38 protein-coding genes are annotated in these 43,818 nt (G+C 63.9%); 8 read left to right on the top strand and 30 right to left on the bottom strand.

The features are described 5' to 3' along the window. Both HFRIS_RS21195 and HFRIS_RS21190 read right to left on the bottom strand, forming a co-directional pair. Positions 1-391: phospholipase D-like domain-containing protein (locus HFRIS_RS21195; RefSeq protein ID WP_006465055.1), on the bottom strand; the 391-nt coding region annotated here is incomplete at its 3' end. A gap of 45 nt (positions 392-436) precedes the next feature. Continuing rightward, positions 437-3,145, bottom strand: coding sequence for a type VI secretion system Vgr family protein (locus HFRIS_RS21190; protein WP_152486733.1), 2,709 nt, complete (start codon positions 3,143-3,145; stop codon positions 437-439). Between the two features lie 395 nt (positions 3,146-3,540). On the opposite strand from HFRIS_RS21190, the gene HFRIS_RS21185 reads away from it, so the two are divergent. Next, positions 3,541-4,632, top strand: a complete 1,092-nt coding sequence (locus tag HFRIS_RS21185) for a porin (protein WP_006465053.1) — start codon at positions 3,541-3,543, stop codon at positions 4,630-4,632. A gap of 10 nt (positions 4,633-4,642) precedes the next feature. On the opposite strand, the gene HFRIS_RS21180 is transcribed toward HFRIS_RS21185, so the two are convergent. From HFRIS_RS21180 to HFRIS_RS21155, 6 genes are all read right to left on the bottom strand, one after another. Continuing rightward, on the bottom strand, positions 4,643-7,909 hold the full coding sequence (locus tag HFRIS_RS21180; protein WP_006465052.1) for a hybrid sensor histidine kinase/response regulator: 3,267 nt from the start codon (positions 7,907-7,909) through the stop codon (positions 4,643-4,645). Between the two features lie 21 nt (positions 7,910-7,930). After that, on the bottom strand, positions 7,931-8,590 hold the full coding sequence (locus HFRIS_RS21175; protein WP_051110952.1) for a response regulator: 660 nt from the start codon (positions 8,588-8,590) through the stop codon (positions 7,931-7,933). After that, entirely contained in the window at positions 8,580-9,461 is an 882-nt protein-coding gene (locus HFRIS_RS21170) for an EAL domain-containing protein (RefSeq protein ID WP_051110951.1), read from the bottom strand. Before HFRIS_RS21170 ends, HFRIS_RS21175 begins: the two co-directional genes overlap by 11 nt. An 11-nt stretch (positions 9,462-9,472) precedes the next feature. Next, positions 9,473-10,186: a fimbrial biogenesis chaperone gene (locus HFRIS_RS21165; RefSeq protein ID WP_244436327.1), complete on the bottom strand. Its 714-nt coding sequence runs from the start codon at positions 10,184-10,186 to the stop codon at positions 9,473-9,475. Positions 10,187-10,260: 74 nt separating this feature from the next. Next, positions 10,261-12,876, bottom strand: coding sequence for a fimbria/pilus outer membrane usher protein (locus HFRIS_RS21160; protein ID WP_039876790.1), 2,616 nt, complete (start codon positions 12,874-12,876; stop codon positions 10,261-10,263). Between the two features lie 11 nt (positions 12,877-12,887). Continuing rightward, complete coding sequence (locus HFRIS_RS21155; RefSeq protein ID WP_006465042.1) at positions 12,888-13,586, bottom strand: fimbrial biogenesis chaperone; 699 nt, start codon at positions 13,584-13,586, stop codon at positions 12,888-12,890. Here HFRIS_RS21155 and HFRIS_RS25490 point away from each other — a divergent pair. Further along, entirely contained in the window at positions 13,570-13,722 is a 153-nt protein-coding gene (locus tag HFRIS_RS25490) for a hypothetical protein (RefSeq protein WP_161625987.1), read from the top strand. The two genes, HFRIS_RS21155 and HFRIS_RS25490, sit on opposite strands and share 17 nt — an antisense overlap. Positions 13,723-13,813: 91 nt before the next feature. On the opposite strand, the gene HFRIS_RS21150 is transcribed toward HFRIS_RS25490, so the two are convergent. After that, a complete protein-coding gene (locus HFRIS_RS21150; protein ID WP_039876786.1) occupies positions 13,814-14,341 on the bottom strand; it encodes a fimbrial protein in 528 nt (175 codons plus the stop codon). 36 nt (positions 14,342-14,377) lie between these two features. On the opposite strand from HFRIS_RS21150, the gene HFRIS_RS21145 reads away from it, so the two are divergent. Beyond that, the gene (locus HFRIS_RS21145; RefSeq protein ID WP_244436326.1) at positions 14,378-16,036 is read left to right on the top strand and encodes a fimbrial protein; all 1,659 of its coding nucleotides are present in this window, start codon (positions 14,378-14,380) and stop codon (positions 16,034-16,036) included. A gap of 11 nt (positions 16,037-16,047) precedes the next feature. Here the strand turns inward: HFRIS_RS21145 and HFRIS_RS21140 are convergent, their stop codons facing one another. Continuing rightward, positions 16,048-17,259 (bottom strand): MFS transporter, encoded by a 1,212-nt coding sequence (locus HFRIS_RS21140; protein WP_006465039.1) that lies wholly within the window; start codon positions 17,257-17,259, stop codon positions 16,048-16,050. 183 nt (positions 17,260-17,442) lie between these two features. Here HFRIS_RS21140 and HFRIS_RS21135 point away from each other — a divergent pair, with 183 nt between their 5' ends. Continuing rightward, complete coding sequence (locus HFRIS_RS21135) at positions 17,443-18,336, top strand: LysR substrate-binding domain-containing protein (RefSeq protein WP_006465038.1); 894 nt, start codon at positions 17,443-17,445, stop codon at positions 18,334-18,336. Here the strand turns inward: HFRIS_RS21135 and HFRIS_RS21130 are convergent. Next, complete coding sequence (locus HFRIS_RS21130; RefSeq protein WP_006465037.1) at positions 18,326-18,946, bottom strand: 2-hydroxychromene-2-carboxylate isomerase; 621 nt, start codon at positions 18,944-18,946, stop codon at positions 18,326-18,328. The genes HFRIS_RS21135 and HFRIS_RS21130 overlap by 11 nt on opposite strands. After that, positions 18,943-19,818, bottom strand: a complete 876-nt coding sequence (locus HFRIS_RS21125; protein WP_051110950.1) for a CmcJ/NvfI family oxidoreductase — start codon at positions 19,816-19,818, stop codon at positions 18,943-18,945. The genes HFRIS_RS21130 and HFRIS_RS21125 overlap by 4 nt, the downstream gene beginning before the upstream one ends. 268 nt (positions 19,819-20,086) lie before the next feature. Between HFRIS_RS21125 and HFRIS_RS21120 the strand changes: the two genes are divergently transcribed. After that, entirely contained in the window at positions 20,087-21,376 is a 1,290-nt protein-coding gene (locus tag HFRIS_RS21120; protein ID WP_006465035.1) for an O-acetylhomoserine aminocarboxypropyltransferase/cysteine synthase family protein, read from the top strand. A 70-nt stretch (positions 21,377-21,446) separates the two neighbouring features. On the opposite strand, the gene HFRIS_RS21115 is transcribed toward HFRIS_RS21120, so the two are convergent. The 5 genes from HFRIS_RS21115 to HFRIS_RS21095 form a co-directional block, all read right to left on the bottom strand. Next, complete coding sequence (locus HFRIS_RS21115; protein ID WP_006465034.1) at positions 21,447-22,577, bottom strand: LLM class flavin-dependent oxidoreductase; 1,131 nt, start codon at positions 22,575-22,577, stop codon at positions 21,447-21,449. A 20-nt stretch (positions 22,578-22,597) separates the two neighbouring features. Next, positions 22,598-23,614, bottom strand: a complete 1,017-nt coding sequence (locus HFRIS_RS21110) for an NrtA/SsuA/CpmA family ABC transporter substrate-binding protein (RefSeq protein WP_006465033.1) — start codon at positions 23,612-23,614, stop codon at positions 22,598-22,600. 48 nt (positions 23,615-23,662) lie between these two features. Next, on the bottom strand, positions 23,663-24,412 hold the full coding sequence (locus tag HFRIS_RS21105; RefSeq protein WP_006465032.1) for an ABC transporter ATP-binding protein: 750 nt from the start codon (positions 24,410-24,412) through the stop codon (positions 23,663-23,665). Beyond that, positions 24,412-25,275: an ABC transporter permease subunit gene (locus tag HFRIS_RS21100; protein WP_006465031.1), complete on the bottom strand. Its 864-nt coding sequence runs from the start codon at positions 25,273-25,275 to the stop codon at positions 24,412-24,414. The genes HFRIS_RS21105 and HFRIS_RS21100 overlap by 1 nt, the downstream gene beginning before the upstream one ends. A 141-nt stretch (positions 25,276-25,416) precedes the next feature. Further along, positions 25,417-26,445 (bottom strand): Lnb N-terminal periplasmic domain-containing protein, encoded by a 1,029-nt coding sequence (locus HFRIS_RS21095; RefSeq protein ID WP_039876779.1) that lies wholly within the window; start codon positions 26,443-26,445, stop codon positions 25,417-25,419. Between the two features lie 248 nt (positions 26,446-26,693). Between HFRIS_RS21095 and HFRIS_RS21090 the strand changes: the two genes are divergently transcribed. After that, the gene (locus HFRIS_RS21090) at positions 26,694-28,034 is read left to right on the top strand and encodes an LLM class flavin-dependent oxidoreductase (protein WP_006465029.1); all 1,341 of its coding nucleotides are present in this window, start codon (positions 26,694-26,696) and stop codon (positions 28,032-28,034) included. Positions 28,035-28,139: 105 nt separating this feature from the next. Here HFRIS_RS21090 and HFRIS_RS21085 read toward each other — a convergent pair whose 3' ends face one another. After that, entirely contained in the window at positions 28,140-28,994 is an 855-nt protein-coding gene (locus HFRIS_RS21085) for a MetQ/NlpA family ABC transporter substrate-binding protein (RefSeq protein ID WP_006465028.1), read from the bottom strand. A gap of 207 nt (positions 28,995-29,201) precedes the next feature. Next, positions 29,202-30,113 (bottom strand): LysR substrate-binding domain-containing protein, encoded by a 912-nt coding sequence (locus HFRIS_RS21080; RefSeq protein ID WP_006465027.1) that lies wholly within the window; start codon positions 30,111-30,113, stop codon positions 29,202-29,204. A gap of 142 nt (positions 30,114-30,255) precedes the next feature. On the opposite strand from HFRIS_RS21080, the gene HFRIS_RS21075 reads away from it, so the two are divergent. Further along, the gene (locus HFRIS_RS21075) at positions 30,256-30,735 is read left to right on the top strand and encodes a GlcG/HbpS family heme-binding protein (RefSeq protein ID WP_006465026.1); all 480 of its coding nucleotides are present in this window, start codon (positions 30,256-30,258) and stop codon (positions 30,733-30,735) included. A 29-nt stretch (positions 30,736-30,764) separates the two neighbouring features. After that, the gene (locus HFRIS_RS21070; RefSeq protein WP_006465025.1) at positions 30,765-32,330 is read left to right on the top strand and encodes an MFS transporter; all 1,566 of its coding nucleotides are present in this window, start codon (positions 30,765-30,767) and stop codon (positions 32,328-32,330) included. On the opposite strand, the gene HFRIS_RS21065 is transcribed toward HFRIS_RS21070, so the two are convergent. From HFRIS_RS21065 to HFRIS_RS21015, 11 genes are all read right to left on the bottom strand, one after another. Next, the gene (locus tag HFRIS_RS21065; RefSeq protein WP_081626895.1) at positions 32,257-33,207 is read right to left on the bottom strand and encodes an NAD-dependent protein deacetylase; all 951 of its coding nucleotides are present in this window, start codon (positions 33,205-33,207) and stop codon (positions 32,257-32,259) included. The genes HFRIS_RS21070 and HFRIS_RS21065 overlap by 74 nt on opposite strands. 84 nt (positions 33,208-33,291) lie before the next feature. Then, positions 33,292-35,004, bottom strand: a complete 1,713-nt coding sequence (locus HFRIS_RS21060) for a putative bifunctional diguanylate cyclase/phosphodiesterase (RefSeq protein ID WP_006465023.1) — start codon at positions 35,002-35,004, stop codon at positions 33,292-33,294. A 123-nt stretch (positions 35,005-35,127) separates the two neighbouring features. Beyond that, positions 35,128-36,690: a methyl-accepting chemotaxis protein gene (locus HFRIS_RS21055; RefSeq protein WP_039876772.1), complete on the bottom strand. Its 1,563-nt coding sequence runs from the start codon at positions 36,688-36,690 to the stop codon at positions 35,128-35,130. Positions 36,691-36,956: 266 nt separating this feature from the next. Then, the gene (locus HFRIS_RS21050; protein ID WP_006465021.1) at positions 36,957-37,808 is read right to left on the bottom strand and encodes an ABC transporter permease; all 852 of its coding nucleotides are present in this window, start codon (positions 37,806-37,808) and stop codon (positions 36,957-36,959) included. A 37-nt stretch (positions 37,809-37,845) separates the two neighbouring features. Next, positions 37,846-38,655: an ABC transporter ATP-binding protein gene (locus HFRIS_RS21045; RefSeq protein ID WP_006465020.1), complete on the bottom strand. Its 810-nt coding sequence runs from the start codon at positions 38,653-38,655 to the stop codon at positions 37,846-37,848. Positions 38,656-38,820: 165 nt separating this feature from the next. Next, entirely contained in the window at positions 38,821-39,858 is a 1,038-nt protein-coding gene (locus tag HFRIS_RS21040) for an ABC transporter substrate-binding protein (protein ID WP_006465019.1), read from the bottom strand. Between the two features lie 113 nt (positions 39,859-39,971). Continuing rightward, positions 39,972-41,219 carry a CaiB/BaiF CoA transferase family protein gene (locus HFRIS_RS21035; protein ID WP_006465017.1) on the bottom strand — a complete coding sequence of 416 codons (1,248 nt, stop codon included), beginning with the start codon at positions 41,217-41,219 and terminating at the stop codon, positions 39,972-39,974. 290 nt (positions 41,220-41,509) lie between these two features. Beyond that, positions 41,510-42,106 carry a recombination mediator RecR gene (gene recR / locus HFRIS_RS21030; protein WP_006465016.1) on the bottom strand — a complete coding sequence of 199 codons (597 nt, stop codon included), beginning with the start codon at positions 42,104-42,106 and terminating at the stop codon, positions 41,510-41,512. Further along, the gene (locus HFRIS_RS21025; RefSeq protein WP_006465015.1) at positions 42,103-42,405 is read right to left on the bottom strand and encodes a YciI family protein; all 303 of its coding nucleotides are present in this window, start codon (positions 42,403-42,405) and stop codon (positions 42,103-42,105) included. Before HFRIS_RS21025 ends, recR begins: the two co-directional genes overlap by 4 nt. A 103-nt stretch (positions 42,406-42,508) precedes the next feature. After that, complete coding sequence (locus HFRIS_RS21020; RefSeq protein WP_006465014.1) at positions 42,509-42,835, bottom strand: YbaB/EbfC family nucleoid-associated protein; 327 nt, start codon at positions 42,833-42,835, stop codon at positions 42,509-42,511. Between the two features lie 85 nt (positions 42,836-42,920). Next, positions 42,921-43,688, bottom strand: coding sequence for a DNA polymerase III subunit gamma/tau C-terminal domain-containing protein (locus HFRIS_RS21015; protein WP_244436325.1), 768 nt, complete (start codon positions 43,686-43,688; stop codon positions 42,921-42,923). Between the last annotated feature and the right edge of the window lie 130 nt (positions 43,689-43,818).

The following is a 43,818-nucleotide window of genomic DNA, read 5'->3' as shown; positions in this document are numbered from 1 at the left end:
CCATATTATTGGCCAGCGAACTGCCGATGAAGCCGTACCACGACAACAGCCGCACCTGCACCGGCTTGCCGCCGTTGTAGCGGCCTGCGGCAACATTGCGCAGCAGAGTGCCCCAGCTCTCGCCACGTGGCCATTGACCTCCTTCACGCTCCAGCTCCATGGCCGGGTCGAAGCCCCAGCAGATGATCTCCACACTGGCGCGGGCTTGCTTGATGTCGTTGTGAATGCTGCGAAAGCCTTCCTCGCCGCAGTAGAGCATGGTCAGCTTGTTGCAGCGGTGGATGGGAGCGTGCTTGTCGTGCTCGCTTTCGAGCAGCCATTGCGCACTGCCCCAGCTGATGGGCGAGGCTTCACTGATGGGGACGCGGGATTTGCGGTGGGTGGTGGGCATGATGCGCTTGGATGAATAAGGGGTGAATCAAAAAGGCGGGCGGGATCAGCCTTCCCTGAACTCTCGATTGCGCTGGCGGTCTTGTACGTCCTCGTCAGCGGCGCGATAGCCACGCGCGGCCAGGCTGTCGTCCTCCGAATCCAGCGCGGCCTTGACCGGCAATTCGAACTCATGGCCGTTGCTCAACTTGACGACGTAATCGGTAGTACCTGGCGCGTGATCCTTGACGACCAGCTGTCCACGTCCGTCGGTCATGCCGTCGGCCACTTTGGCGCCGTCCTTGTAGAGGGCATACGGTTCGTGCGCGAAGATCCGGCCCGGCATCGAGTGCGAACGCAGCAGGAAGGCCAGGCTTTGCTTCTGCTTGAGTTCCTCCAACTTGACCGGCTCCGGCAAGCTCACCTGGGGGGCGTTGGCGGGGCCATCCAGGTTGTACTGCGCTGCATGCGCCTGCCAATTGCCGCTGGTGCCTTGTTCGATGCCGCCCGCATTGAAGCGCATGTAACTGCCCCCGCCATTGATGAGGACTTCTTCCTTGGCGGTGATGCTGATGCGATTGGCGGTGTGAGTGATGTTCAGTTTCGCCAGGATGTTGATGCTGTCCCTAAGCGCGGTGATGTCGATATCGGCGGCGGCGGCCACCAGTTTCATGCCGGCTTTACAGGCGAACAGGCGTACCGCATCCCTGGCGCTGGCCAACAGGCTCTTACCGGCGCTGATGCTGGCATGGGCGCCGCTCGTCAAGGCCGTGTGCTGGTGGCTGAGCAGATGCGTCGAACCGGCACTGCTGGTCTGGATGCCGGCCGGGCTAGAGAGGGTGAGATGGGGTTGCTGGAATTCGGGGAAGCCACTTTCGTTGCCAATGACCCGGCCCTTGACGGCATCATTCTGCTGATGCAGTGCCGCCGCCACCTGTCGCTGGTCACCGTCCCGCTGCGCCCCGGACTGCAGGGCGGCCAGCGACAAGCTGTCATGCAGATCGGCGCCCTGCTCCATGCGCGCCACCGTCTCGGCCATGTCGGTAATATGGCCTTCGGCGCCTGGCCGGGCTTCGGTCGTAAGCAGCAGGCCGCGCTGCGCACGCACCGCGCCGTGACCGTCGGTACGCAGTTCAAAGCCTTGCCCCCGGCCATCCTTGCGACCGACGTGGTCATCGATACGGGTAATGTGACCCAAGCTGAGTTGGCTGGACTGATGATCGCTCTTGAGCTGGACCTGGATCTGCTTCCAGGTATCGTCCAGGACCAGATGATTGCTTCTCCCCAAGGCACGGTTGCCCCCCTCGGGGGTGAGCTCGCGACTACGCAGGCCGGTCAGCGCACGCTGCTGCGGCAGGTCCCAGGGCGGCATGTTCGCCTCGTTATGGACACAGGCCGTGACCAGGGGATGATCAGGATTTCCGTCCAGCCACTGCACCACTACTTCGGAATCCACCCGAGGATGAGTGGCCAGCCCGCTCCGGGAGCCAGCCCAGTTGGTCGCAACGCGGACCCAGCAACTGCTGGTCTGCTCCCGATCCCAATGGAAGCGCACCTCGATGCGGCCGTAGCGGTCCACGTTGAGGCTGCCCTTGCCCTTAGGCCCGACTACGGTGGCCGTCTGCAAGGTAGCAATCCGGGTATCGACACTGTCAAAACCCGGGCCGGGGCGCCAGGGGCTATCCAATGGCTGGCAAACGAAGCGGTTGCTGTAATGCGCCTCCATATCGGCGCCTTGCAGATAATTGTTGCAGGCCTCGTGATGGACTTCCAGGATCAGGAATTGTCCGTCATCCTTGCCGTGGCGAAAATGTTCACGCAGGCGGAACGACCTGCCGGGTGTCACGTGACGGTTGTTCCCGTTGGCCTCGAACTGCAAGGTGCGGGCTTCAAGTTCCTCCATGCGCAGGCGCACCAGGCGCTCCGCATCAGCCAGGTTGCGAAATCCATAGTGGCCCAGGTAGCGATGCTCCTCCACGCGGGCGGTGGCCCCCTGCTGGACGATCGTGCGGATTTCCGTCTCACGCGGATAGGGCTGCTTGAAATCAAAGCCGGTGACCACCGAACGGGCCGGCACCACCTGCCTGGTCACGCGCCACTGCGCGATGGCGTCTTCGTCCTGCGCCCCGCCCTTGCTGTGGAAGCGGATTTCCGCACCGTCCTCGTCGAGAGGGCGGGCGCCGCAGGTGTCGTCACTCACGACCAGGGTGTGGCCATCCTCGGCATGCTCGTACCAGTAGGCGTATCCCTCGGCCGCCCAACGCCGCGACAGATAGTTGTGGTCGCTCTCGTCCCACTGCGTGCACATGGTGTATTGCGGCTGCTTGCGTACGACCGACCAGCGCCAGCGTGGCAGCCCACTGTAGGCCTTGAGGATCGCGTGGGTCTGCTGCTCTATCGTCTGCTGATGAAAGAGACGGCTGTTGCGGCGTAGGCGCGCGTAGTGCAGCCACGGAACCAGAATGGCCTCATAAAAGGCGATCGCGCCATCGGTCTTGACGAAGGTAAAGCGCGATACATAACCGGTAAAGGGGCGCAACCGGCCATCGGCCAGCACCAGCGACACGCAGAGCAGCTTACCCTGCATGCTTTCCAGTGCAATGGTGGCGTCGTCGCTGAGCAATTCCAGCGTGAAGCAGAAGTCTCTCGACATCGATTCGTGACCACTGAAACGGTGGATCATCAGCGGGGCCGAGGGGGCGTCGTCGTGAGGAAAGGAAAGACGCAATAGGCGATGGTGCTGATGCCGCTGATGCAGCATTTTCAGGATATTCATGGCAGCAAGAGAAGGATGATCCGGACCGGGGAGGCAGTATCGGCTCAGCGCGCGCTCTTGTTCTTGCACCTTGTTGAACTAATTGGCTGCTTCCGAAAAATTTCGACGAAGTTTTTCGCTGCACCAAACTGATTCGGTCATTCATCAAAATGGGGCAACTCAATTCGCACCGATAGCTTCGCCATCAGGCCTGAAAAATCCACGCACGTAAAAAGTGGATAGTCGCGCGCCCGCAAGATGCAAGCGCCGGATATTTTTCATCGTTCCGATTCCCTATGATCGCCGCAGCAAGCGATGAGGTCGTGCGTCCACGCGCACGGCGTCACGGCAGGTCGGTCTGCGCGCTTGCCACCTCCACATCCGGTCCACTCAATTCAATCAACATGGGGAAGAGCATGAAAAAACTGGTCGCAGGCGCCATGGCGCTCACGGCAATGACTTGTGCACAGCAGGCGCTGGCGCAAAGCCAGGTCAGCATCTACGGCATCATCGATACCGGCGTGGTCTATACCACCCACGCCAACGCTGCCGGCAACTCGGTCCTGAAGATGCCGTCGCTGACGGCCTCGTTTCCGTCACGCCTGGGCTTCAAGGGTAGCGAAGACCTCGGTGGCGGACTGCAGGCCATGTTCGTGCTGGAGTCCGGCTTCGCCGTCGATACCGGTGCCATGGGCCAGGGCAATCGCCTGTTCGGCCGGCAGTCCTACGTCGGCCTGAAGAATGGCTGGGGTAGCCTGATGCTGGGTCGGCAGGTCAACATGACCTACCTGGTCACGGCCAAGTCGGATGTGATGGGTCCCAACATCTTTTCCATCAGCAGCATCGATTCGTACATCCCCAACGCCCGCAGCGACAATGCCATCGGCTACCTGGGCAGCTTCAACGGTCTGACCGTCGGCGCCACCTACAGCTTCGGCCGCGATACCTCCAGCGCCGGCGGTGCCAGCGCCACCAACTGTGCCGGCGAAGTGGCCGGCAATGCCAAGGCTTGTCGCCAGATCACCGGTATGCTGGCCTATGACGGCAGCAGCTACGGCATCTCCAGTTCCTACGACATCCTGTACGGCAACACCGGTGCCGCCAATGGCCTCACCAGCAGCAACAATCACGATCAGCGCGTCACATTGAATGGCTACGTGATGCTGGGCCAGAGCAAGATCGGCGGCGGCGTGATCGACCGCAAGACCCGCGCAGCCACCGCCAATACCGATTCGGACCTGTACTACCTGGGCTTCTCCACGCCGCTGTCGGTCGCGCTGGTGCTGGACGCGCAGGTGGCACGGCTCAAGATCAAGGGCACGTCCAACAACTCCACACTGTCGGTGGCGCGCCTGACCTACAACCTCTCCAAGCGCACTGCGCTGTATAGCTCGGTGGGATACATGAAGAACGGCGGCAGCGCCGCGATCCCGCTGGACGTGGGCGGGACGGTCGGGGTCGGCATGAACCAGTTCGGCGTGATGACGGGTGTACGTCATACCTTCTGAGCTTGATCCCTCAGATCTCGGCGTCGACCACGGCGATCCATTGCAGGATGGCCTGCATTGCATCCGGCTCGCCGTCGGCCAGTGCCGTCTGTAGCATCTGGCTGCGTTCGGCCAGATGCTCGCGGCCCATGGCCAGCAGACCACCCTGCAGGCGATGCAGGATGCGTGCGGCGCGTTCGCCATCGCCGCACTGCAGGACCTGCTGCAACTTGTCCCGCTCCTGCGGCCAACTGTGCCGAAAAGCATCCAGCAGTACCTTTTGCAGCGGGTCACCCTGGTCCTGTACCGGCGCTGCCGGGCGGCCGAAACGGGATAGCAGTTCCTGCATCTGCTGCAGCGACCCTGGTTTATAGAGCAGGGCATCGAACAGTCCGCTGGGCAAGTGTGCCAGGCTGTCCGGGCCGGCGGCGGTAGTGGCGATGATGCATGCCCGCGCATGTTCCTGACGCACGCGTCGGGCCAGCGCGACGCCGTCCAGCCCCGGCATGTCCAGATCGGTGATGAGCAGGTCGGCGCGCTGCGCCTGCCATTGCGCCAGGGCGTCCAGGCCATCGCGTGCCAACCGCAGGCGCTGACAGCCCAACGCCTGCAGCTGTTGCTGGATCAGGGTCAGGTTCACGTAGTCATCCTCCACCACCAGCACATCCAGCATGTCCGGTGCGGCGGGCAGCTGCACGGCCTGCGGCCGGCCTCGCCATGGCGGTACGATCATTCCATCCTGCTGGCTCAGGGCCATCCGCCAGGCATGGCGGTCGAAGGCACTGACCTGGCGCCAGTGCGTCACGCTGCTGCTGTGGCGAACCACATCGGCACGGATCAGCACGGCCGTCTTCGATGCACTCACAGGCGCAGCCACGAAGGCTTCTACGCTGTCCGGCGCCACCAGATGAATGGTGGTCAGGCCGGCCGACTCCGGCTCGACCGGCTCGGCACCCCAATGTTTGAGGTAGGCGCGCAGCATGGCTGCGGTGCTCGCCTCACCGGCATGCAACGCCACCTGTCGTCCACGCAGCGGGGCGGCATGCTGCGAATCCGCTTGCGGCAGGGTCTGCAGCACAATCTCGGCGCCGAACACGCTGCCCTTCCCCGGCTCGCTGGCGAGGGTGATATCGCCCCCCATCAACTCGGCCAGGCGCCGGCACAGCGACAGGCCCAGTCCGGTGCCACCGAAGCGCTGGCTGATACTGTCGTCGGCCTGTTGCAGGGACTTGAAGATGCGCTGGCGCGCCCCGGACGAAACACCGATGCCGGTATCGGCCACCTCGAAACGCACCACGCTCACCCCCTCGGCAACGCGCAGCAGGCGCGTGGACAACGTGATGCTGCCGGTGCTGGTGAACTTGACCGCATTGCCAACCAGGTTCTGCAGGATCTGCATCAGCCGACGTGGATCGCCGCGCAGCGGACGTTCCAGCGCGACATCCGGCAGACAGCGGAACTGCAGTCCCTTGTCCAGCGCCAGCGGCGCGAACAGCTGGGCGCATTCTTCGAGCAGTTCGTTGACCTGCAACTGCTCGGAAGCCAGCGTGATGCTCTGTGACTCGATCTTGGTGATGTCGAGAATGTCGTTGACCAGGCTCATGAGCATGTCGAAGGCATGCCGGATCAGCTCGATACGCTGGCGCTGCGGCGCCGACAGGTCTTCACGCGTCAGCAACTCCAGGTGACCGATGGCCCCGTGCAAGGGGGTGCGGATCTCGTGGCTGACCTGGGCCAGGAACATGGACTTGGCCTGGTTGGCACGGTCCGCCATGCTCCTGGCGTCGCGCATCAGGGCTTCATGCGCCTTCTGCATGTTGAGGTCGATCATGCCCAGCAGTAGCACATCCTGACCCGAAAAGCGGGTGCGCGACCACACTGCCCCCAGGTGGCTCACGCCGCCGTCGCGCAAAGGCAGTTCGGCTTCGATCATGGCCTGGCGCAGATCGTCACCCACCCGCACCGCCGTGAGGATCTGGGCGTAGAAGCCGGCGCTGGGCAGTGCAGATTGCTCCAGCATCTGTGCCGCCACTGCATTACGCAGCACCACCTCGCCGGAGCCCGGCGCATAGACGGCGATACCCACCGGCAGGGTGTCAATGATGGTCTGGCTGAACTGGCGACTTTCCACCATCGCCAGCGCTTTCTTCTGTAGCGGGCCGATCACGCAACGATCAAAGTACAAGGTGGCTGCCCACACGAAAAGCAAGGAGAACAGCCCCCAGAACGCGCCGGTGATGAAGTTGCCCTGAAGGCCGGCCAGCACGTCGCGCCAGGTAAAGGTATAGACCACCACCCAATCCGGCCCCTCGATGGTCTGGGCGATGAAGAAGCTGCCATCGTCATGGAAATGGCCGACGTGATCATGCGGATCCATCTCGCGTCGCACATGCTCCTGGATGTGCTGCATCAGGCCCGGATCGACCTGGCTGTCCGGCTGGCTCAACAACTGGACGCTACCCTGTCCTTCGAAGACGAACAGTCCAGGGGTATCTTCGTTCTTCATGAAGAACTGGCGGAACTGGCTGGCCGGGACCGAGAAGACGGCCGTGGCCTCATCGCCCTTGTCCAGCTGGATACGCACGGCCAGCCTGGTCACCGCATTACGCACCAGCGGCGCGCTCAAGGCCGGACTCATCCATAGCACCCGCTGTCCGGTGCTGCCCTGGGCGCGGGCGGCACGCTCTCGTTCGGCGGCGAAGGCGGCGTTGACCGGTGCCCCCAGAGCGCTGATGAAGCGCGCGATACCCTGTTGCCTCACCAGAGCGAGCTCAGCGCCCTCCAGCGGTGGCGAGACCGCCAGGAAACCGGCATCGGCCGTATAAATGAAACCGTCCAGCGTCACCCCTGGCTCGGCAGGATTGAACATCGGCAGGGCCGACGCCTGACGCAAGAGGAGCAGCAGGCTGGCCAAGCGCAGGCGGTCGGCGGCCGTATCGCTGCGGACCAGGAGCGAGAACGGTACCACCGTCAAGTTTTCCGGACTGCGGGTGATCTGCCCGCCACCGACGTTGCCGGTATAACCCTCCAGCGTCAGCAATTCCCTCTTGTAAAGATGTTGCAGGCGTGCGTACATTTCGGCGAACTGGACCACACGCGCTGTCAGCCGGTCGACCTCGGACTTGATCTGCTCGCGCTTGCTGGTGAAGGTGCCGATCTGGCGTTCTCGGAACTGGGAAAAGGCGCTGTATCCAAGGAACAGGATGGCGCAAACGATGGCCGCCGACAACAGGCAGGCACAGCAGTAGAGCAGGCGCCGATAGTAGCGCTCGGAAAGGGCGAGGAGCTGGCGTGGCATGGGTTCCGGTGGTGCGCTGGATCAGTCGCCCAGGCTCTGGAAGACGCGACTCAGTTCGACGTCATTGCTCACGCCCAGCTTCTTCATCGCCGCCACCTTCTGGTTGCTGATGGTCTTGGGGCTGCGGTGAAGTCGTTCGGCGATTGCGGTGATGGACATGCCCTGGCAGATCATGCGCGCCACCACCAGCTCGCGCTCGGACAGCTGGCCCAGGCCGCTTTGACGCGGGTTGACGCTGAACAGGCTGCCCAGCAGGGCCGACGACAGGGACTGCGGCAGGTAGACCTGGCCTCCCTGCACGCTGTAGATGGCCTGTGGCAGGTTGACGAAATCACTGCGATTCTTGCCGATGAATCCGGCGGCGCCCAGCTCCAGGGCGCTGGAGATGATCTGCGGCTGGGCGTGGGCGCTGAGGAAGATCACCTTCATTGCCGGATGGTGGCGGCGCAGCCGCTTGAGCAGGTCCAGGCCGTCAGCGTGCGGGTCGTCGTCGAAAGCGTAGTCGCATAGCAGTACATCGACCGGTGTCTGCGCCAGCGCTGCCATGAGCTGGGCGATGCTCTCGGCGGAAAAGTGCAGTGCGATGTCCGTGCAGGGCGCCAGGATCGCCTCTATCCCGCGCAGAACCACCGGAAAATCATCGGCAATGCCGACCCGTATCGTTACCCCTCTAGTCGTCACGGCAACACCCCCTTTCCGAAACTGGCTTCATCGTCGATGCTTGTGTGGCGTGACCGCCTACCGGCCTCCTGACGTGATTCAACCTGGCAAAAAAATCCGGCAGCGCCATCGGCCTGGCAAAGTAATATCCCTGGAAGCGTCTCACCCCGATGCGGCGCAGGCCCTGCCACTGCGCCAGGGTCTCGACACCTTCGGCGGTGACGGAGGCACCGAATACCGCGGCCAGTGCCACGATCTTTTCGATCAGGCGACTGTACATGGAATTTCCGTGCATGGCAGCAACAAATGAACGGTCGAGCTTGAGGCAACTGATGCGGCCACAGGCCAGTTGGTGCAGGCGAGCGTCACCGACGCCGAAATCATCGAGCGCTATGGCGATATCGGCATGTTCGCACTGGGCGAACAGGCGACGGCAATGCACCGGCCCGAGATCGCCGCCGCGTTCGGGCATCTCGATCATCAAGCGTAGCTGCCCCTCCTGCAAGTCTTGCAACAGGGCCTGACATTGCGCCACCAGGGTATCGTCGTGCAATTGCTGGCCACATGCGTTGAAGGAGAGAAAGAAGGGTTGCAACAGACGCACCTGCGCCCGCTTCCAGGCGATGCTCAGTTGTCTGAGCATCTGCCGCGTGGCCGCCGCCAACAGTCCCTCCTCCTCCAGCCTCTGCAGAAAACTGCCCGGCGGCAGCATCCCGGCTTGCGGATGTTGCCATCGCATCAGGATCTCGGCACCCAGCCATTGGCCATCGGTACCGACGATGGCTTGCAGGAAGGGAAGGAACTGCCGTCGACGCAGCGCCTGCAACAGCTGCGCGCGCGTCATCGCGGGCATCCTGTCACTCCTGGTGCTGTGATAAGTGAGGCCAAGCATAAGAACTCCGTTCAGGGGTGGGAGGGCGGTGTCAGCGCAACTTCGTGTTCGCTGAGGCGGCCGTCGTCATTGATAGTCTGGTACCGCAGGTACGGTGCTTGCCAGGCGGCGGGCATCCCGGTCCGGGCATTTCCATCCTGCTGCAGCACATAGCGCTGCTGGCCATAGGGTGGGACCATCTGGTCGGGCGCCAGGCGCGGCGAGAACCCTTGTGCGCCATCGCCAAGCTGCAAGGCGGCGAAGGAGACGAAGTAGGGGCTGTCGTTGCGACATACCAGCACCCATGCGCCTTCTTCCCCGGGGTCCCGCGCCAGATGGAAGTGCAGTGCGTGGTGCCACTGCGGACCGGGGGCAGGCAGGCCTGGTGGGCGGTAAAACAGCTTGATCTGCGTGTTGATCCCCAGCAGTAGTCGTGATGCATCCTGCTGCGGGGCCTTGGCCGACAACAGCGCTATCTCATAGAGATTGAGCCAGAACACCGACTCGCGCCCGGCCGGCAGGGGATCGCCGGTGTACAACACCCGCACCTGGCTGACGGCGTGCGGCTGCAGTCGTTGTACCGCCGGCATGACGAACATCGAAGACAGCACCGTGTCCGGCGCCTGGCTGCCTTCCCCCTGATCGACCCAGCTCTGCATCATCACCGGGTAATCGTTGGTATTGGCCAGGCGCAGGCTGATCTCGCCAACGCCCTGGCTGAAGATCAGGCGCGTGCGTTCCGGCATGATCCCGGCCTCTCCGGTGCTGCATACTGTCAGGCTCAGCCACAGGAAGGCACAGCGCCACATGAACCACTGCCTCATTGCGTAGCTCCACTTGCCGCGGGCGGACCGGCGTCGGCGGGGAGGAAGGCTTCGCGCCGGGGCGCGGCGATGCAAGCGGCATCCAGGCGCAGGAGGGCTGCCTTGAGATCCTGGCCGTGCAAGTCGTAACGGACCGCGCAGCGCTCCTGCTGGCCATCCCCCCAGCGTACCAGCAGGTTGCCGCGCAACTGGGCGATGCGCAGATAGGCCTGGCTACCCTGCCCCACCATGCCCACCAGCTCGCCCTGCGGATCCAGCACATCGGCGCCCATGGGCAGAGGCTGACCATCGTCCCGCCGCAGCCGGATCAACAAGGCATGGCCGGAGCGGGTTCGGAAGTTCAGCTTCAGGGTGGCGCCGGCGTAGGGGATCACGGTGCGCTGGCTCTCAAGGATCTCGCTCTTGCTGCTCATCCCGGCGTCCGCCAGTTCCACGACATTGCGCTGGTAGGGTGACAAGGACGGCAGCAGCGCAAAGCCGTTGCTGTCGATCACCGCACCTTGACCGTTGAAGAGCCGGGCTCCCTCGGCCCCCTTGGCTTCGACCAGCGCAAAGGTATCTCCCAGATAGGGGCCAAAGGTAATGCCGCCACCATGCAAGGCCAGCGCGCCACGGGCATTGGCCGCAGCCTGCCAGTAGTCATGGCCACGCGCCAGGTTGAGATTGAGGTTGACCTTCGGCAGGCGCATGCCGACATTGCCATTGAGGCTGTCCTGTCCTCCTCCCGGTGCGTGGCTGGCACCCAGGCTGTAGCTGATGTGGCGCTCGCCCGGCACCATGGCGGAAAGCTGCGACTGGTACAGATCCTGTCCAGCCGCCTTGACCACCGAGCTGCTCAGGACCGGTCGATCAGCGCCGGCTTGCCCCAATGGAATGGAAAGCGACAGCATGACCGAGGAACCTGGTCGACCCGCTTGCGGCAGGCGAGGGTCCAGGCCCGACTGTACTCTGGAGGCGGCACTGACCTGCTGCCGCTGGAATGCCAGATTGATGCTCATGCCATTGCTCCACATGGTTGAATAACCGAACTGCAACTGGGTGATGCGGCTGCGGTTGTGATAGAAGGTCTGGGTCAGCCCGGAGAGATAGAGTGACCCCACGCTGCCCAGTTGCTGACTGAGCGAGACGTCGAACCGCGAATGCTGCTGATAGCTGCTGGAGTTGGCCAGCGCCCACTGGTTGCCGCGCCCGGCATGGCGTTCGCTGAGCACATCGGCCAGCTCACGGTAGCCGGCCGTCGAATAGCGATAGCTGGCAATGGAAAAATTGGTGCCGGTGGCCTCGAAGGCGTGCGAATACGACAGGCCCAGCATCCAGCCAGCGCGCGCCCCACGCCCGGTATCTGCGTAAGAATGATTCAGCGCCAGTCCGACCGACCCTGCCGGCCCTGCCAAGGTAGTTCCGATCAGCACCGAACGGTAAGCCCGGGCCAGTCGCATCCCGACATTGCCGGTCAAGGCATTGCTCAGACCACGTTGATAAAGCGCGTCCATGAACAGCGCCGGCGTGTCGGTATCACGCGTGCGCCCGGCGGTCAGGCTGTAGCGCGAGCGACCGGGGCGCATCGATTCCGGCAGTGCGGAAAATGGCACGCTGAAGCCGGAACGCGTGCCGTCAGCCTCGATCACGGTGACGTCGAGGTCGCCGTTGTAACTGGTCGGATACAGATCGTCAATGACAAAGCTGCCTGGCGCCACCGTGGTGCGATAGATCTCGCGTCCTTTCTGGCTGACGATGACCTGGGCATTGCTGCGGGCACTGCCGCGAATGACCGGCGCGTAGCCGCGCTGCGAGTCAGGCAGCATGCGGTCATCCGAACTGAGTTCCAGACCCTGGTAGGCCAGACCGGAGAGCAGCTTTCCGGAAGTGAAGCTCTGGCCCACCGTCAGTTCGCTGGTCCAGCCTGGCAAGGCGCGCCTGGCGTAGGTGCGTACCGGATTCCAGGCCAGCCCGGCATGGTTGTCATAGCCCAGACTGCCCTGCTGGCGCAGGCGCCAAAGACCGAGATTGACGCCGCTGTCGGTAAAGCCGTAGGTCGCGCTATGGCTGACCTGTGCCGTGCGAACGTAGTACTGGCTGATGCTGTAGTTGACGAAGCCGATACTTTCGCCGGCGTCGTAGTGTTCGGGGTCGACATAGCCCCGCGCCACGTGCTTGAGCTGTGCCTGTGGCAAGGTGAGGTTCAGGCGCAGATTGGCCAGATCAAACACCGCGTTTGCGCCCGGCGCAAGTTCTTCGAGGCGCGCACACTCGCGCTGCCCCAGTTGCGCCAGCAGATCTGGACGCAGGTTCAACATGGCAGCATCCTGCGCCTTGAAGCAGGCTGCGACGCCCTGCCCTTCGAACAAGTCGAAACGCAGCGACCGCCGGTGACTGAAACTGCCATTGACGAACACATCCACGCTGTAGGTGCCGGGCTCCACATTACCGACCCGGTTGAAGCGCGACAGGCTACCCTTGTTGACAGGGGAGGCCATCTCCAGCGCCTCCAGGAAGCGATAGCTCTGCTCCGGCTGCCCGGCCACCGGCGGGGCCATGACCAACAGACTGACGCCCAACGACAGCGCTGTCCAGTCGGCTCCCGCCCGTAGCGTTGATCTGCATGGTTTCACTACCGGTCTCGTCAGTGCAGTGGGTAGTCGCGCACGACTTCCGCCCCGAAATCATTGACGATGCGCAGTTGCATGCGCAGGTCCGAGCGTTCCACCGGCACACGTGTCAGCGGCCAGCGCAACTGCTGGAACGGACTGATCACCGTGGCCCGCGCCAGCGCTTGTTGCTGCTCTCCCTGCAGCAGCGTCGCCTGCTGCACCACGACGTGGTAGGCACTGGCGTTATCGACAACGACGGTGGCGGCACTGCCCGTACTATCGATGGAAAATGCCAGGCCATCCGGCGCCCGCGCAGCATCGGCCTCGCTGGCCAGTGCCATCGGTCGGTAGAACAGTTTCATGCGGCTGCGTACGGTGAGCACCAGCTGGTTTTCCCCAACGGAATCAGCCTTCAGGGCTGGCACCTGGAGAAAATTGAGGAAGAACAGGGACTCCCGATCCTGTGGCAACGCTGCACCCACATACGACAATCGCACCATCTGGCCACCATGCGGCTCTACCCGAAACACCGGCGGAATCACCAGGAACGGCGAGGACAAGGCATGGGCATCGCCGCTGCGACCATCGTCGAGCCACACCTGGACCAGATTGGGGTGATCGTCCGGGTTACTGAAACGCAGCGCCTGTTCGTTGGCGTCGGCCGGATAGATGATGCGCGTGCCAAGCATGGTCACGCTGGCCTGGGCGCTTGCGATGAATACCAACACCATGATGAGCCCTGCGAGCAAGCTTGCTTTTTTCATGTTCAAAACGGAAAAGGCACCGCGGCGGCGATCCAGCGGCGGCGAAGGTGAAGCGACAAAGCTGGCGCCGGCGCGCATTCAATCTGCGAGACGCGTGGATTGAATGTGCACCGGACCTGAAGGTAGCGAAGGAGATGATCAACAAGAGGCGACGCTGCAAGGCAGCCGCCCCGGAGGGCGGCCCGGCCCGCAGGTCAGAGGTAGTCCAGCGCGTACTGCACCGATCCGATGACCGAACCGGCTCCCGCAGAGCCAGCCTCTGAGATGTAGCGCACGGAGAAGGTATGCGACGCACTGGTGGCGCCCGTGGCGATCTCCAGACCATCAACCGAGACGGCACTTCCGCCGACCAGCTTGATGGCTTCTCCGCCCATGCCGGCACGCAATTGCAGCGCCACGTTCTTGGCGCTGCCGAGGTTGGGGATGTTGTTACCACCGGTGGCTGAACTGGCCAGGAACTGGGTCTTGATCTTCAGTGAATCCGAAGCCGATGCCGTACAACCGCTCACGCTGACCACGAAGGGAGTCTCACCGGCGGCGCTGCCAGCGGCCACCAGGTCGCCCGCGGCGACCGTGGGCAGCAGCACCACTGGATTGGTGGCGCCATCGACCATCACCTGGCAGGTCTGCTTGCTGACCTGGCCACGGAAGCTGATGGTATTGCCGGCCGCCAGCACCAGGGATGGCGAGACCAACATCAGGATTGCAAGATACTTTTTCATGTTTACCCCCAAAAGGATTCGGCCGACAGAAAGAAAATGCAGACGCCGACCGAAGCGCCCTGCACCGATCGCATCTTAGGCAAGAGCGGGCATCCGGAGGATCGGCGCACGCCCATCGACGGGCTGGCGAAGTCTGATTGCGGCATGGGCGAAATCCCATATGTAGTGCTAGGCATCGGCCCATGCGCATTGCGGGTCAGGCCCATTCACCGGCGCAGCGCGGGGAGCGATGATGGCTGGTGTCTCCTTCCCCTCCCTTTCCCCTTCCCCACCCCATCGCTCATGTCCCTCTTTCCTCACTATCCTCATCGCGCGCGCACGATGCTGCTTTTGCTGATGACGCTTTCCCTGTGGCTGCTGCTGGCACCGACGGCAGAAGCCATCTGCAAGCGCAACAACCGCGCCGCCTATCCGTTCGCGCCGCTCAGTGACGGCGGCTCTGCCCAGTTCTGGTTCGGCCGCATCAATCTGGCCAGTACGGCGATCCAGCCACCAGGCAGCATACTGGGCAGCGCGGTGGCCAGCGCCGCTGAAGCGGCCGGCATCAACGGCGATACCCTGCTCTGGACCTGCGATCTGGCCGATGCCGACCAGATCTATGAAGTCTTTTCCACCAATGGCGATGACAGGGTCGGTGGCTATGCCGAAATAGGTATCAAGGATGGCCTCCATGGTTTCTATCGCACATGGTTTCCCGGGGTTGCGATCCGCCTCACGCATCTGCGCTCGGGCAAGATCCTTTCCCGCTATTACCAGTCCAGCAAGCTCGATACCTATGATGTCGATCAGGCCACCAGGAAGATCCTGATCCGCGCCCGTCACCTCAGTCCGATCAAGGCCGAGGTGGCGAGGGTATCGGACCTGACACCGGGCACCGGAACCAGCAACTGGTGCAGTGGCGCACCGGACAACACGCGCTGGGCCGCCGTCGCGTATGAGTGCACCCAGCCCAATGGCTACCTGATGCTGCGCGGCCCCGGCTATAACCGTGCCAGCGGCGACATGGATGATGATGGTGAAGACCATGCCTATCGCTACCTGTTCTTTGGCGCGGCCAATGGCATTGCATTCGGCATGCGCATGGGCGCAACACTGAGCGTGCTGCCCTCCTGCGTGGTCCAGAATGTGACACCGGAAGTGGTGTTCCCGCCGATCTCGGAAACCGAGCTCAATCTGGGGCAGACGCGCCAGGTGGAATTCACGCTCTCATTCCGCTGCGACGAGGGCATCGGCAGCAAGCCGCCTTTCGCCGCCGGCACGGATGACAACCAGACCGCCTTCGGCCTCCAGGTTTCACCGGGTGCGCTGGCGGCTGCCCGCTTGCTGGGCTATGTGAATCAGAGTCAGGGGGTACGCTATCTGCTTTCGGACAACTACGGCACCGACCCGTCGCTGGCCAAGGGAGTGGGGATAGGCCTGAGCGATGCAGACAATCAACAAGAGATGCAGTTCCTGAGTTCATCGGTGACCGGCCAGTGGCTGTCGCAGTCCTTCCCGTCCGGCCGCAATGCCGGCTGGTATCGGCTGAGGGCAACCGAGGAACGATGTCCTCCCAGCCCGCCGTCGCCCGCTGCAGCCGTCGAACAATTTACGATCAACAAGCGCCTGACGGCGACGCTGCAGAAACTGCCGGGGCAGACCGTCACACCGGGAAGAGTGTTCTCGACCGCCTATGTCATCGTGAAGGTGCAGTGAAGGTCTCGGTCCTAAGCGGCCTTCAGTCGCCCGGGCTGGTCATCATCGATGGGAAAATGCAGCAGTGCCGCGACGATTCCCACCACGAAGGTGGCCATCCACAGCAAGGAATACGATCCGCTCAGTTCCAGCATCCAGCCTCCCAGCCAGGCGCCGAGGAAGGAACCGATCTGGTGGCTCAGGAAGCACACGCCGAACAAGCTGCCCATGTGGGTCGGACCGAACAGGCGTGCCACCAGCGCCGTGGTCAGCGGGACCGTGCCCAACCAGGTCAGCCCCATGACTGCGGCAAACAGGGTCACCGACAGACTGCTCTTGGGGGCGATGAAGAACAATCCGATCGCGGTGCTGCGCACCAGGTACAGCCAGCCCAGCACCTGCTGCGGACGATAGCGACCGCCCAGCCAGCCGCAGGTCCAGCTGCCGGCCATGTTGAACAGGCCGATCAGCGCCAGCGCCGTCGCCGCCAGGCCGGTGGGCATGTGGCACAGTTCCAGATAGCCCGGCAGGTGGGTGGCGATGAAGGCCAGCTGGAATCCACAGGCGAAGAATCCCAGGGTCAGCAACTGGAAGCCACGGTGCCGCAGTGACTGCACCATCACCCGCCGCAAACCGCCCTCCCGGCGCGGCATGACCGGCGTACTGATCGCTGGGGAGCGCAACACCAGCCCCAGCGGCGCCACAATCAGGACCAACGCGGCCAGCACCAGCAGCGCCAAGCTGATCCCCGAGGCTGCGCGCAAAGCCTGTACCAGCGGCAACATCAGCACCTGGCCCAGCGAGCCCCCGGCACTGACCAGCCCCATGGCGCTGCTGCGCCGTTCGGGCGGTACGCTGCGTCCCACCGCCGGTAGCACCACGCCGAAGCTGGTGCAACTGATACCCACGCCGATGAAGACTCCCATGCCCAAGACCAGCAAGGCGCCGTTGGGGGCGAGTGCCGTCAACGCCAGGCCGATGGCATAGCAGACCGCGCCGAATGCCACCACAGGCGCTGGGCCATGACGATCGGTCATGGCACCGGCCAGCGGCTGCGCCGCACCCCATACCAGGTTGTGCAGGGCGATGGCGAAGGCGACCAGGGTCACCGGCAGGCCGTGACCGTAGGACAAGGGACTGATGAACAGGCCGAAGGTCTGGCGCGATCCGAGCGCCATGCTCATGATGGCGGCACCGGCCAGCACGGCCCAGAGACGTTTGTGGCTCACAGAAGCATGGCTCATGGCAAGAGGCGATCCTGGATAGATGAATGATGCAATTTGACTCTGAAAAGAGAGCGCATTCAAATGACTTCGGCACGACTATCCATTCCAAAATGGAATGCGAAATGATGGACAACGGATGCCCACGAGGATGCACGACTATGCTTCAATAGCGCATCCGACCTGCTCCCCTTGCCGCCCCCCATGACACTCCCTCTCGCCAAGCTGCCGCCGCTGGACCTGATCCGTGGCTTTGTCGCCGTGGGTCGCCGCATGAGCTTCACGCTGGCGGCACAAGACCTGTTCCTGACCCAGTCGGCGGTGAGCCGCCAGGTCCATCTGCTGGAAGAATTCATGGGAACCGCCCTGCTGCACCGCCACCACCGCGCAATCTCCTTCACGACCGCCGGTGAGCGGCTGTTCCGCAGCTGTGATGCGATGCTGCTGCAACTGCAGGACAGCATCGGCGAACTGCGCGCCGCCCAGGCAAGCCGTCCGGTGACCATCACCGCCAGCATCGGCATGACCGGGCTATGGCTGTTGCCGCGCCTGTCGCGACTGCAGCAGCAGGTGCCGGGGATAGACGTACGGGTGGCGGCCAGTGACAGCGTGATCGACCTGCGCCACGAAGGCATCGATCTGGCCCTGCGCTACACCACGCGCGCCCAGACGCCGCCGGAAGCGATCCGCCTGTTCGGGGAATCGGTGGCACCGGTGGCGCACCCCCTGCTGCTCAAGCAGGGCAAGCTGCCGGCCGATACCACCCTGGTCGAATTCGAACAAGCCAACCCGCGCCTGCGCTGGAAGGATTGGCTGGACCATGGCGAATGGAAGAAGAAGCACCGCATGCTGCGCTTCAACCAGTACGACATGGTGATCCAGGCGGCACTGGCCGGACAGGGCGTGGCGCTGGGCCGCATCGAACTGATCGGACCGCAACTGGCCAGCGGCCAGCTGGTGCTGCTGGGCGAAGCACGGGCGCAGGACGAGGATGGCTACGCCTACTGGATGATCCAGGCCACCCCGGCAGCCCGCCGCGAAGTACAGCAGGTCGCCGCCTGGATACGCAACGAGGCCGGGACCAGCCTCACGGGCTGAAGCTGGCTGGTTCCCTGCAGGCGGCCAATGCGTCGTCCAGCCGGTCGTTGCCCCAGAACATCTCCTTGCCGACGAAGAAGGTAGGCGCGCCGAAGATGCCTCGCGCACGGGCCAGCACGGTCTGCTCGCGCAGGCGGGCGCGATTGTCTGCGGACTGCGCATCCTCCAGGAGGGAGGCTACGGGCAGGTCCATCGCCGTCAACACTTCAGCGACCGTCTCGGCGCTGTCGATGTCGCGGTCCTCGGCGAAGTTCAGATGCATCATCAGACGGCAAAAGCCACCCACCCAGTGCGTCCCGGATCCCGCCAGGGCGACCAGGGTGGGCAGCACCGCAGGACGCGGAAAGCGGCTGGGACGCCGCCACGGCAGGCCATACTTGCGACACTGGCGGGCCATGTCCTGCCAGGTGTACTCGCCCTTCTCCTTCTGCAACACGAAAGGAGACGTGCTCCAGCCCAGTTCGCGAAACACCGGCCCCAGCAGGAAGGGGCGCCACTGTACGGATACACCGGCCAGTTGCGCCGCCTGCTCGATGCGCAGCGTGCTCAGGTAACTGTAGTTGCTGCCGAAGTCGAACCAGTATTCGATCACGGGATGCGGTGCGCTCATGCATGCACCACCAGACAGCGGATTTCCAGGCTCTGACGCAAGGGGGCCCCGGGCCGGATGTCGGGAAGGTCGAAAGCGGTATGCGGGGTGAAGCGTGCCACGCCGCTGGTGCGCGAATCGAACTGCTTGAACACCAGCGCATGGTGACGATCCATCTGCGGGAAATAACACCAGCGATGCGCAGGGTTGTGGCGCATCAGATAGATTTCTCCGGTGCGCCGTGGATAGCGCACCTCGCCCCGCACCAGGTCCTCGCGTGCCACGCTGCGCGCGTCGACCACGGCCAACGGCGTGTCCTCGATCACGCCGCGCAGGCTGCGCCAGATGTTGATGATGGAAAAGTGCCGGGCAAAGGGAATCAGGTCCGAATCATGCAAGACCATGGACAGGCGCCTGCGCCCCGAGACTTCGGTGTAATCATTGTGGATGCGACCGTTGGCTGCCGGCGTGGCACCACGGGCGGCGCGCCCGAAATCCAGCGTGGCGCGTGCAGGGTCGCGCTCGCGCACCAGGTGATCGAAGACATAGGCATGGGTGCCACCGGTCACCTCCAACGCCAGCTCCACTGCTTCGGCATAACAGATCGCCTCGATCTCGTCGGCATCGGCCGGATTGCGCAAGGCCGTGGGGGCGTTACACAATTCGAAACCGTTGGTATCGATATCCAGGTCGCGCCAGCCGCCGGCATCGGCGATGAAGGTATCGTGCACGGTGTAGTCGGCACTCTCCCAGGGAACGCCAGGGGGTGGCGTATAGGCATAGCTGACCGGGTCACGGGCATGACTGGCGAGATAGCTCAGCTGCGCCCGCACTCCGCGCCTGGCATCAGCGTGACTCATGTCGGCGGGCAGGTGGGAGGTAGTCGTTTCCATACTGGCTCCGGGTTCAAGAATGGCTGTCGGTAATGCCATTGAAGCAGTGCAGCAAAACCTGTTCAAACGACTAATTTGATCTTACGCATGCGCGATGGGAATGCGAAACGGCATGATGGCCAGGGTCGCACGTCCTTGCGACCGGCATCATCCGTCGCCGCATATGCATATGACGAATCATTTCTTGGCGCCCTGCCCGCCGTCGCGCTACGGTCTCGGTGTGGTATCGCCTTCCTGCATCCCCGTTCAACGATAAGAGAGAGACAACATGGCAGACAACCCGCAATGGAAATTCGAGACCGTATCGGTACACGGTGGCTACGACCCTGATCCGACCACGCGCGCCGTGGCCGTGCCGATCTACCAGACGGTGGCCTTCGCCTTCGACGATACCCAGCATGGCGCCGACCTGTTCGACCTGAAGGTCCAGGGCAATATCTATTCGCGCATCATGAACCCCACCCAGGACGTACTGGAAAAGCGCCTGGCGGCCCTGGAAGGCGGCATCGCCGCGCTGGCACTGGCCTCCGGCCAGGCGGCCGTGACCTATGCGATCCAGACCATCGCCGAGGCGGGCGACAACATCGTCTCGGCCTCCACCCTCTACGGCGGCACCTACAACCTGTTCGCCCATACCCTGCCACAGTTCGGCATCACCACGCGCTTTGCCGATCCACGCCAGCCAGCCTCGTTCGAACCCCTGATCGACGACCGTACCAAGGCCATCTTCATCGAATCCATCGGCAATCCGCTGGGCAACATCACCGACATCGCGGCCGTGGCCGCCATTGCGCATCGGCATGGCGTCCCGCTGATCGTGGATAACACGGTGGCCACACCCTATCTGCTGCGTCCCTTCGAACACGGCGCCGACATCGTGGTGCACTCCCTGACCAAATACCTGGGCGGCCACGGCACCACGCTGGGCGGTGCCATCGTGGATTCCGGCAAGTTCCCCTGGGCGCAGCACAAGGAACGCTTCAAACGGCTCAACGAGCCCGATGTCAGCTATCACGGCGTGGTCTATACCGAAGCACTGGGCGAGGCCGCCTACATCGGTCGCGCACGCGTGGTGCCGCTGCGCAATACCGGAGCGGCGCTGTCGCCGTTCAATGCCTTCCAGATCCTGCAAGGCATCGAGACCCTGGCCCTGCGCCTGGACCGCATCACCGCCAACACCCTGGCCGTGGCGCAATACCTGAAACGCCATCCCAAGGTGCGCTGGGTCAACTATGCCGGGCTGGAAGGCCATCCCAATCATCAACTGGCGCAGAAATACTTCAAGGGTCGCGCTTCGGGCGTGCTGACCTTTGGCGTGGCCAACGGTCGCGAAGGTGGCGCACGCTTCCAGGATGCGCTGCAGCTCTTCACGCGGCTGGTCAACATCGGCGACGCCAAGTCGCTGGCCACGCATCCGGCGTCCACCACACACCGCCAGCTGTCGCCGGAGGAACTGGACAAGGCCGGCGTAACCGTGGATACGGTGCGCCTGTCCATCGGCATCGAGCATATCGATGACCTGCTGGCCGATCTGGAACAGGCTTTGCAGTCGGCCTGACCGGGCATTCATCTCCACCAAAAAAAGTGGCTCCGCAATGCGGAGCCACTGTCACGTTGCGACGGGAAAATCAGGCGGCCTGCTTTTGCTGCTTTTGCTGCTTTTGCTGTTTCTCCAGTTTCTGGCGCACGCGTTCTGCCACCAGTTCGCGGGTGCGCGGGATCAGTTCGCGACCGTAGTCGAGGGCATCTTCCAGCGGATCGAAGCCGCGGATCAGGAAGGTCGTCACGCCCAGGTCGTAGTAATCCAGCAGCGCCTCGGCCACCTGCTCGGGCGTACCGACCAGGGCCGTGGAGTTGTAGCGGGCACCGGTTTCGCGGGCAATGGCGGTCCACAGGCGACGATCCACCCGGTCACCCTTTTCTGCGGCGGCCAGCAGGCGGCGTGCGCCCACGCTTTCCTGGGGCCCGGTCTGGGCCGGATGACGACTGCCATTGCCGGAGCGCAGGCGGCGTGTCTCGGCCAGGATACGTTCTGCACGCTCCCAGGCGGCGTCTTCGGTGGCCGCCAGGATGGGACGGAAGGAAACCGAGAAACTGATCTCCCTCCCATGCCGAGCCGCTTCGGTTCGCACACGCCCGGTCAGCTCGCGCACCTGGTCCAGTGACTCGCCCCACAAGGCATAGATGTCGGCATGCCGACCCGCCACCGGAATGGCGGCCTCGGAGGCGCCACCGAAGAAGATCGGGATATGCGGCTGCTGCACCGGCTTGACCTCGGAAAAGGCTTGCTCGACGCGATAGAACTCGCCGTGATGGTCGAAGGGCTCGCCGGCAGTCCACACCTTGCGCAGGACTTCCAGGTATTCATCGGTACGGGCATAACGCCGGTCGTGATCGAGGAAGTCACCGTCACGTCGCTGCTCGACGTCGGAACCGCCGGAGATGATGTGCACGCCCAGCCGCCCACCGCTGAACTGGTCCAGCGTGGCCAACTGGCGGGCCGCCAGCGTGGGCGCCACGAACCCGGGCCGGTGTGCCAGCATCAGCTTGATGTGTCGCGTGGCGGCAGCCACCTGGACGATGGTCAGGATGGCGTCCGGCCCGTTGGAGTGATACGGCACCAGCACCCGGTCGAAACCGGCCTCTTCGTGGGCGCGCGCGAAACGCTGCAGGTAATCGATATCGATGGCGGGTCCCACCGGAGCATGAATCTCCGAATTCTTGTTGGTGGTGACCATGCCGATGAAGTTGACGCTCATGCTTCTCTCCTGGAAATGAATCAGACCTTGACGATGTAATCGCTCACCTGCACCTTCTGCGGCAGGATCTTGCGTGCGGCCAACCAATCGGCCGCTCCCTGGAAGGTGGCGATGAACTTCGCGTCATCGGCGCCATGGAATTCCCAGCGCCGCGCCAGCTTGATGAGCGAATCGCGTACCGCGTCCGAATAACCGGCATCCTTCTGCACCAGAATCTCGGCCTCGCGCGGATTCCTGCTGATCCACTCGCCCTCGGCGCGATAGGCGGCATTGACGGCGCGCACGATGTCGGCGTTTTCCTGCGCGAACTTGCGATGGGTGACGTAGGAGTTGAAGTCGATCAGGAAATCCAGATCGCGGCCTTCGAAGAAGACGTCATGCGCCTTGTATTCGACCCGCGCAATGTCCACGCCCGGGCTCCACATCGACCAGGCATCGACCTTGCCCTGGGAAAAGGCCGGACCGGCGTCCGGCGGATTGAGATAGACGAACTGCACCTTGTCGCGGGCGATGCCGTGCTTTTCCAGCGCCGCCACCAGCAGGAACTCGCCCAGGCCCGAGCGGTTCACTGCCACGGTCTTGCCGACCAGATCGCTGACCTTGGTGATGCCCGAACCATCCTTGGCGATAATGGCAGTGCTGCGTGGCTCGACCACGGCAAACTGGGTGAATACCAGCGGCGAGCCGGCGATCATGGCCGCCAGCGCCGGCGTGGTGCTGCCGCCGAAACCAAAGTCGGCGCTACCGCCGGTGACCGCCTGCAGCGAAGGCGCATGATTGGGGAAAGGACCCACCCATTGCACCTTGATGCCATCGCGGGCCAGGGTCTTTTCGAATTCGCCACGGGTGCGGGCGATGCCGGGCAGACCGCCCTTGCCCCAGGCCAGGCGCACGGTATCGGTATTGCGAGAGGAACCGGCGGCCAGCGCCACGGCGGGTGCACCGACAGCACCCAGGGCGGCGGCGCCTGCGGCCGCCTGCAACAGAAGACGACGATGGCGATGATGGAGATGGGCGGACTTGGCGTCTTGGGTCATGAGCATTCAGTGATGGTGAAGGGAAATCAGATCGGCATTAGATCGCTATTAATGCAGCGCATCGGCAGCCGCCACGCCCAGCTCGGCCAGCAATTGCGTGCGCAGGGCCTCGGCCGCCGGGTGGGCGCGATGGTGGGCGGCTTCCGGCGCGACGCGGTGATCGCTGGCAATGGCACCATCGCGCATGACCAGAATGCGGTCGGCCAGGACGATGGCTTCATCGACATCGTGCGTGACCAGCAGTACGCCGGGTCGATGGCGCGCCAGCAGTTGGCGCACCAGGGCATGCATGCGGATGCGGGTCAGGGCGTCCAGGGCGGCAAAGGGTTCATCCAGCAGCAGCAGACGAGGCTCGCGCACCAGGGCGCGTGCCAGCGCCACGCGCTGGGCCTGGCCGCCGGAGAGATTGCGGGGCCAATCCTCACTGCGGCCACCCAGGCCGACTTCTTCCAGCGCCGCCTGTGCGAGCGGCTTGCCGCTCTTGTCATCGAGCCCCAGGGAAACGTTGCGCCACAAGGGGTCCCACGGGATCAGGCGCGGTTCCTGGAACACTACGGCCGGTTGCGCCGGACCGTCGATGCGGCCGCCATCGATGGCGTCTAGCCCCGCCAGGGCGCGCAGCAGGGTGGTCTTGCCGCAACCGCTCTCGCCCAGCAGGGCCACGAACTCACCGCGATGGATGCGCAGGTTCAAGCCCTGGATGACGGTGCGCTGGCCGTAGCGGCGCTTGAGACCGGCGACCTGCACGGCAATCTCATCGACGCCGGCCGGATGCATGGTATGGGTGGTGGTGCTCATCATTTCCCCTTGGCGGCGTAGTTGGGATGCCAGGCAAGCAACCGGCGCTCCAGCAGGCGGGCGATGGCATCCGAGACCACACCGATGCCGGCATAGATGACGATGGTCAGCACGATCACGTCGGTCTGCAGGAATTCACGCGCATCCATGGCCAGTGAGCCGACGCCGGTATTGGCGGCAATGGTTTCGGCGATCACCAGTGCCAGCCAGGCCACTGCCAGCGCATAGCGCACCCCGGCCAGGATCGAGGGCAAGGCACCGGGCAGCACGATGCGACGGATCAGGGTCCAGTTGGAGAGCCCGGTCACGCGGCCCAGTTCGAGCAGCTTGGGATCGACCTGGCGGATGCCCAGCACGGTATTGATATAGATCGGGAACAGTACGCCCAGCGACACCAGGAACACCTTGCCGCCCTCGCCCACACCGAACCACACGATCACCAGCGGCAACGCCGCCAGGAAGGGGACGGCGCGCACCATCTGCACGCTACGGTCGAACAGGGCTTCGGCCAGCCGCGAGAAGCCGACCAGGGTGCCCAGCACGAAGCCGAGGCTGCCACCGATGACGAAGCCGGCGGCAGCCCGCAGAAGACTGGCACCGAGGTCGGAGAGCAGGCGGCCCTGACCGATCAGGTTCCAGGCGGTCTGCAATACCTTGCTGGGCGCCGGCAGCACTTGCGGCGAGAGTACGCCGGCACGGGCGAAGGCTTCCCAGAGCAGCAGCAGGAGCAGCGGTGCGGCCCAGGAGAGCAGGAACAGGCTGCGGTTGCCGAGTTCTTGCAAGGGACGCAGTCGCCTCGATCGGCGCACGGGGGAGGACTCGGCAGCTGCCGGCAGGGGGAAATGATTCACCGCTTCGGACATGGGGATTTCCTTCTCTGACGTTTCAGGATGCGCAACCAGAGTGGCGCAGGAAGGAAATGCTAATCAGCTTCGCGGTGAGCGAATACGAATGATTTTATGCTTGGATAGTTGGTAAACGGATTTGGACTTCATCGCGCAGTTTCAGCGGAGCTCGTCTTCGCCCACCCCCGGTACGCCACGCCGGATCAGCTTGCTGTAGTCGTCCCCCGGGCCGCTTTGCAATGCCCGTCCGGTGATGCGGCCGGCCTCGCGCAGTTGCTCGAAGCGGTAGCCGGGCGTCATTACCCCGTGGTCGAACACGTACCCGGCGAAATAACCGGAGAGCAGCAGGCGATAGTCCAGCGGCAACGTGGGAGAAAGACGGCGCGCCAACTCGAAGACGATGGTGGTGCAGTTGCTGGTGAGGGTGTTGTAGAAGCGCGGTGTGGCGCGCACCTGCGCGGCGCGTTCCAGGTATCCGAGGAAGACCTTGCGCAACTGGTCGGGGCGCAGTTGCAGGCGATACAGGTAGACGTCCTCGCCACGGGCGTTGGTGCGGGTACGGACGATGTCGCGCTCGTCGGCGGCGACGATGACGGTCTCGAACTTGCGGAAGAAGCCGCCCAGGGCCGAAAAGGATTCGCCGCGTTCGCGCCGGATCTCGAGCGAAAATACCAGGCGCCGGCCATCGGCAAACCCGAAGGAAACCAGGGTGTGCGCAATCGCCGGCCCCATCCAGTAGGACAGCAGCAGGTCGGCCGAGACCAGTTGCGACAGATCGTAGTCACGCGACTCCCAGCGCACGTCGTAATCGGTCTCGCTGCGCCATTCGAAGTTGCGTACATTGTCCAGTCTGACGCGGTCACCCGTGACCTGCGAGACCAGCATGCAGGCCACATCGTCGGCCCAGACCCGATCATGGGAAGCACGGATACCATGCCACCAGCACAGCAACACCACCAGTGCCAGCACGAAGGCCAGCGGCCCCCAGGGCGATGTGTCCCCTGCCCCGGCCAATGCTCCCAGGCTTGCCAGGGTGGCCAGCGCTGGCAGACTCCAGGTCGCCATCACCAGCAGACGCGCCCAGCGTGGTCCAGGGCACTGGTACCAGAGCGCAAAACCACCCCAGGCCGCCAGCCCCAGCACCAGGCAGGCCAGCACGATCAGCAATACGATAAAAAGAAGGCTCATTGACGTCACGCACGCTTGTTATTGGTCTGGCGTCGGGGTCCCTCCCCCTCGCTCCCGGGCATTGTAGCCGTCCCGCGTGCATATGTTTATGCGGATATATTCGTGGCTGCCGCCGGGGTGGCCGGCACAGAATCGTCGGGTTTCCCATCATCAGGAATGCCTCCATGGCGCGCGACCGGTCGGTCTTGCTTGCGTATGGCCTGAGCCTGTGCACGTGCCACGAGTCGTTCCCCTCCCCGGAGCCCCCCATGAGCCAGCCCCCACGGCAATTGCATCTGAACGTCAATATCCTGCATTCCGGCTTCATCCCGTCGGCGTGGCGCCTGCCGCACGCCGATCCGCTGGCCTTCATCGATGCCGCGCATTACGTCAAGGTGGCGCGCATCGCCGAGGCGGCCAAATTCGATGCGGTGTTCCTGGCCGACAATGCGGCCATCATCGAGCAGATCGATTTCCGTCCCATCACGGCGCTGGAGCCTACCGTGCTGCTGGCCGCGGTGGCGGCCGCGACCACCCATATCGGCGTCATCGGTACGGCCTCCACCAGCTACAACGAGCCCTACAACATCGCACGCCGCTTCGCGACGCTGGATCATGTCAGCGGCGGCCGCGCCGGCTGGAATATCGTCACCACCGCCGATGTCGCATCGGCCCGCAATTTCGGTCTGGAGAAGGTTCCCGACCATGCAGCGCGTTATGCGCGTGCAGACGAATTCACCCAGGTCGTGAAGTCGCTATGGAACAGCTGGGAAGACGAGGCGCTGGTGGCCGACAAGGTCAGCGGTCGTTTCATCGATGACAGGCGGGTGCATCCCATCGCCCATCGCGGCAGCCACTTCAAGGTGCACGGCCCGCTGAACCTGCCGCGCACGCCGCAGGGCCAGCCGGTACTGGTACAGGCCGGCGGATCGGGGGATGGCCAGGAGCTGGCCGCACGTCACGCGGAGGCGGTCTTCTCGGCCGCCCATACCGTGGAAGCATCGCTGGCCTACAGCCGCGCCATCAATGCCCGCGCCGCACAACTCGGACGCGGCCCCCATGCGGTCAAGATCCTGCCGGGGCTGGCCACCATCATCGGGGCCACCGAAGCCGAGGCACTGCGCCGACGCGACGAACTGATCGACAACATTCCCTGGAGCTATAGCCTGAAGCGCCTGGCCGGCATCCTCGGGGTGCCGGTGGATAGCCTGGACCTGGATCGCCCCCTGCCGGACAAGCTGGCCCTGCCCGGTGGCGGCAATGGCAACCACACCTTCTTCCATGCCACGCTGTCGCTGGTGAAGGGGCGGCCACACACGGTGCGCGATGTCATCCGTGCCCTGTGCGGTGGCGGCGGTCACCGGGTACTGGTCGGCACGCCCGAGCAGACTGCCGATGACATCGAACGGTGGTTCAAGGCCGGCGCCGCCGACGGTTTCAACCTGATGCCCGATGCCCTGCCGGATGGCCTGCAGCACTTCGTCGATGGTGTGGTGCCGCTGCTGCAACAACGCGGACTGTTCCGTCGCGACTACGAGGGCAAGACCCTGCGTTCCCATTTCGGACTCGTACATCCTGGCAGCACCGGTGGCCAGGCCAGGGCGGCCTGAGCCTCCGGATCAAGCACAATAGACCAAAGGCTCGCCCCGGAACGACCGGGAGCGGGCCTTTTGCTTGATGGTAGCGGGGTGGCAACGGGCCGGACAATACGTCGATCAGTTCTTGCCCAATTTGAGGTTCTTGTCGTCCTGGTCCTTGCTGCTGAAATAATCCGGCAGGGTGAAGCCGTCATAGAAGCGGTCGCTGCGGATGGCCTTCTGGAAATAGTCGGAACGGTAGGCCTGGGCGATATCGCGGGCATAGGTCTCGTCCTGGCGGGTCTTCCTGACGGCCACCACGTTGATGTAGGGCGGCTTCATGTCTTCCAGGATGAAGGCCTCGGACAGCTTGAGTTTGGCGAAGATGGCGAAGTTGCCCTGGACGGCGGCGAAATCGGCGTCATCCAGCGCGCGTGGGCCCTGGGCATTCTCCAGCAGCACCAGTTTCAGGCCGACCTTGTTTTCCACCACGTCCAGTTCGGTGACGTCGACCGGCTTGTTCTCGCGGATGCGGATCCAGCCCAGCCTTTGCAGTATCCACAGGGCGCGCTGCAGATTGACCGGGTCGTTGGGTACGGCGACGGTGAAGCCCTTCTTCAGGTTGTTCAGGTCCTTGTGCTTGCGCGAATACAGGCCCATGGGGGGCGTAGGCACCTGCACGATGCCCACCAGGTCGGTCTTGTTGCGCTCATTGTAGGAAGCCAGAAATACCGAGTGCTGCATCACGTTGGCATCGATGTCGCCCTTGAAGACGGCGCTGTTGGCTTCCAGCCCTGTGGAAAACTCATAGTAGCGGATCTTGTAGCCCTTCTTCTGTAGCTCGGGTTGCACGCCCAGCTTGAATTCGTCGATGTAGGGGCCGGGGACGAAGCCGATCTTCAGTTCGCGTTCGGGCGTGGCAGGGGGCGCGGCGTGGGCGCCGGCAATCACGGCAGCGCCGATGAGCAGCAGGCCGGCAAGTTGCTTGAGCATGATGGACTTCCTTCAGTGGATCGCGGAAATACCCGCCGCCAACTTGCATCACATTGGCGTGGAAATATGGCGGGTGGCGTATGTGGATGATTTCCTTGGGAGGTGAAACCGACCAAGGATTATGTGGCCGCGAACCGGTCCGAATGAACGAAGGAAAACGGATAAGAATATACAGAGCCAGTGTCCTGGCCGGAACTCATGTCGTCATCAGTTGCGAGATGTGTTCAAGGGCCCGTGTACCTGCAGCGCCTTGCTGGTGCGGATCGCCGCGATCATGTTGCGCACTGCCGGCGCGCGTTCGTGACGACGGAATACGGCTGCCACCTCGGAAACGATAGCGCTGCCCGCCAGCGGCCGATAGCAGACATTGGGCAGTTGCACCACCGAGGTCAATACCCCCGGCACCACCGCCACGCCCGCGCCCACCGATACCTCGGCCAGCACCGCCAGCAGGCCACCTGGACGACTCATGCTGCGCGGCTCGAAACCGCCGCGGCGCCAGACCTCGCGACTGCCCAGCTCCTGCTCGGGCAGGATGAAGGATTCTCCGGCCAGGGCCCGTGAACGCACGGCAGCGCCCGCGCTCGCCAGTGCATGATCAGCAGGCAGGGCCAGGCAGAAGCGGTCGCGCAGCAGGACTTGCGACTGCAGGGTGCCGCCCAGCGGCACCGGCATGCGCAGGAAGGCGATGTCGACCTTGCCCTCCTCCAGCGCGTCGGAAAGTTGCGCCATCGGCCACTCGCGGGCATGTACCGTGGCTTGCGGCCACTGACGACGGAAGGCGCTGATCTGCTGCTGCAGGATGCCGCCGAATACCGCCGATCCCACATAGCCGATTTCGACCCGACCCAGCTCGCCGCGCCCGGCGCGGCGACCCACGTCGATGGCCTGGTCGAAGCGTGCCAGTACCGCGCGCGCCTGCTCGACGAAATCACGACCGGCCGAAGTCAGCGATACGGAGCGCTTGGTGCGGGCGAACAACTGGACCTGCAGTTGGCGTTCCAGCTCCTGGATCTGCACCGACAGCGTGGGTGGCGCAATGCCCAGCAGTTCGGCAGCACGGGCGAAGTGTAGTTCTTCGGCGACGGTCAGGAAGTAACGCAGGTGTCGTAGGTCCACGGTCTTGCTCCGGTATGAAGGATGGCGGCGATGTCTTGAATTAGTTTAAAACTAATTAAGTCGCGGTTGATGATTATTGAAGTGAATTATAGAGACTGGTTCAATGAACCCCTCCCCTCTCGCATTTCAGAAAAGGAATTCCATGATCATCAAGACCCGACTTCTCGCCCTGGCCCTCTCCAGCCTGTTGGCTGCCAATGTAGCGGCTGCCGCCACCCTGCCGACCCAGCCGGTGCTGACGCTGGCCGCTGCGCAACAGGTGCTGCAGGCTGCCCAGGCCAAGGCGCAGGCGGAAAACTGGCCCTGCGTGATCTCGGTAGTGGATGCCGCCGGTCTGCCCGTGGCGCTGGTGCGCATGGACAATGCGGCCGTACCGGCCGGGGTCGAGATCGCGCCGGGCAAGGCGCGTACTGCAGCACTGTTTCGCCGTCCCAGCGGCGCGCTGGAAGATGCGATCAACGGCAACCGCCCGGCGGCCGCCACGGCACGCGGCTTTGTCCTGATGCGCGGTGGCCTGCCGCTGGTGGCCGACGGTCAGGTGGTGGGAGCCATCGGCGTGTCGGCCGACACCCCGCAGCATGATGAAGACATCGCCAAGGCCGGCGTGGCGGCGTTGAAGTAAGCGCCTCTCGCCCTCTCGCCCGCGCCGCCATGCGTTCGCCCTTCTCCTCCACCGCTGGCCGCATCCTGCTGACCGGTTCGCTGGGATGTGCCATGACGGTACTGGACACCAACGTGGTCGGGATCATCCTGCCCACGGTGGCGCGTGAGCTGCAGGCGTCCTTCAGCGAGGTGGAATGGGTGGTCAGCAGCTATGTGCTGTGCTTTGCCGCGCTGCTGCTGCCGGCCGGTGCCCTGGCGGACCGCTATGGCCGCAAGCGCGTGCTGCGGGGCGGGCTGGCGCTGTTCGCGCTGGCCTCGCTGCTTTGTGCGTTGGCTCCCACGGCACAGGCCCTGTATGCGGCCCGCGCGCTGCAGGGGGTGGGTGCAGCCTTTTTGCTGGCGCCTTCGCTGGCGGTGATCGGCCATGCCTTCCATGACGAGAGCGAGCGCGCTCGCGCCTGGGCGGTGTGGGGCGTCATCATGGGCCTGACCATGGTGCTGGCGCCGTTGATCGGCGCCGTCATCAATACCCTGCTGGGCTGGCGCTGGGCGTTCGGGATCAACCTGCCGGTCTGCCTGTTGCTGGGCATGGCGGTGGGACGGCAGGTACCGGAGTCACGCAATCCGCTGCCGCGTCCGCTGGATCCGCTGGGCATCCTGTCTTTCTCCAGCGCGGTCTTCCTCCTGACCTGGGCCCTGATCACGGGTCCGGAGCAGGGGTGGACCAGCGTTGTTTGCGTCGCCCGCGGTCTGGGCGGCGCATTTTTATTCCTGCTCTTCATCGCCTGGGAGCGCCGCTGCGCCCATCCGATGCTGGAGCTGTCACTGTTCCGCCATGCCGGTTTCGTGGCGGCAGTGGCGGCCATGTTCGCCTATGCGGCCTCGGCCCAGGTGATGGCGTCGCTGCTGCCGCTGTTCCTGCAAAACGCACGCGGCCTGAACGCGCTGCAGACCGGCCTGGGCATGCTGCCCTTCGCGCTGGCGATGCTGCTGTTACCGCAGCTGGGTCGACGACTGGGTCACTACCTGTCCTCGGCGCAGGTGCTGGCGCTGGGACTGGGCGTGACGGCGCTGGGCAACCTGCTGATGATGTGGGCGGCCGGATCGGGATCGCAGATGCTAGTGATCCTCGGCATGGCAGTGCTGGGCAGTGGCGGTGGCCTGCTCAATGGCGAAACGCAAAAGGCCATCATGGGCAATGTGCCACGCGAGCGCGCGGGCATGGCCTCGGGCATTAGTACCACCTCGCGTTTCACGGGTGTGCTGGCCGGCTTTGCGGGCCTGGGTGCAGTACTGGCCGAGGCAGCGCGTGGCCGCATGCTGACGGGGATGGCGGGCATGCAAGAGGCGCCCGGACACGCGGCCCAGTTCGTGGCGCGGGCGATGGCCGGCGACATGGTGCAGGCAGCGCAGGGCTATGGCGAACGGCAGGCGGCGGTGCTGGCCTTGGCGCGAAATGCCTATGCCCAGGGCTTTGCGCATGCCTTTGCTGCGGCCGCGCTGCTGGCGCTGATGGCAGCGGCCATCGTACTGTGGTCGATCAGGAAAGCGGCTGTGACAGCAGTCGTGCCGCCAGACGCGGCAACACCGACTCGGCATCCTCCTGCAGCTTGAAGGCCAGCAGTTCGTCGGCACGGGTACGACCGCGATTGATGGCCGCCACCGGCTTGCCTGCGGCGGCCGCCATGCGCGCAAAGCGAAAACCCGACAACACCATCAGCGAAGAACCCACCACCAGCATGGCATCGCAGTCACGGGCGAGTGCTTCGGCCTGGGCGCTGCGCGCAGCCGGCACGCCATCGCCGAAGAACACCACGTCCGGTTGCAGCATGCCGCCACAGGCAGTACAGGCGGGAACGTGGAAGGCGGCGTCGGCATCGGGCTCCAGCTGGGCATCGCCATCGGGCAGGACTTCTGCCTGCAGCTGGGCAAAGGCGGGGTTGCTGCGTTCCAACTGCGCCTGGATCTCGGCACGACCATAGGGCGTGCCACAGGCCAGACAGCGCACCGCATGGATGCTGCCGTGCAGTTCCAGCACATCGCGGCTGCCGGCCTGCTGATGCAGGCCATCGACGTTCTGGGTCAGGATTGCGCCCAGGTGGCCGGCTGCCTGCAACTGCGCCAGTGCCTGGTGGGCCGCATTGGGCAGGGCCTGGGCCAGGCGCGGCCAGCCGAGCATGCTGCGTGCCCAGTAGCGCTTGCGGGCGGCTTCGGACTGGCGGAATTCGCTGCCCTGGATGGGTAGGCGGCCACGTCGCACGCCTGCGTCATCGCGATAATCAGGAATGCCGGAGGCAGTGCTGATACCGGCGCCGGTCAGTACCAATACCTTGCGATGGGAGAGCAGCAACTGCGCCAGCGCCGACAAGGTATCGGCGTGGAGCGATGGTGCGGCTCGAGGTTCGCAGCGGGGGGCGACGGCAGCAGTGGCGGTCGCGGTGACGGTAACGGTGGGCGCCCCGTCCTCGGGCAGGCTCAGACTCTGGCTCATGGAAAACTCGCTGGACAATGACAACCGGCAGCGTACGCGAAATCGGTCCGGCGCGTCGGCCGCCGGGGTATTTCCAATTCCCGATCAGGCGCGGCGTGGCACCTCATGGGGCGGCACCGCCTGCGCCAGCTCACCCAGGGCGCTCAGCAGCGCCGGTCGGCCGAACAGATAGCCCTGCCCTTCCTGGCAGCCCTCCTGCTCAAGGATGGCGCGCTGGGCTTCGGTTTCCACGCCTTCGGCCAGCACCGCCACATTCAGGCTGTGGCCCAGTGCCAGGATGGCACGCACGAAGGCCTTGGCCTGCTGGCTGGTTTCCAGCTCGCTGATGAAACTGCGGTCCAGCTTGATCTTGTCGAAGGGGAAGGAACGCAGCGTCTCCAGCGAGGAATAACCGCTGCCGAAATCGTCCATGGCAATGGTCACGCCCATGGCCTTGAGCTGCTGCAGCAGGTAGAGGGCGCGTTCGCGGTCGGCGATGATGGCGGTTTCGGTGACTTCCAGTTCCAGCCGCTGCGCTGGCAGGCCGGTGGCGGCCAGCACCGAGCGTACCTTTTCCACCAGGCCGGCATTGGACAATTGCAGGGCCGACAGGTTGACGGCGATGCGCGGCTGCAGATTCCATTGCGCCGCCTCGCGACAGGCGTGCTCCAGCACCCAGTCGCCAATGGCGCCGATGGCGCCGCACTCTTCGGCCACCGGGATGAAGATGGCCGGCGGGATCAGTCCCTGTACCGGATGCTGCCAGCGCAGGAGGACTTCGTAGCCGGTGATCTCGTCGCAGCTGACGGCGCGCTGTATCTGGTAGTTCAGGAAGAACTCTCCGCGTTCCAGGGCCGTCCAGATATCGCGTGCCATGGCGCGACGGGCGCGCGAAGCCTCGTCCATGCTGGCTTCGTAGAAGCAGATCTTTTCATCCATGCTCTTCTTGGCGCGATACATGGCGAGATCGGCATTGTTGAGCAATTGTCCGCGGTCACCCGCGTCGCCGGGAAACATCGCCACCCCCAGGCTGGCGCCGGGGACGATGTCGGTCTGCGCCAGGTGCAGCATGGTGGTCAGGGCGCGCTGCAGACGGCTGATGAAGTCGGCCAGATGGCGCTGCTGACGGAATACCTTGAAGGCGACGAATTCGTCACCGCCGAAGCGCGCCACGGTCTCGCCCTCGCCCACGGTGTTCTTGAGACGCTTCCCCAGTTCGGAGAGCAGCTGGTCGCCCACGCCATGACCGAAGGCATCGTTGATTTCCTTGAAGCCATCCAGGTCGATGCTGACCACGGCCACTTGTTGCTGGCCGGCATGCAGGGTGGACATGGCTTCGTCCAGGCGTTCCAGGAAATGGACACGGTTGGGCAGGCCGGTCATGGCATCGTGCCGGGCCATGAAGAGGATTTTTTCGTTGGTTTCCAGTTGCTCGGTGCGGTCGCGGGTGATCTTGGCGAACCCCAGCAGGCGTCCATTTTCCTGGTAGATCGGATCGATCACCACGTGCGCCCAGAAACGTGAACCATCCTTGCGCACGCGCCAGCCCTCGTCCTCGAACTTGCCCTCGCGCAGGGCCAGGGCCAGGTTGGTGGCGGGCAGGCCAGCGAGACGATCAGGCTCTTCATAGAAGACCGAATAATGCTGGCCGATGATTTCTTCAGCGGTATAGCCCTTGAAGCGCTGGGCGCCGGCATTCCAGCTGGCGACCACACCATCCGGACGCAGCATGTAGATGGCGTAGTCCTTGATCCGCTGCACCAGCAGCCGATAGGCGTTTTCCGAACCGAATTCGATCAAGTCACTCTGCTGGCTCATCGCCCTTGCCCCCACTCCCCGATTTGCATGCCGTCCTGCCGGATAACCCTCATGGGCCACGGGCGGCGCGCTGTTCAAGCCGTCATTGTACGCTGGCCCACCGTCAGTACCGTGGCGTTGGCGCTACGCACGCTGGCGGGCGTCAAGCCGGAAGGTCGAGACCAGGCTGGCCAGGGTGGCCGCCTGCTCCATCATCGAATTGGCGGCGGCAGCGGCCTCCTCGACCAGCGCCGAGTTCTGCTGCGTGGCCTCGTCCATGTGGGTGATGGCCAGGTTGACCTGGGTGATGCCGTGACTCTGCTCCTGACTGGCGTGCGAAATCTCGGCGACGACATCGGTCACCCGCCTCACGCTGTTGACCACGTTTTCCATCGTCACGCCCGCCTGCTGGACCAGGTTGCTGCCCTGGCCGATCTGCCCCACCGAGTCATTGATGAGTTCGGTGATTTCCTTGGCAGCGGTGGCGCTGCGTTGCGCCAGGTTGCGCACCTCCGACGCCACGACTGCGAAGCCGCGGCCCTGTTCACCGGCCCGGGCCGCTTCCACTGCCGCATTCAAGGCCAGGATATTGGTCTGGAACGCGATACCGTCAATGACGCTGATGATGTCGACGATCTTGCGCGAGGAGGCATTGATGCCTTCCATGGTACTCACCACCTGGCCCACGGCGACGCCGCCCTGGCTGGCCACTTCCGAGGCCGATACCGCAAGCTGGCTTGCCTGCCTGGCGTTGTCGGCGTTCTGTTTTACGGTGGACATCAGTTCTTCCATGGCGGAGGCGGTCTGCTCCAGGGCACCGGCCTGTTGCTCCGTGCGGGAAGACAGGTCCAGGTTACCGGTGGCAATCTCGGAGGAAGCCTGTTCGATGGTCTGGGTGCCTTCACGCACCTTGCCGACAATGGCGACCAGACTGTCTCGCATCTTCTTGATGGCCAGCAGCAGACTGGCGTTATCGCCGGGCCGCGTCACCACTTCAGAGGTCAGGTCACCGGCAGCGATCTGCTGGGCGATGTCGGCAGCATAGGCGGGTTCACCGCCAAGTTGCTTGAGCAGGCTGCGGGTGATCAGTACGGCCACGATGATCGAGATGAACGTCACCAGCAAGGTGAGCGCGGCGACCACCATGGAACCGTGGGTCGCCATTTCCAGCGTGGAGTGATGCGCGCGGTCGTTTTCGGCGTCCACTTCCGCAATGACCTTGTTGATGTCCTGCACGATCTGGCGCCGCAGGGGGCTGCATTCATTGACCAGGAAGTCACGGAACTCCTCGTTCTTCCCGCTTTCGCGATAGATGCGCGGACGCTTGAGTTCCTCGGCCATCTGCAGCAGCCCGGTCCGCACCTTGTCGAAACTATTGTTGCCGGCCATTTCCGGTTCGAGTTCGGCCAATGCCTTGAGATAGATATTCTTCTGTTCATCGACGATGGCCAGTTCCTTGGCGGCATCGGCGTCGCTACGGAATACATAGGCATTGCGCGCCGCAAGGCCGGTCTGGTCCAGCGCCTCGCGCACCAGATAGAGCGGCACCAGGTGTCGGTCCTGGACGGCATCTGCGGCCTTGATGGAGGTCGTCAGTGACTGGATGCTGACCAGTGCAACGGCAGCCAGGATCATCGTCAGCACCAGCAGGACGGCAAACCCCAGTGATAACTTGGTGCCGATTTTCATATTCTTGAACACACTCATTGTTCCCCCTCGGATGTGATTGTTGGACATCGACCAATCCAGAGTGAATCAATCCATGCAGTGACTCACTATAGACAAAGGCGGGGTCGGGGGATCTAGGGCATTTCCCGATACGGATGAACTCCAGGACGGCGGGCAACAAAAAGGCGCCGGTGTTGCCACTGGCGCCTCTCCGATATCAGGTTCCGGTCTGACACGACCCTATCGATGTTCCGGTTGCTTTACTTGTTGTTTTTTCAATCTGCTGTGTCCTCCCGGCCAAGCATTCAGAGCTTTTCAGTCTCCCCGCTCTTGGGCTGCCACTTCATGAGCCGCTTCTCGATCACGCCCACGGCCAGGTCCAGCACCAGCGCGAAGACGGTCAGCACGACGATGCCGGCAAAGACGGTGTTGATGTCGAAGGTCCCTTCGGCTTGCAGGATCAGGTAACCGACGCCGCGCGCCGAGCCCAGGTACTCACCCACCACCGCGCCGACGAAGGCCAGACCGATGGAGGTGTGCAGGCTGGAGAACACCCACGAGGTGGCCGAGGGCAGGTAGACCGTACGCAGCAGCTGGCGCGCGTTGGCGCCCAGCATGCGGGCATTGGCCAACACCACCGGGCTGACTTCCTTGACGCCCTGGTAGACGTTGAAGAAGACAATGAAGAACACCAGCGTGACCGCCAGGGCCACCTTGGACCAGATGCCCAGGCCGAACCACATGGCGAAGATCGGGGCCAGGATCACGCGGGGCATGGAATTGGCGGCCTTCACGTAGGGATCGAGAATGGCCGAGGCGGTCGGCGACAGCGCCAGCCACAGGCCGATGCCCAGGCCGAAGACGGTGCCGATGACGAAGGCCAACACGGTCTCGGTCAGCGTGATGAGCAGGTGTGAATAGATTTCGGCGGGGAAAGTGAGTGTGAAGAAGGTGGTATCGCCTAGGCCCACTTCCAGCGAGCCGCTGCCCACCGTGAACCACTCCCAGATGCGCTGGGCCACCTTCAGCGGTTCACCGAAGAAGAAGGCGGTCTGCGGATTGCGGGTGGCCACATGCCACACCAGCAGGACGATGGCCAATACCATCAGTTGCCAGAAGCGGATGTTCTTGTGATTCGGTTTCAGTAATTTCCACATGGTGCTGATTCTCTTCCCTGATCTTTTCCGGTACGGCTTACGCTGCGCGCTTCTGTTGTTGATAGCCCTTGAGCACTTCGTCGCGCAGCACGTCCCAGATCTGCTGGTGCAGTTCGACGAAGCGGGGATGCATGCGGATTTCGGCGACATCGCGCGGGCGCGGCAGGTCGATCCTGAATTCGCCGATGGGGTGGGTGCCAGGGCCCGCGGCCAGCACGATCACGCGGTCGGACATGGCGATGGCTTCGTCGAGGTCGTGGGTGATGAAGAGCACGGCCTTCTTCTTGGCGTTCCACAGGTCCAGCACCTCGTTTTCCATCAGCTGGCGGGTCTGGATATCGAGAGCCGAGAAGGGTTCATCCATGAGGATGATGTCGGGGTCCAGGATCAGGGTCTGCGCCAGGGCCACACGCTTGCGCATGCCGCCGGAGAGCTGGTGCGGGTAACGGTCGCCGAAGCCTTGCAGACCCACGCGGGCCAGCCATTGCTCGCCCAGTTCGGCAGCCGCCTTCTCGTCCTGGCCGCGATACTGCAGGCCGGCGATCACGTTCTGCAGCGCGCTGCGCCAGGGCATCAGCGCCTCGGCCTGGAACATGTAACCGGCGCGGCGATTGATGCCGGTGAGCTCTTCGCCGAATACCTTGACGCTGCCCGAGGAGGGTTGCAGCAGGCCGGCACCGACGTTGAGCAGGGTGGACTTGCCACAGCCGGTGGGGCCGACCACGGACACGAATTCGCCCGGTGCGATGGACAGGTCGGTATTGGCCACGGCGGTGTAGCGCTGGGAACGATCGTCCTTGGAGACGAAGGTGCAGGTGATGTTGTCGAACTGGAGGGCTGGCGTCATGGCGTCTGGGCTTCAGGGATTCAGGACTTCACTGCATTACGGGCCGGCACGGCCGCGCTGGATGATACACAGGCAAGCGCCCCGCTCAGATGCGCAAATGCCCGTTGCCGGGCATTTGCTGTGCATTCGCATCGGGTGGGAGCACCTGCATGCTGGTCTTGCTTCTTACTTGTACTTGGCGTTGGCCTTCTGCACGAAGGAATTGGTGAAGGTCTTGGAGAGGTCGATCTGCTTGTCGGCCAGCGAGGGCTCGAAGGCCTTGAGCGTGCGCAGGGCGGTATCGGGGCCACCTGGCGGGAAGTATCCATCCGGCGAAATGGCCTGGCGCACCTTCATGAAGGCATCGATGTAGAGCGAACGGTCGCCCAGCAGGTAGCTCTCCGGCACGGCCTTGATGATGTCCGAGGGGCCGGCCTTCTGGATCCACTTCAGCGCGCGCACCATGGCGTTGGTCAGGGCTTGCGTGGTGTTGGGATACTTCTGGACGAAGGCCGCCGGAGCGTACAGGGTGGCGGCCGGCATCGGGCCACCGAAGACGTCGTTGGTGTCCTTCAGGGTGCGGGTGTCGGCGATGGTCTTGATCTCGTTGTGCTGTTCCAGCATGGAGATCACCGGGTCCAGGTTGGCGATGGCATCGATCTGGCCCGAGCGGATGGCCGAGATCGCACCGGCCGATGCACCCACGCCGATGAAGGAGACGTCGGTGGGCTTCAGGCCGGCCTTGGCAAGCACATAGCTGGCCATAATGCTGGTGGATGAACCGGGTGCGGTCACGCCGATCTTCTTGCCCTTGAGGTCGGCCACGCTCTTGTAGTTGGGCATGGTCTTGTTGTTGGCGGCCAGCACGATCTGCGGCGCACGGCCTTGCAGCACGAAGGCGACGATGGCCTGGCCCTTGGCCTGCATGTTGATGGTGTGCTCGTAGGCGCCCGAGACCACGTCGGCGCTGCCGCCCACCATCGCCTGCAAGGCCTTGGCACCGCCGGCGAAGTCGGAAATCTCGACCTGCAGGCCTTCATCCTTGAAATAACCGAGCTGTTCGGCCACCGTCAGCGGGAGGTAATAGAATAGGTTCTTGCCACCGACGGCGATGGACACCTTGGGCTTCTCCAGTGCCTGCGCACCGGCACTGCCGTTGAAGGAAAAGTAGCCGGCCAGGAACAGGCCCGCGGCGATCAGCAATTGCTTCCAGCTCAATTTCATTATGTCTCCTCCGTGTGTGGATGGGGGTGCTGCGTTTTTGCTGCTTTATTGTCTGCAGCCTGTGCAGTGTTGGTCCGCAATCCCGTGCAGATTACGCTACCGTTGCGTGCCGCTCAGACCACGCCGTGGTCGCGCAGCATCTTGATGTGGGCCTCATCATACCCCAGCGATTGCAGGATTTCATCGCTATGGGCGCCCAGCTCGGGACCGAGCCACTTGGTCTGGCCGGGTGTCTCGGACATCTTGGGCGTGATGCCGGGCAGCTTGACCGGCGTGCCGTCGGCAAACTGGTGCTGCTCGAACATGTCACGCGCCAGGAACTGGGCGTCGCTCATCATGTCCTTGACCGAGTAGATCTTGCCGACCGGGACGTCGGCCTCCTGCAGCGTGGTCAGGGCATTGTCGATGGTCTGCGTGCTGCACCACTGCTGGATGGCCGCGTCGATCTCGGCGGTACGCGGGACACGTCCGTCGTTGCGTGCCAGACCGGGGTCGCTGGCCATGTCGTCGCGACCGATGGCAGTCATCAGGCGCTTGAAGATGGCGTCGCCATTGCCGGCGATGACGATGTTCATGCCGTCGCCCGTGGTGTAGGTGTTGGAGGGCACGATGCCGGGCAGCGCACCTCCGGTGCGCTCGCGGACCACGCCGGCAAAGTCGAACTCGGGGACCATCGATTCCATCATGTTGAAGACGGCCTCATACAAGGCCACATCCACCATCTGCCCCTGGCCGGCGACGCAGTCGTCACCCTGCTTGCCGTTCCAGCGGCCGCCTGTGACGTCGCGGTGACGCAGCGCCATCATGGCGCCGATGACGCCGTGCAGGGCGGCGATGGAGTCGCCGATGGAAATGCCGATGCGTACCGGTGGACGGTCCGGGTGGCCGGAAACGTAGCGGATACCGCCCATCGATTCGCCGATGGCGCCGAAGCCCGGCAGGTCGCGCAAGGGGCCGGTCTGGCCGTAGCCAGACAGGCGCACCATGATGGTGGCTGGGTTGATCTGCCTGAGGTCTTCATAGCCGAGCTTCCACTTTTCCAGCACGCCGGGACGGTAGTTCTCGATGATGACATCAGCCTCCAGGGCGAGCTTGCGGGCGATTTCCTGGGCCCGGTCGTCCTTCATGTTGAGGGTGATGCTCTTCTTGTTGCGGGCCTGGACCGACCACCACAGCGAGGTGCCATCCTTGAGCACGCGCCATTGGCGCAGCGGGTCGCCGTTGCCGGGGGCTTCGACCTTGATCACATCGGCGCCGAATTCGGCCAGCATGCGCGAGCAGAACGGGCCTGCAATCAGCGTACCGAGTTCCAGTACCTTGATGCCGGCCAGCGGGCCGGGCTTGGATTTGCCTGTGCTCATCGTGCTTGCACCGGATGGCTGACGCGCTACGGCGCGGCCGATCCGGTGATCTCCTCCTGATCGTGATGCCGGACCTGGCTCTTGTCGGGTAGTGGCCAGTGTCCTGAAATGCGTGGGTTGGTGTGCAGTCCGGTGCGCAGGGTTGCTGCGCTGTCGCCTGCGGCAGCCTCCGGGGGTACCGGCCGGCTGGCAGTCGTCATTCTATTGCAGCATGGACTGGATGTCGCGCATTTTGACCTTCATCGTCGACCTCATGCCTGCAAGTTTTTCATCTGAAAACCTGCCCGGCCTCACGTCGTGCGGCGGTCCAGCATGGCGCGGGCGATGGTGCCGGCATCCACGTATTCCAGCTCGCCGCCGACCGGGACACCCCGTGCCAGGCGGCTGACCTTGAGGCCACGGGCCTTGAGGGTCTCGCTGATGTAGTGGGCGGTGGCTTCGCCTTCGTTGGTGAAGTTGGTGGCCAGCACCACTTCGGTGACCACGCCATCGGTGGCGCGGGTGATCAGCTTTTCGAGATGGATGTCACGCGGGCCGATGCCGTCCAGCGGCGAGAGGCGCCCCATGAGGACGAAATACAGGCCCTTGAAGGTCAGCGTCTGCTCGATCATGACCTGGTCGGAGGGCGACTCCACCACGCAGAGCTGGGTATGGTCGCGCTGGCTGTCCTGGCAGGTCTCGCAGATGACCTGCTCGGTGAAGGTGTTGCACAACGCGCAATGACGGATGGTATCGAGCGCCTGCGCCAGCGACTTGCTGAGCTCGGCAGCGGCGTCGCGATCATGCTGCAGCAGGTGGTAGGCCATGCGCTGCGCGGTCTTGGGCCCGATGCCGGGGAGCCGGCGCAGCGATTCGGTGAGGACGGTGAGACTGGAGGGCGTTTTCAATTGCGGTCTACGGAATAGCGGAAGGCTTCCAGCGCCTCGGCGGTCATCGAAGGCACGAATTCAATGATCTCGTATTCGGCCACGCCCCCGATGAAGAAGGGATCGGATTCCATGATGGCTTCGATCTCGGCGCGATCGGCGCAATCGGCAATGATGATGCCGCCGGTGCGCGGGACCTTGCGGCCCGACATCAGGAACACGCCGTCGGCATATTGCTGGTTCAGGAATTTCTTGTGCGCGGTCAGCAGGGAGTCGATGTCGCCTGCCGGCTTGGTGTACGTGATCGAGACGATGAACATGGTGCATCCCCTAAACAATCGTGCATTCCGTCAACATCATGGATGTCTTGCTTTACCGCAGCGATCGTGGCGGCCCGGCATGCGTGCGCGGGCCGCACCGACCTCAGAACGGCATCTTGAAGCCCGGGGGCATCGGCATGCCGGCCGTGACGCCGGACATCTTTTCCTGGGCGGTGGCTTCAGCCTTGCGCACGGCGTCGTTGAAGGCGGCGGCGACCAGGTCTTCCAGCATGTCCTTGTCGTCAGCCAGCAGCGACGGATCGATGGAGACGCGCTTGACGTCGTTCTTACAGGTCATCACGACCTTCACCAGGCCGGCACCGGACTGGCCTTCCACCTCGATATTGGCCAGTTGTTCCTGGGCCTTCTTCATGTTGTCCTGCATGGCCTGTGCTTGCTTCATCAGACCTGCGAGTTGACCTTTCATCATGCTCATGCTCCTTGTTTCAATTTCAGGGGATTCTATCGCGTTTGCGGAAGCGCCCGGCAATCCGGTCGGTCCTTCCGTTCCTGCTTCACAACGCCTGGATCGACCCCGGCACGATGGTGGCGCCGAATTCGCGCATCATGGTCATCACGAAGGGGTCGCTGGTCATCTTCTGTTCAGCCTTGCGCTGGCGCTCGGCGCGTTCGGCTTCGGCCACCGCGTTGGCCGTGTCGGCGACGGCGCCGAGTTCGGTTTCCACGCGGATTTCCTTGCCGAAGCGTTCTGACAGGGCGGCCACCAGTTTTTCCACGCTGCCCGAGGAACGCAGGGTGTCGAGGGGGATGCGCAGGTGGAAGCAGACATTGCCACCATTGAGCGCTTCGCAGCGCACCAGTTCACTCTGGAACGCCATCTGATGGGCCACACCGCGCAGTGCCAGGCTGGCGGCCAGGCTGGGCCAATGGCCGTCCCAGCCCAGTTCAGCGGCGATGCGGGCGGTTTCCTGTTGCTGTGCGGGTGTGGCGGCCGGACGCTGGGGTGCGACGGGCGCGGCCGGTGCAGCCGGTGCGACGGCGACAGCGGGCTCAGTTTTTTTTTCAGCCGCGAAGCCAGCGGGTGGCATCGTGTCGACGCGTGCATCCTCTTCCCAGGGCGGGATGGCGTCGAAGGGCGGCGGTTCGGGCATGTCCGGCATGTCCGACGCCAGCGGCGCGGCGGCACGCGGAGCCGAAGCAGCCGGGGCGGCAGCGGTGGATACCACCTGCGCGGCGCCCCCAGCAGGCGCCGACGCTGGTGTCGGCGCAGGTGTTGGACGAGCAGCAGGAGCCTTGCCGTTCTTGCCGACGCGGGCTGCCATCAGCGCTGCCTCGCGGGCCGATGCCGGGGCTGCAGGGGCAGCACGCGTAGCAGGTGCGGCTGAAGCTGTTGCAGGTGCTGCGGATGCGCTTGCTGCGGCCGGTGCATTCAGCGCAGTCGGCACGGTCGGC

Origin of the sequence: Herbaspirillum frisingense GSF30 (assembly GCF_000300975.2) — a bacterium.
Taxonomy (GTDB): Bacteria; Pseudomonadota; Gammaproteobacteria; order Burkholderiales; family Burkholderiaceae_D; genus Herbaspirillum; species Herbaspirillum frisingense.
The sequence above is the reverse complement of the archived record's forward strand: the minus strand, read 5'-3'. Positions and strand labels throughout refer to the sequence as shown.

Bases quoted from the DNA above. Each gene is read 5' to 3' on its own strand.
- HFRIS_RS21110 (WP_006465033.1), bottom strand. From the start codon at position 23,614: ATGACCCAAGACGCCAAGTCCGCCCATCTCCATCATCGCCATCGTCGT.
- HFRIS_RS21145 (WP_244436326.1), top strand. From the start codon at position 14,378: ATGCAGACGCCGACCGAAGCGCCCTGCACCGATCGCATCTTAGGCAAG.
- HFRIS_RS25490 (WP_161625987.1), top strand. From the start codon at position 13,570: ATGAATACCAACACCATGATGAGCCCTGCGAGCAAGCTTGCTTTTTTC.
- HFRIS_RS21190 (WP_152486733.1), bottom strand. From the start codon at position 3,145: ATGAATATCCTGAAAATGCTGCATCAGCGGCATCAGCACCATCGCCTA.
- HFRIS_RS21165 (WP_244436327.1), bottom strand. From the start codon at position 10,186: ATGCCGGAACGCACGCGCCTGATCTTCAGCCAGGGCGTTGGCGAGATC.
- HFRIS_RS21060 (WP_006465023.1), bottom strand. From the start codon at position 35,004: ATGAGCCAGCAGAGTGACTTGATCGAATTCGGTTCGGAAAACGCCTAT.
- HFRIS_RS21095 (WP_039876779.1), bottom strand. From the start codon at position 26,445: ATGAGCCTTCTTTTTATCGTATTGCTGATCGTGCTGGCCTGCCTGGTG.
- HFRIS_RS21115 (WP_006465034.1), bottom strand. From the start codon at position 22,577: ATGAGCGTCAACTTCATCGGCATGGTCACCACCAACAAGAATTCGGAG.
- HFRIS_RS21185 (WP_006465053.1), top strand. From the start codon at position 3,541: ATGAAAAAACTGGTCGCAGGCGCCATGGCGCTCACGGCAATGACTTGT.
- HFRIS_RS21045 (WP_006465020.1), bottom strand. From the start codon at position 38,655: ATGACGCCAGCCCTCCAGTTCGACAACATCACCTGCACCTTCGTCTCC.
- HFRIS_RS21090 (WP_006465029.1), top strand. From the start codon at position 26,694: ATGAGCCAGCCCCCACGGCAATTGCATCTGAACGTCAATATCCTGCAT.
- HFRIS_RS21015 (WP_244436325.1), bottom strand. From the start codon at position 43,688: ATGGCAGCCCGCGTCGGCAAGAACGGCAAGGCTCCTGCTGCTCGTCCA.
- HFRIS_RS21155 (WP_006465042.1), bottom strand. From the start codon at position 13,586: ATGGTGTTGGTATTCATCGCAAGCGCCCAGGCCAGCGTGACCATGCTT.
- HFRIS_RS21065 (WP_081626895.1), bottom strand. From the start codon at position 33,207: ATGAGCCAGAGTCTGAGCCTGCCCGAGGACGGGGCGCCCACCGTTACC.
- HFRIS_RS21130 (WP_006465037.1), bottom strand. From the start codon at position 18,946: ATGAGCGCACCGCATCCCGTGATCGAATACTGGTTCGACTTCGGCAGC.
- HFRIS_RS21025 (WP_006465015.1), bottom strand. From the start codon at position 42,405: ATGTTCATCGTCTCGATCACGTACACCAAGCCGGCAGGCGACATCGAC.
- HFRIS_RS21050 (WP_006465021.1), bottom strand. From the start codon at position 37,808: ATGTGGAAATTACTGAAACCGAATCACAAGAACATCCGCTTCTGGCAA.
- HFRIS_RS21135 (WP_006465038.1), top strand. From the start codon at position 17,443: ATGACACTCCCTCTCGCCAAGCTGCCGCCGCTGGACCTGATCCGTGGC.
- HFRIS_RS21035 (WP_006465017.1), bottom strand. From the start codon at position 41,219: ATGAGCACAGGCAAATCCAAGCCCGGCCCGCTGGCCGGCATCAAGGTA.
- HFRIS_RS21180 (WP_006465052.1), bottom strand. From the start codon at position 7,909: ATGCCACGCCAGCTCCTCGCCCTTTCCGAGCGCTACTATCGGCGCCTG.
- HFRIS_RS21075 (WP_006465026.1), top strand. From the start codon at position 30,256: ATGATCATCAAGACCCGACTTCTCGCCCTGGCCCTCTCCAGCCTGTTG.
- HFRIS_RS21170 (WP_051110951.1), bottom strand. From the start codon at position 9,461: ATGCTTGGCCTCACTTATCACAGCACCAGGAGTGACAGGATGCCCGCG.
- HFRIS_RS21040 (WP_006465019.1), bottom strand. From the start codon at position 39,858: ATGAAATTGAGCTGGAAGCAATTGCTGATCGCCGCGGGCCTGTTCCTG.
- HFRIS_RS21020 (WP_006465014.1), bottom strand. From the start codon at position 42,835: ATGATGAAAGGTCAACTCGCAGGTCTGATGAAGCAAGCACAGGCCATG.
- HFRIS_RS21055 (WP_039876772.1), bottom strand. From the start codon at position 36,690: ATGAGTGTGTTCAAGAATATGAAAATCGGCACCAAGTTATCACTGGGG.
- HFRIS_RS21120 (WP_006465035.1), top strand. From the start codon at position 20,087: ATGGCAGACAACCCGCAATGGAAATTCGAGACCGTATCGGTACACGGT.
- HFRIS_RS21125 (WP_051110950.1), bottom strand. From the start codon at position 19,818: ATGGAAACGACTACCTCCCACCTGCCCGCCGACATGAGTCACGCTGAT.
- HFRIS_RS21150 (WP_039876786.1), bottom strand. From the start codon at position 14,341: ATGAAAAAGTATCTTGCAATCCTGATGTTGGTCTCGCCATCCCTGGTG.
- HFRIS_RS21140 (WP_006465039.1), bottom strand. From the start codon at position 17,259: ATGAGCCATGCTTCTGTGAGCCACAAACGTCTCTGGGCCGTGCTGGCC.
- HFRIS_RS21105 (WP_006465032.1), bottom strand. From the start codon at position 24,412: ATGAGCACCACCACCCATACCATGCATCCGGCCGGCGTCGATGAGATT.
- HFRIS_RS21100 (WP_006465031.1), bottom strand. From the start codon at position 25,275: ATGTCCGAAGCGGTGAATCATTTCCCCCTGCCGGCAGCTGCCGAGTCC.
- HFRIS_RS21085 (WP_006465028.1), bottom strand. From the start codon at position 28,994: ATGCTCAAGCAACTTGCCGGCCTGCTGCTCATCGGCGCTGCCGTGATT.
- HFRIS_RS21070 (WP_006465025.1), top strand. From the start codon at position 30,765: ATGCGTTCGCCCTTCTCCTCCACCGCTGGCCGCATCCTGCTGACCGGT.